Source organism: Mycobacterium sherrisii, from assembly GCF_002102355.1.
Classification (GTDB): Bacteria; Actinomycetota; Actinomycetes; order Mycobacteriales; family Mycobacteriaceae; genus Mycobacterium; species Mycobacterium sherrisii.
Genome location: NZ_LQPT01000092.1, coordinates 1 through 56813 on the forward strand (window position 1 = coordinate 1; position 56813 = coordinate 56813).

General features: G+C 67.5%; 53 protein-coding genes and 2 pseudogenes (1 of these 55 running past the window's edge). 23 read left to right on the forward strand and 32 right to left on the reverse strand.

Translation table 11 applies throughout. The annotated features are described in order from the left end of the window. Nucleotides 1-226: 226 nt before the first annotated feature. Nucleotides 227-1145, reverse strand: a pseudogene (locus AWC25_RS18385) (dienelactone hydrolase family protein). Between the two features lie 64 nt (nucleotides 1146-1209). On the opposite strand from AWC25_RS18385, the gene AWC25_RS18390 reads away from it, so the two are divergent. Beyond that, nucleotides 1210-1677, forward strand: coding sequence for a nuclear transport factor 2 family protein (locus AWC25_RS18390; protein WP_069402970.1), 468 nt, complete (start codon nucleotides 1210-1212; stop codon nucleotides 1675-1677). 1212 nt (nucleotides 1678-2889) lie between these two features. Then, entirely contained in the window at nucleotides 2890-3063 is a 174-nt protein-coding gene (locus AWC25_RS18395) for a 5'-phosphate oxidase (protein WP_069402971.1), read from the forward strand. Nucleotides 3064-3073: 10 nt separating this feature from the next. Here the strand turns inward: AWC25_RS18395 and AWC25_RS26885 are convergent, their stop codons facing one another. The 12 genes and pseudogenes from AWC25_RS26885 to bfr form a co-directional block, all read right to left on the reverse strand. Next, entirely contained in the window at nucleotides 3074-3454 is a 381-nt protein-coding gene (locus AWC25_RS26885; RefSeq protein ID WP_157118389.1) for a hypothetical protein, read from the reverse strand. A 658-nt stretch (nucleotides 3455-4112) separates the two neighbouring features. Further along, entirely contained in the window at nucleotides 4113-6107 is a 1995-nt protein-coding gene (locus AWC25_RS18400; RefSeq protein ID WP_198166721.1) for an adenylate/guanylate cyclase domain-containing protein, read from the reverse strand. Between the two features lie 148 nt (nucleotides 6108-6255). Then, on the reverse strand, nucleotides 6256-6690 hold the full coding sequence (locus tag AWC25_RS18405) for an SRPBCC family protein (RefSeq protein ID WP_085167234.1): 435 nt from the start codon (nucleotides 6688-6690) through the stop codon (nucleotides 6256-6258). After that, complete coding sequence (locus AWC25_RS18410) at nucleotides 6690-7523, reverse strand: lysophospholipid acyltransferase family protein (protein WP_069402373.1); 834 nt, start codon at nucleotides 7521-7523, stop codon at nucleotides 6690-6692. The genes AWC25_RS18405 and AWC25_RS18410 overlap by 1 nt, the downstream gene beginning before the upstream one ends. 89 nt (nucleotides 7524-7612) lie before the next feature. After that, nucleotides 7613-8029, reverse strand: coding sequence for an ArsI/CadI family heavy metal resistance metalloenzyme (locus AWC25_RS18415; RefSeq protein WP_069402374.1), 417 nt, complete (start codon nucleotides 8027-8029; stop codon nucleotides 7613-7615). A gap of 48 nt (nucleotides 8030-8077) precedes the next feature. Continuing rightward, nucleotides 8078-8427 (reverse strand): annotated as a pseudogene (locus tag AWC25_RS18420) (ArsR/SmtB family transcription factor). 43 nt (nucleotides 8428-8470) lie between these two features. Beyond that, nucleotides 8471-9943, reverse strand: coding sequence for a multicopper oxidase family protein (locus AWC25_RS18425; RefSeq protein WP_069402375.1), 1473 nt, complete (start codon nucleotides 9941-9943; stop codon nucleotides 8471-8473). Between the two features lie 25 nt (nucleotides 9944-9968). After that, nucleotides 9969-11081, reverse strand: coding sequence for an amidohydrolase family protein (locus AWC25_RS18430; RefSeq protein ID WP_372513600.1), 1113 nt, complete (start codon nucleotides 11079-11081; stop codon nucleotides 9969-9971). 2 nt (nucleotides 11082-11083) lie between these two features. Beyond that, nucleotides 11084-12436: a type I glutamate--ammonia ligase gene (locus tag AWC25_RS18435; protein WP_069402376.1), complete on the reverse strand. Its 1353-nt coding sequence runs from the start codon at nucleotides 12434-12436 to the stop codon at nucleotides 11084-11086. Between the two features lie 47 nt (nucleotides 12437-12483). Further along, complete coding sequence (locus AWC25_RS18440; RefSeq protein WP_069402377.1) at nucleotides 12484-12978, reverse strand: carboxymuconolactone decarboxylase family protein; 495 nt, start codon at nucleotides 12976-12978, stop codon at nucleotides 12484-12486. A 31-nt stretch (nucleotides 12979-13009) separates the two neighbouring features. Then, nucleotides 13010-15097: an MDR family MFS transporter gene (locus AWC25_RS18445; RefSeq protein ID WP_085167235.1), complete on the reverse strand. Its 2088-nt coding sequence runs from the start codon at nucleotides 15095-15097 to the stop codon at nucleotides 13010-13012. Nucleotides 15098-15189: 92 nt separating this feature from the next. Further along, nucleotides 15190-15678, reverse strand: coding sequence for a bacterioferritin (gene bfr / locus AWC25_RS18450; RefSeq protein WP_069402408.1), 489 nt, complete (start codon nucleotides 15676-15678; stop codon nucleotides 15190-15192). Between the two features lie 228 nt (nucleotides 15679-15906). Between bfr and AWC25_RS18455 the strand changes: the two genes are divergently transcribed. After that, nucleotides 15907-16104, forward strand: coding sequence for a (2Fe-2S)-binding protein (locus AWC25_RS18455; RefSeq protein ID WP_085167236.1), 198 nt, complete (start codon nucleotides 15907-15909; stop codon nucleotides 16102-16104). Nucleotides 16105-16111: 7 nt separating this feature from the next. Here the strand turns inward: AWC25_RS18455 and AWC25_RS18460 are convergent, their stop codons facing one another. The 4 genes from AWC25_RS18460 to AWC25_RS18475 are packed head-to-tail and all read right to left on the reverse strand — an operon-like array spanning nucleotide 16112 to nucleotide 19024. After that, a complete protein-coding gene (locus tag AWC25_RS18460) occupies nucleotides 16112-16867 on the reverse strand; it encodes an enoyl-CoA hydratase/isomerase family protein (protein ID WP_069402409.1) in 756 nt (251 codons plus the stop codon). Nucleotides 16868-16911: 44 nt separating this feature from the next. Continuing rightward, nucleotides 16912-17352, reverse strand: a complete 441-nt coding sequence (locus tag AWC25_RS18465; RefSeq protein WP_069402380.1) for a TIGR03618 family F420-dependent PPOX class oxidoreductase — start codon at nucleotides 17350-17352, stop codon at nucleotides 16912-16914. Nucleotides 17353-17359: 7 nt separating this feature from the next. Beyond that, nucleotides 17360-18061: an EthD domain-containing protein gene (locus AWC25_RS18470; RefSeq protein WP_069402381.1), complete on the reverse strand. Its 702-nt coding sequence runs from the start codon at nucleotides 18059-18061 to the stop codon at nucleotides 17360-17362. Between the two features lie 27 nt (nucleotides 18062-18088). Next, nucleotides 18089-19024 carry a hydrogen peroxide-inducible genes activator gene (locus tag AWC25_RS18475; RefSeq protein ID WP_069402382.1) on the reverse strand — a complete coding sequence of 312 codons (936 nt, stop codon included), beginning with the start codon at nucleotides 19022-19024 and terminating at the stop codon, nucleotides 18089-18091. A 103-nt stretch (nucleotides 19025-19127) separates the two neighbouring features. On the opposite strand from AWC25_RS18475, the gene AWC25_RS18480 reads away from it, so the two are divergent. The 3 genes from AWC25_RS18480 to AWC25_RS18490 are packed head-to-tail and all read left to right on the forward strand — an operon-like array spanning nucleotide 19128 to nucleotide 21603. After that, the gene (locus AWC25_RS18480; protein WP_061555686.1) at nucleotides 19128-19715 is read left to right on the forward strand and encodes a peroxiredoxin; all 588 of its coding nucleotides are present in this window, start codon (nucleotides 19128-19130) and stop codon (nucleotides 19713-19715) included. A gap of 15 nt (nucleotides 19716-19730) precedes the next feature. Further along, nucleotides 19731-20267, forward strand: a complete 537-nt coding sequence (locus tag AWC25_RS18485) for an alkyl hydroperoxide reductase (protein ID WP_069402383.1) — start codon at nucleotides 19731-19733, stop codon at nucleotides 20265-20267. A gap of 22 nt (nucleotides 20268-20289) precedes the next feature. After that, entirely contained in the window at nucleotides 20290-21603 is a 1314-nt protein-coding gene (locus AWC25_RS18490; protein ID WP_085167237.1) for an alpha-amylase family glycosyl hydrolase, read from the forward strand. Here the strand turns inward: AWC25_RS18490 and AWC25_RS18495 are convergent. Continuing rightward, nucleotides 21600-22034: a DUF1810 domain-containing protein gene (locus AWC25_RS18495; protein ID WP_085167238.1), complete on the reverse strand. Its 435-nt coding sequence runs from the start codon at nucleotides 22032-22034 to the stop codon at nucleotides 21600-21602. The genes AWC25_RS18490 and AWC25_RS18495 overlap by 4 nt on opposite strands. An 18-nt stretch (nucleotides 22035-22052) precedes the next feature. Between AWC25_RS18495 and AWC25_RS18500 the strand changes: the two genes are divergently transcribed. The 8 genes from AWC25_RS18500 (at nucleotide 22053) to AWC25_RS18535 (ending at nucleotide 30154) form a co-directional block, all read left to right on the forward strand. Next, a complete protein-coding gene (locus AWC25_RS18500) occupies nucleotides 22053-23288 on the forward strand; it encodes an alpha-hydroxy acid oxidase (protein ID WP_069402386.1) in 1236 nt (411 codons plus the stop codon). 50 nt (nucleotides 23289-23338) lie between these two features. Beyond that, nucleotides 23339-23887 carry a CGNR zinc finger domain-containing protein gene (locus AWC25_RS18505; protein ID WP_069402387.1) on the forward strand — a complete coding sequence of 183 codons (549 nt, stop codon included), beginning with the start codon at nucleotides 23339-23341 and terminating at the stop codon, nucleotides 23885-23887. 91 nt (nucleotides 23888-23978) lie between these two features. Beyond that, complete coding sequence (lon, locus tag AWC25_RS18510; RefSeq protein WP_085167239.1) at nucleotides 23979-26303, forward strand: endopeptidase La; 2325 nt, start codon at nucleotides 23979-23981, stop codon at nucleotides 26301-26303. Nucleotides 26304-26514: 211 nt separating this feature from the next. Next, the gene (locus AWC25_RS18515; RefSeq protein ID WP_169717145.1) at nucleotides 26515-26862 is read left to right on the forward strand and encodes a hypothetical protein; all 348 of its coding nucleotides are present in this window, start codon (nucleotides 26515-26517) and stop codon (nucleotides 26860-26862) included. Between the two features lie 106 nt (nucleotides 26863-26968). Then, nucleotides 26969-27358, forward strand: coding sequence for a nitroreductase family deazaflavin-dependent oxidoreductase (locus AWC25_RS18520; protein ID WP_069402410.1), 390 nt, complete (start codon nucleotides 26969-26971; stop codon nucleotides 27356-27358). Nucleotides 27359-27490: 132 nt separating this feature from the next. Further along, a complete protein-coding gene (locus AWC25_RS18525) occupies nucleotides 27491-28135 on the forward strand; it encodes an endonuclease (RefSeq protein WP_085167240.1) in 645 nt (214 codons plus the stop codon). Beyond that, nucleotides 28132-28866 carry a DUF72 domain-containing protein gene (locus AWC25_RS18530; RefSeq protein ID WP_069402391.1) on the forward strand — a complete coding sequence of 245 codons (735 nt, stop codon included), beginning with the start codon at nucleotides 28132-28134 and terminating at the stop codon, nucleotides 28864-28866. The genes AWC25_RS18525 and AWC25_RS18530 overlap by 4 nt, the downstream gene beginning before the upstream one ends. A 46-nt stretch (nucleotides 28867-28912) precedes the next feature. Continuing rightward, nucleotides 28913-30154 (forward strand): NAD(P)/FAD-dependent oxidoreductase, encoded by a 1242-nt coding sequence (locus AWC25_RS18535; protein ID WP_085167241.1) that lies wholly within the window; start codon nucleotides 28913-28915, stop codon nucleotides 30152-30154. Here AWC25_RS18535 and AWC25_RS18540 read toward each other — a convergent pair. The 4 genes from AWC25_RS18540 to AWC25_RS27475 all read right to left on the reverse strand — a co-directional run bounded on the left by AWC25_RS18540 (nucleotide 30128) and on the right by AWC25_RS27475 (nucleotide 36635). Further along, complete coding sequence (locus AWC25_RS18540) at nucleotides 30128-32245, reverse strand: NAD-dependent epimerase/dehydratase family protein (RefSeq protein WP_069402393.1); 2118 nt, start codon at nucleotides 32243-32245, stop codon at nucleotides 30128-30130. The two genes, AWC25_RS18535 and AWC25_RS18540, sit on opposite strands and share 27 nt — an antisense overlap. A 104-nt stretch (nucleotides 32246-32349) precedes the next feature. Continuing rightward, nucleotides 32350-33834, reverse strand: a complete 1485-nt coding sequence (locus AWC25_RS18545; RefSeq protein WP_085167242.1) for an acetyl-CoA acetyltransferase — start codon at nucleotides 33832-33834, stop codon at nucleotides 32350-32352. A gap of 20 nt (nucleotides 33835-33854) precedes the next feature. Further along, on the reverse strand, nucleotides 33855-36251 hold the full coding sequence (locus AWC25_RS18550) for a CaiB/BaiF CoA transferase family protein (RefSeq protein ID WP_085167243.1): 2397 nt from the start codon (nucleotides 36249-36251) through the stop codon (nucleotides 33855-33857). Between the two features lie 60 nt (nucleotides 36252-36311). Continuing rightward, nucleotides 36312-36635, reverse strand: coding sequence for a GNAT family N-acetyltransferase (locus AWC25_RS27475; protein ID WP_244899547.1), 324 nt, complete (start codon nucleotides 36633-36635; stop codon nucleotides 36312-36314). Between the two features lie 267 nt (nucleotides 36636-36902). Here AWC25_RS27475 and AWC25_RS18560 point away from each other — a divergent pair, with 267 nt between their 5' ends. The 3 genes from AWC25_RS18560 to AWC25_RS18570 are packed head-to-tail and all read left to right on the forward strand — an operon-like array spanning nucleotide 36903 to nucleotide 40987. Further along, entirely contained in the window at nucleotides 36903-37751 is an 849-nt protein-coding gene (locus tag AWC25_RS18560) for an SDR family oxidoreductase (RefSeq protein WP_085167244.1), read from the forward strand. Nucleotides 37752-37797: 46 nt separating this feature from the next. After that, nucleotides 37798-40179 carry a phosphoketolase family protein gene (locus AWC25_RS18565; protein WP_069402398.1) on the forward strand — a complete coding sequence of 794 codons (2382 nt, stop codon included), beginning with the start codon at nucleotides 37798-37800 and terminating at the stop codon, nucleotides 40177-40179. 22 nt (nucleotides 40180-40201) lie between these two features. Further along, complete coding sequence (locus AWC25_RS18570) at nucleotides 40202-40987, forward strand: CPBP family intramembrane glutamic endopeptidase (protein WP_085167245.1); 786 nt, start codon at nucleotides 40202-40204, stop codon at nucleotides 40985-40987. Nucleotides 40988-40990: 3 nt separating this feature from the next. On the opposite strand, the gene AWC25_RS18575 is transcribed toward AWC25_RS18570, so the two are convergent. The 6 genes from AWC25_RS18575 to modA all read right to left on the reverse strand — a co-directional run bounded on the left by AWC25_RS18575 (nucleotide 40991) and on the right by modA (nucleotide 46386). Then, nucleotides 40991-42040, reverse strand: coding sequence for a zinc-binding alcohol dehydrogenase family protein (locus AWC25_RS18575; RefSeq protein ID WP_085167246.1), 1050 nt, complete (start codon nucleotides 42038-42040; stop codon nucleotides 40991-40993). A gap of 56 nt (nucleotides 42041-42096) precedes the next feature. After that, complete coding sequence (locus tag AWC25_RS18580; RefSeq protein WP_069402400.1) at nucleotides 42097-42375, reverse strand: GlsB/YeaQ/YmgE family stress response membrane protein; 279 nt, start codon at nucleotides 42373-42375, stop codon at nucleotides 42097-42099. A gap of 125 nt (nucleotides 42376-42500) precedes the next feature. Further along, the gene (locus tag AWC25_RS18585) at nucleotides 42501-43517 is read right to left on the reverse strand and encodes an alanine and proline-rich secreted protein Apa (protein WP_085167247.1); all 1017 of its coding nucleotides are present in this window, start codon (nucleotides 43515-43517) and stop codon (nucleotides 42501-42503) included. 107 nt (nucleotides 43518-43624) lie between these two features. Then, entirely contained in the window at nucleotides 43625-44758 is a 1134-nt protein-coding gene (locus tag AWC25_RS18590; RefSeq protein WP_085167248.1) for a sulfate/molybdate ABC transporter ATP-binding protein, read from the reverse strand. Beyond that, nucleotides 44755-45555 carry an ABC transporter permease gene (locus AWC25_RS18595; RefSeq protein ID WP_069402403.1) on the reverse strand — a complete coding sequence of 267 codons (801 nt, stop codon included), beginning with the start codon at nucleotides 45553-45555 and terminating at the stop codon, nucleotides 44755-44757. Before AWC25_RS18595 ends, AWC25_RS18590 begins: the two co-directional genes overlap by 4 nt. A gap of 9 nt (nucleotides 45556-45564) precedes the next feature. Next, nucleotides 45565-46386, reverse strand: coding sequence for a molybdate ABC transporter substrate-binding protein (gene modA, locus AWC25_RS18600; RefSeq protein WP_069402404.1), 822 nt, complete (start codon nucleotides 46384-46386; stop codon nucleotides 45565-45567). A 213-nt stretch (nucleotides 46387-46599) separates the two neighbouring features. On the opposite strand from modA, the gene AWC25_RS18605 reads away from it, so the two are divergent. Together AWC25_RS18605 and AWC25_RS18610 are read left to right on the forward strand one after the other, a co-directional pair. After that, nucleotides 46600-47277, forward strand: coding sequence for an SDR family oxidoreductase (locus AWC25_RS18605; protein ID WP_069402405.1), 678 nt, complete (start codon nucleotides 46600-46602; stop codon nucleotides 47275-47277). Nucleotides 47278-47562: 285 nt separating this feature from the next. Continuing rightward, nucleotides 47563-48951, forward strand: coding sequence for an NAD(P)/FAD-dependent oxidoreductase (locus AWC25_RS18610; RefSeq protein ID WP_069402406.1), 1389 nt, complete (start codon nucleotides 47563-47565; stop codon nucleotides 48949-48951). Here AWC25_RS18610 and AWC25_RS18615 read toward each other — a convergent pair. Together AWC25_RS18615 and ureG are read right to left on the reverse strand one after the other, a co-directional pair. Next, complete coding sequence (locus AWC25_RS18615; protein ID WP_069401814.1) at nucleotides 48948-49589, reverse strand: urease accessory protein UreD; 642 nt, start codon at nucleotides 49587-49589, stop codon at nucleotides 48948-48950. The two genes, AWC25_RS18610 and AWC25_RS18615, sit on opposite strands and share 4 nt — an antisense overlap. Then, nucleotides 49589-50254: an urease accessory protein UreG gene (gene ureG, locus AWC25_RS18620; RefSeq protein ID WP_085167249.1), complete on the reverse strand. Its 666-nt coding sequence runs from the start codon at nucleotides 50252-50254 to the stop codon at nucleotides 49589-49591. The genes AWC25_RS18615 and ureG overlap by 1 nt, the downstream gene beginning before the upstream one ends. Before the next feature lie 407 nt (nucleotides 50255-50661). On the opposite strand from ureG, the gene AWC25_RS18630 reads away from it, so the two are divergent. The 4 genes from AWC25_RS18630 to AWC25_RS18645 all read left to right on the forward strand — a co-directional run bounded on the left by AWC25_RS18630 (nucleotide 50662) and on the right by AWC25_RS18645 (nucleotide 55147). Beyond that, complete coding sequence (locus tag AWC25_RS18630) at nucleotides 50662-51399, forward strand: hypothetical protein (RefSeq protein WP_142278931.1); 738 nt, start codon at nucleotides 50662-50664, stop codon at nucleotides 51397-51399. 4 nt (nucleotides 51400-51403) lie between these two features. Further along, nucleotides 51404-52423: an isopenicillin N synthase family dioxygenase gene (locus AWC25_RS18635; RefSeq protein ID WP_085167252.1), complete on the forward strand. Its 1020-nt coding sequence runs from the start codon at nucleotides 51404-51406 to the stop codon at nucleotides 52421-52423. Between the two features lie 25 nt (nucleotides 52424-52448). After that, complete coding sequence (locus AWC25_RS18640) at nucleotides 52449-54005, forward strand: amino acid permease (RefSeq protein ID WP_244899548.1); 1557 nt, start codon at nucleotides 52449-52451, stop codon at nucleotides 54003-54005. A gap of 167 nt (nucleotides 54006-54172) precedes the next feature. Continuing rightward, nucleotides 54173-55147, forward strand: a complete 975-nt coding sequence (locus AWC25_RS18645) for a LacI family DNA-binding transcriptional regulator (protein WP_158089763.1) — start codon at nucleotides 54173-54175, stop codon at nucleotides 55145-55147. On the opposite strand, the gene AWC25_RS18650 is transcribed toward AWC25_RS18645, so the two are convergent. Together AWC25_RS18650 and AWC25_RS18655 are read right to left on the reverse strand one after the other, a co-directional pair. Continuing rightward, entirely contained in the window at nucleotides 55144-55956 is an 813-nt protein-coding gene (locus AWC25_RS18650) for a carbon-nitrogen hydrolase family protein (RefSeq protein ID WP_084229473.1), read from the reverse strand. The genes AWC25_RS18645 and AWC25_RS18650 overlap by 4 nt on opposite strands. Further along, nucleotides 55953-56813, reverse strand: partial view of a M24 family metallopeptidase gene (locus AWC25_RS18655; protein ID WP_085167254.1) — the 3' portion only. It continues 306 nt past the right edge of the window; 861 of the gene's 1167 nt are visible here — the last part of the coding sequence; the start codon falls outside the window, past its right edge; the stop codon is at nucleotides 55953-55955. The genes AWC25_RS18650 and AWC25_RS18655 overlap by 4 nt, the downstream gene beginning before the upstream one ends.

Here is a 56813-nt window from a genome sequence, read left to right on the forward strand (position 1 = left end):
GCCACGTGAGCGATCGGACGATCAGCGCAACGGGCCACGAGTCGACGACGGCCTTCAACGGACAACGGGGCATTACCGTGGGTCACGGACGGGTTCCTTCGGTAGTCAGGACGAGGGGTTTGGCGATTTCTCATCCTGCCGCCGAAGAACCCGTCCCCCGAACACCTCAACCCGTGTCGGCGTCTACAACCTCATGACCCGCAACAGCTAGCAAGTCGCGGGCTCATCAGTGCGGGGCGAGGTATCGGCCGAGCCAGTCCAACACCCGCTGCCAGGCGTCGGCCGCGGCGGCGGCGTTGTAACGGGGACCAGTGTCGTTGAAGAAGGCGTGGTCGGCATGCGGCTCCACCACCAGCTCGTTGACCAGGCCGGCCCGGTCCAACGCGGCCTTGGCGGCGGACTGCGACCCGGTCACTCGGGCGTCGAGAGCGCCATAGATGCCCAGCACCGCGGCTTTGGACCCGGCGAAGTTGGGGCTGGGCGGCAACGGCCCGTAGAACGGAACCGCGGCCGACACCCCGGGCGCACCGGCGGCCAGCAGTTGCCACACCAGTCCCCCGCCGAAGCAGAAGCCCACCACGGCGACCTCCTGCCCCGGGGCACGCCGGCGCAGTTCGGCGACGCCGGAATTCATATCGCGGGTGAACTGCTCGGGGGCGATGGCGCCGAGCGCCGCGGTGGCCTCCGCGGGATCCGCGAATGTCGCCGTGCCGCCTTTTTCCGACAACAGGTCGATGGCCAGCGCCGCGTATCCGGCCCCCGGCCAGACGTGCCGCAACCGAGCGCACCCAGTCGTTCAGCCCCCGGTTCTCGTGGATGACCAATACGGCCCCCTTCGGACTCGGTGCCTGCGCCCAGGCGCCCTGCAGCTGAGCTCCCGGGCCGGTCCACGAAATCGGCGCGGTGGGTAAGGCGTTGGCCATTCCCGGCGGTTGCGCTGGGCCCGTTGATGTTTCGGGACGTGACGGGGGCTTGGTGGCCGGCGACTGTTGCCGGGACTTGGCGCAGGCGGCGAGAAGCGTGACTGCCGACGTGCTGCCCAGACCGAGCAGCGACAGTCGCCGAATGGCTTCGCGTCTGGTCATCAGGCCGTCGACGTGGTCGGTGGCGATCTCTTGGGCGAGGTAGCGCTGAAGCGGGTTCACCCTGTGAGTATCGGTGCGCGAGCCGTGGTTGACACTCGCGCGGTGAGCGAGTTTATTTGCCGCTATGACAGACGTTTCTATGATTGGCGTCGACGGCGTTCACGGCGTTGTTCTCGGTATGTGGCAGGCGCTTTCGCGGCGCGACTGGGATGCGGTCAAGACCTTTTTGGCCGACGACTGCCTCTACGTCGACATGCCTGTCCCGGCGGTCTCGGCGCGCGGCCCCGAGAACATCGTCACCCGACTCAAGCTCGGGCTCGAGCCATTGGCCGGCTACCAGAACCACGACGGCGTGCTGCTGTCCAACGGCACCGACGTGATGTACGAGCATTCCGAAACGTGGACGTTCGCCTCGGGTGAGCAGGGCGTGCTGCGATTCGTCACGGTACATAAGGTCGTCGACGGCAAAATCGCGGTCTGGAAAGACTATTGGGACATGAACAGCCTGGTGAGCTTCGCCCCGCCCGATCACTTCGAAAACCTGGCGGCCGCCGACACCTCCTGGGTTTTCGATGCTTCAGGTCTGATCTGAGGCGTCTTTTAATTTCCTGTGTACGCGCTCTGCCGTCAGTAATTACCCGTGGGTATCATCTGGCGCACTCTAGCGCACGTCGGTTATGATCTGCACCGGCCAATCGGGTCTGAATGCGGTGGTGGGCGCCTTCATGCCAGCTATGTGTTGTTCGGAGTCGGGAGCGGCCATTCTTCCTCCCTGACGCCGCACCCGGCCTGGCTTGAGTCGGGTGATACCGCGACGAACGGAGTGCCTATGTCACGTGTAACGAGCAAAATCTCTTTCGCCATGATCCTCGGTTTCACCGCCATCACGGCATCGGGTTGCACCCCGGTATTTTCGCTCTTGTCTTTTTAGGACTCCAGAGGGTGTGAAGCCTTCGACGGTTTGGGAATGAACTGGAAACGTCGATCCTTCGCCTCCTCGGATATCCGAAATTGTGCGCATGCTTAATTCGGCGTCGGCGGCTATGGCCGGTATTCGCGGACGTCGTAATGGGGATGCGTGGTACTGGGACGGCGATCTAGCAAAACAGTTGTAATCGGTCGACCCGGTGGGTTCGATACCCGATATGGTCCGGGTGACGGCGATCTCGTGCTGCCGTAGTGCATCAATTCGCTTGTATACAGCTGAATTTCAGCAGGATGCGAGATGTAGCCGGGCGAGACGGTCTCGGAGGAGCGGCGCTTCCGCGCGCCCACACGCCAACATAGCAAATCAAATACATAGAAAATATCGGTGCGTACACGTGGTATATACGGGAGATTTCGAGTTAATATCTGCACCGGCCGACCGGGTCTGAATGCGGTGGTGGGCGCCTTCAGCCAACTATTTGTTTGTTCGGGGTCAGGAACGGCCATTTCCGTGCCTCCTGACGCCATGGACCCGGCTCCACATCGAGCCGGGCGCAATCGAGACGAAATGGAGTGCAACATGTCGGGAATCACCAGCAAAATCACCGTCGCCGTAATTCTCGGTTTCACGGCGGTGGCGGCGACGGGGTGTTCACCCGTCCTTTCGCTCATCACCGTCACGATGTAGGAGCCCGCCGCCGCGCGTACTACTGATGTGTGACGCGCGCCCCGGGCGAACAGCGTCAGCCGCCCGGGGCGCCCGTTCGCCGTTTTGTCGACGCAACGTTGCGGACGGACCGAACGCCGCGCAGCGGCGCCGCCGGTTGCTGAGCCATCCCGATCGCTATGATCGCAGCGCGACGGGAGGTGCGATCGCATGCCGCGGTTCCAAACCGAAATGGCAGCATGTCCGCATTGCCGGCGGACCGCCGAGGCGACGGTCGAATACGTGCGTGATGACGCCGGCAAGGTGCTGCGCAGGATCGTCCGGGACGTTCATTGCCGCCACGCGGACTGCCCGGGCAGCGAAGTCCCGCCGCACTGGGCGTAGCCGCCGGTCTTCACCAGCGACGATCGACTACCATCAGCCGCCGCATCTCGGTATGCGCCAGCTGATCTCCTGGAAAACGGTATTGAGATAAGTTGATTATCAACAACATTCGTTTGCTGCATACTGCTAACTTGTCTGACGCCTCAGAAACCGTACCGGCCGAATGAATTCGGCAAAATATCTTGCGGGGATTTTTGCCAAAATGCTCGTGATCTTGTTGTTTCGCATCGTATTGTACGTGTGTCTCGGGCAACACGATCGGCTCTCTGGTAACAGAAAAGCCTTGGACGAATGGGGGCAACACCGTGGCACGTCTCAGCAGTAAAATTGTGGTCGCCGTTATGCTGGGCTTTACCGCCCTTTCCGCATCGGGCTGCACATTTCCGGTCACGATCGACGGCGGTCCGTTTACCCTCGTACCGTAGGTAAGCCACGGAGTCGTCGATAGCCCGGTCCGCGATAATCCCTGGGCGAGCAGGGATTATCGCGGACCGGCTCTTCTAGCCGCGTATCGGCATGCGAGGGTATGCCGGCGTCCGCTAGCCGTGTGGTTGAGCCGCTCAGCGGCGTAATGTGCGGTCGCGTAGCGCCGTTCGTGCGGTTCGTACCGTGCCGTTTGTACCGTGGCGTTCGTACCGTGCCGTTCGTACCGTGCCGTTCGTACGTAGTGCCGCTTTGGGTGCTACGGAACGCAGGTCAGCGGGCTGCAGTCGATGGTGACCGGAAAAGTGCACCCCGACGCCGTGCTTGCGGTAAACGCAAGGATCAAAGCGACGACGAATTTACTCGTGTGGCGTGACATGACATTTCCCCCGTTCGGCTCAGCTTTGGGCTGGTGCCGGATATGGACTTGTATTGTCGAATTGCCCGAGACGACCAGTCTATGTCGTCAAACCTTCCTAGCCAACGGTTTTCGTTGCGTGGACGAACGGTGCGCACCGCACTTTACCGCCGGAAATCGCTTGATGTCCAGCGCGCCAATACGTTCGGCGGTCCACATCGAGATGTCCATTTGACGAAGCGGACGGTGCCGACCAAAAAGTCGTTTGCTAGGACGCCAACTCGTGCAGCACGCATAGCCGGACCGGGTCGCGCTTTCCTTTGACCCGCACGGAGCCGTGCCTGCTCACCCGGGCGCCCGTTCCCAGTGCCGCGCAGGTGGCGGGGCCCACGACCACCTGACCGGGCTCGGCCAGATTCTCCAGGCGAGCCGCCAGGTTGATGGTGTCCCCGATCGCGGTGAAGCTGCGCATCTCTGCTGCTCCGATATTTCCGACCAGCGCCGGCCCGCTGTTGATGCCGACGCGGAACCGCGGCCAGTCGGCGTGCCCGCGTGCCGCCTTCTCGACGACATCGTGGAGGGCCAGTCCGGTCCGCGCGGCCCGTATCGCGTGGTCGGACTGTCGTGCCGGGGCACCCCAAATCGCCGTCACGGCGTCACCGACGAACTGCAGAACGGTGCCGCCCGATTCCAGAATGAGCGGGACGACAGCTCCGTAGTAGGTGTTGAGCATGGTGACCACCTGGTCGGGAGGGGTCGCCTCCGTGAACGGCGTGAAGCCGTGTAGGTCTGCCATCAGCACGGTCACCTCAGTGACAGCACCGCCGAGCCCGGCCTGATCGGGGTCGGCGAGCAGCGCGGTCGCGACCGCCGGCGACATGTAGCTGCGAAACAGGCCATCGAGGTGGTGGTATAGGCGGGCGTTCTCCAATGCGATCGAGGATTGGGTGGCGAAGGAGCGCAACAGCGCGACGTCGGCGTCGGCGAAGGCGCCGTCGGCGCGATGGGCCTCGATCACCCCGGCGAGTTGCCCCTTGACCATCAGGGGCAGTTCCAGCGGATCGTCGGCAACCGCCGCCCCCGCGAAGTCGAGCGCGCCGCCGCGCACGATGCCCAACCGAAAGTGGTCACCGGGGAAGGCTTCGGCCAGGGCCGCCATCACTCGATCCAGCAGCGCGTCCTCGTCCTGGATGACGCTGGACTCGCGCCCGACGGCCACCAGACTGCGCAGCTTGCGCACGCGCTCGCGCTCCGCGCCCAGCGCTTCGGCCCCGCGCTTGAGCACCGCGACCTGCTGTTCGGACAGCTCGAATCGGTCGGCGAGCCGCGCCGCGACCGCGCCGGGGGCGACGTGTTCACCTCGCTCGCGGCGCTGCAGCACGTCGACCATCTCTTCGAGCGCGGCGGCATAGTCGCGGCGGAGATCGGCAATGGTCTGCTGGGTCGCCAGCGCATCGAACAGGCCCCGCACTGAACCTTCTCGGCGGAACTGAACCCGCGCGCTGTAGGCGATGAAGCAGAACGCCACCGTCATCAGCAGATGCCATAGCCACCAGGAAGCGTGCCAGCTCATCCCGAGCGCCAAGGCCACCGACGCCTCGGTCAACAGGACAAACGCGGTGAGCACCGACATGACGACGACGGCGGGGCGGCGGCGGTAGATCGGGAAGTAGACCAGTGCCGCCGCGGCGAACAGCGCACCACCGGCCAACGCCCCCAGTTGCTCGATGTTCTCGAGCTGATCCTGGTTTTGCAGCCGGTCGAGCACACCGCACAGGATCACCGCCGCGGTGGCCGCCATCAGGAACCACACCAGCGCCGACAACCGCCAGCGCAGTGACCAGAGGCGCGCGTTTCGCGCCGGGGTGAATGTCGCCGACGAGGCCAGCGCGATTGCGCCCGCCAACACCAGCCCCATGCGGGTCGGCAACATGAACTCCGCGTCGGAGGTATTGATCAGCACCCCCGGGGTGAAGACGGCGTGCACACCGAAAAAGCCCGCCGTCGTGATGAACACCTGCGAGACCAACCAGAGTCGGGCGTCGTCGCGGGCGCGAGCCTCCCTCCCGATCAAGAAGCCCAGCACCACACTCACCACGGACGCGGACAACACCAGTACGAAATGCGCGACGCGGTTGTCCCACTCCAGGTCGACCTTGGGCTTGTTGAGCAACAGCCACAGCGCCACCATCGGGAGGGCCATGTGCATGAACCAATTTGCCGTGCGCACCCGCGATCCCGGGCGTGCGGTGGCGCTACTCAACAACGACCCCCTTGCCATCGGCCATCGCGAACTCACCTTCGGCTCGTTGTATTCCAGCAAACCGACGGTCGCGATAGGAAATTTCCCGTCGACAACACGGGCATGGACAATTCGGGTTGTCGTTGATGGTGGCGCTACGCACAAGACGTCAGGACTCGGCCAGTTCGCCGAGACGCCGCAGGGTTCCCGACAGCGTCCGCCCCACCTGCCGCACGGCGACCCGATCGGCGAGATAACCCAGCAGCCCGCCCGGCGCCTGATAAGACAGCCGGAAGGTTACTTTCGTCCTGCCCTCGCCGCCGTCGCGCAGCCGGATCCGGCCGCGCAAGGTGATACCGGTCAAACCGACCCAAGCCACGTCACGGAGGTCGTCGAATTCGACGACCTCGATCAGGCCGCCCACCGGGACCGAACCGATTTTCCAGTGCACGATGTAGCGTGCGCCGACACCGGCGGGCAGATCGTTGGCTGCTTCCCAGCGCTCCAGGTTGGTCATGAACTTCGGGTAGCAGTCCGGACCGCTGACGATCCTCCAGATGGTCTCCCGGTCGGCCTTGACGACGCAGCGGCGTTCGACGCGCATCAGCCGATCACCGGGAAGCGACGCTGGGCGGCAAGGCGGTCGACGCCCTCTTGCAGGCTGGCCATCACCTTGTCGTGCACCGTCTGATCGTCGCCGTCGACCTCGATGGGCTCCTGGACCTCGATCACGATCTTGGTGGGCAGCGGGATGTGCCCGGCCAGGTCACTGATGTTCAGTCCCCAGGGCAGGGCCAGTGAGATCGGAATGCTCTTGAGACGCAGCAACTTATCCGCCATCAACAGTTTGGCCAGCCACTGTCCGCGGTTGATGAACAGCGCGCTCTCCTGTCCCCCGACGCTGGCCACCGGGACGATCGGTACCCCGGTTTCACGCGCCAGTCGCACATACCCCATCCGCCCGCCGAAGTCGACCTTGTGGCGTTCCCACGAGGGCCGGAAGACCTCGTAGTCGCCGCCGGGGTAGACGAGTAGGGCCGCGCCGGATTCCAAAGCGAGTCGGGCATTTTCAGGGTTGGCGGCGACGGTGCCGAACTTGCGCAGCCAGCCCAGCGGCGGTGCCGAAACCACCAGATTGTGGGCCAACTGGTAGAACGGTCGTTCGACGCCGAAGTAGGAGCAGAAAGCGAGGGTGAAAACGAAGGTGTCGGGAGGGACATTGCCGCCGCTGTGGTTGCCGACCAGCAGTACCGGGCCGGTGCTGGGGATCCGATCCAGTCCCCGCACGTCCGCCCTGAAGTACAGCGATGCGAGTAGCCAGGTGCCGGGCAGCTGGTCACGGATATAGTCCGGATCGCGCTGGTCGAGGTCGGCCTTGGGCACCCGGGACACCACCTGGTTGCGGGTCCACTCCATCGCCTCTCCGACGAGTCCCATATGCCGTTTCCTGTCGTTAGCGCCGATCTGAAACGCCGACTACCCGGAATGCCTCGTTTTCACACCGATGTTTTTCGCCCGGCTATCTCCTATGTGGCGCAGCAGGTTTGGCCGGGTTGCTCGCTGGGCGGCCCGAACGTAGCGGAGTCGGCGAGCACGGTGTAGATCTCCCATCGCTCGCCACCGGGGCCGGTGACCCAAACCTTGTCCTGCGTGGCGAAGCAACAGGTGGTGCCGATCTCCTCCTCGGTGAACAGCCCCTCGCCGGCGAGCCGACCGATCTCCCGATGCACTTCGCCGCTGGATTCGACCTCCACCCCAAGGTGGTTAAGGGTGCCGCCCTGGCCGGAATTTTGCAGCAGCACGAGTTTGAGCGGCGGCTCGGTGATCGCGAAGTTGGCGTAGCCCGGCTTGACTTTGGCCGGTGGGGTGCCAAAGAGCCTGGCGTAGAACGCGATCGCCGTGTCGAGGTCCTCGACGTTGAGGGCGAGTTGTACACGGGACATGGTTGGTTCCTTTCCGGTTGTCTCGGATTGTCTCCGGTTGTCTCGGCGCTACCCGGTGGCGGCCGCGACGGACAGATCGACCCGCAGGATCGACGAAAGTTGTTGTAGTGCAGGGGAATCACCCAGTAATAGACCCAGGTGCCGCGGCGCTCGCTGGCCAGTAGCCCGGCCGAACGCAACAGCTTGAGGTGATGGGAGATCGTCGGCTGGGACACGTCGAAGGCCGCCGAAATCTCGCAGACACAGGCCTGGCCATCGGGGTGGCTTGCGATCAAACTGAGCAGCCGCAACCGGACCGGGTCGCCGAGGGCCTTGAACATCGCGGCCAGCTCGGCAGCCTGCTGCGCCCCCAGCGCGGCCGTCCCGAGCCCCGGGCAGCACCCCAGTTGATTCGACATTTATCTATATAAGCATTCTTCGAATCAAGGAGCAAGGCCCGGCTCAGACGGTGTCGAGCAACAGCATCAGCCCATAATCCATGTGGATCTGCTGGTGGCAGTGCAGCAGCGACCGTCCGGGCTGATCGGCGACGAAATCGACGTCCATGATCTGGTAGCCGCCGAGCATCGCAACGTCCTTGCGCACGCCGGCGGTCGTCGTGCCGGCGAACTGGGTGAGTTCGAAGGTGTTCCGGTGCAGATGCATGGGGTGCAGGTCGTCGGTGGCGTTTTGGAAGCGCAGGCGGTAACGCTTGCCGCGTTCCAAGGTGAGCACGGGCGTGTTGCTGTCCATCGAAAACGCAGTGCCGTTGATCGTCCAGATATTGAACCCGTCGTCGGCGGCGTTGCGTTTCTCGATCAGCATCTCGATGACCTGATCGGGCGGCCGCAAAGCGGCCGGCGTCGGGGCGGCGAACAGGCGGTAATCCCAGCTAAATGGCGGGGGCGCGGCCCATTGCGGGTCGCCGCGGTGCCCGGCGTATTCGACGACAATGCCCATGCCGTTGCCGCGGTCGTCGTCGGACAGATCCCCCAGCACCCAGGAGCCGGGGTTGGTCATCTCGACAACTGCCGAAATCCGCTCCGCCGCACCGAGCCAGAGCACGGGTACCGTCGCCGGGGTCGGCACCGGATTGCCGTCCAGCGCAACAACGGTGAACCGGTGGCCGGGCAGCGCCAGACTGCGCGACTCGGTGGCGCTGCCGTTGAGCACGTGCAGCATGATCCGTTGACCGGCTCGGACCCGCAGCGGGTCACCCTGGCCAAGTTTGCGGCCGTTGACGGTGAACGCGGCGTAGCCGACCTCGTACCCATGCGGTGCGCCGCGGCTCAACGAGGCTCGCATCGCCGATTCGCCCTTCTCCTTGAGGCCCGGGTCTTCGGTGCCGGCGAGAAAGTCGCTGGCCATGTCGCCGCCCCTACTGAAGGTCGGCTCAAACTCCTTGAGGGTCAAATAGATCTCTTGGTCATACGCGCCGGGATGCTGTTTGGGTTCGATGTAGACGGGACCCACGAGTCCGGTGTACAGGCCCCGAGACAAATCGGCGCGCGGGACGACGTGGGTGTGGTAGAAGCGGAACCCCGCCGGTCCGGGCACGAAGGAGATCCGCCGCATGCCGTGTGGTGCGATGTAGGGCGTGCCCTCCTCGGCGGCGCCGTCGACGTCGACATCGAGATGTTGACCGTGCCAATGCAATTGCTCCGGAGTGTCGGTGTCGTTGTAGACGTCCACCCAGGTTTGCTGCCCTTCCTTCAGTCGCAGCAGCGGACCCGGGAACTCACCGTTGTACAGAGTCGTCGAGACGACGTGGTCCGGCGCCAACTCGACGGTGCCGGTACCGATCCGCAGCGTGTGATCGGGTTTGCCGTTGCGCGGCGCAGGGGGTACCGGGTGCGAGCAGCCGGCGGCTGCAGCCGCGGCGACGGTGCCTAATCCCAAGCTCCATTTGAAAAACTCGCGACGATCCAGCGCCATTGTTTCCGTTTCGGTTCCAGTGGTCTCAACCGCTGATGCGGTAGAGGCGGGCGGCGTTCTCGCGCGCGATGAGATCGACCACCCGGATGGCGTCGGCCTCGCTCCAGTCGTCGTTGTCGACGAAGCCGCGCAAAACCCGGTGCATCCCGCTGCGCCACAAGGCCGCGCCCAGGTAGTGCAGCTCGACGGGCCCGAAGCCATCGGACGAATACAGGATCTTGGACAACGGTGCCATCTCCAACAGTCGGCCGATGAACGCCGGCGCACGGGCGCCAAGGTAATTGATGCTCAGCCCGCCGTCGACATAGACGTTGTCGTAGGCCTGCGCCAGATACCCCGCTTCGCGCTCATAGGGATAGCAGTGCAGCAACACGATCGGGGTAGTGCCGCAGCGCAGCAGGAAATCGCGCAGATACAGCGGATTGGCGGTGCGCAGGTCACAGTCGCGGTCGCCGAAGCCGACATGGAATTGCAGCGGCTTGCCCAACCGCAGGGCCTGGTGCAGTCCGAAGCGGAGCAGCACCCGGTCCTGCAGCCGGGTTCCACCTCGGTCCCGCCAGCGGGCCGCGGCCTCGGCGACCTCGTTGGGGTGCGGCTCGCCGAGGTCGCCCTGGAAGCCGCCGCGATAGGCGAGGATGGACTTGGTGCCGACGGCGCCGGCCGCGCGGTCGTGCAGGATGGCGGTGAACGCCGACGCGTAATCGCCCGATGCCTGCGCGGCCTGCTCCGCGACCTGCTCGAGGCGAATCACCTCGTGAATCCGGTTGCCAGACAGCGCCCCCAGCTCGCCCACGTCGGCGGTGCCGGCGTCGATGCCGGTGTCGACCAACCAGTCACTCACCCCGGCGGCCGGCAGGAACAAACGCGCCAGCTCGCGCTCGGTGAGTTCGCTGCGACGGCTCCAATACTGTTGCGGTTGGGCATGTTTGGGCAACCCCAGCACGGGGCCGCAGTGGGCGCGGATTGCGAGCCCTAGCTGTGAATCGAACCCCGAGGCCGCGAGCGGTTCGGTGTTGGCCTCGTTGAGCGCGTTTTCGAATCGGCGCCGATCCCCCGACTCGAGCCAGCAACCGTGGACATGCTGATCGATGAGGAGCACCTCGCCGATGTGTTGCGCCAGCGCCGACGGCACTGTCACGCTCAGACGCTCCACGCCATCCGGAACTTGTCCGCCAGTTGTCCGGGATCGAGATCGGCGTAGCGCTGCTGCTCCAGGCTGCGGACGGCGACCACCATCTCGACCGCGGCGTCGCCCAGGATTTTCCGGAGCAGCGCCGAACGGCCAAGCGCGGCAAGGATATCGGGCTGAGAGCGGGCCAGGCTCACGATCCCGGCGTGCGCGCGGTCGGCCGGCGAGACGGTGGCCGGATCCACCGTCGTCGCAGCGGCTAATGGGGCGTGGCGCCGGATGCCGTCGAGCGCCAGCCCCAGGATGGCGGCCGACGCGAAATACGGGTTGGCCGAGGGATCGACGATCTTGACTTCAACATTGCCCCCGTGCGGGCTGCCCGGCCCACCCCTGATGAATCGCACTGCGGCTTCCCGGTTTTCGATGCCCCAACAGGCGTAGCATCCCGCCCAGTTGCCGGGCTGCATGCGCAGACCCGACACGATCGATCCGCACAGGACGCCCTGGGCCTGCGGCAGTCCCTGCAGCACACCGGCCACCGCGCTCTCCCCCGCCGGCGTCATGCCGCCGGGCCCCGGCCCGCCGGAAAACAGCGGACCATCCGCGGTCGTCAGCGAGAAATGTTGGTGCGCACCCGATCCGACGCCATCGGCGAACGGAACTGGCGACAGACTGATCCGCAACCCGTGACGGCGCGCCACACGGCCGATGATGATGCGTGCCAGCACCACCTGATCGGCGGCGGCTACCGGCGGCAACGGCGACAACGAGATTTCGAACTGGTTGGCTCCGTACTCGGGATGAAACTGCTCGATTCCCACCCCGCAGCGGGTGGCCGCCGTGGTGACATCGCGGACGAAGTCCTCGTGCTCCAGCACACCGGCCAGGCCGTACTGTGCCCACAGTGTCGCGGGCAGTTGGCCGCCGTCGGGGCCGACCACGACGAACTCGACCTCGTGACCAACCGCGGCGGTCAGGCCGGCCGCGGCCAGCTCCGCCTCGACCCGGCCGAGCGTTCCTCGGCTGCACACCGATGCCGGCGTGCCGTCCTGTCCGAAGAATCCTGCTGGCGCCCAGGCCAACCCGTCGCCGAGCACGCGCACCGCGGCCAGGTCGATACGCAATCGCTGATCGCCGACCACGCCGACCTCGTCGGTGAAGGCGATGCCGGTCCGGTCGATGGCGAAGGCGTGCCAGGAGGGGCTGGCGCCCAGGCCCGGGTCGGCGAAGATGCTGGTGCGCCGGATGGGCACGGTCTTGGCATGGACGAGACCGGCCGGATTCACCACGGTGCCGAGCACGGTGTCGACTCCCTCGGTCTCCAGCTGGGCGACCGCCGCGGCGGCAAGCGGCATGGCCGTCATGGCAGCAGCCCTATCGGTGGATACCGTCGAACGGCTCGCCCGCCCCGCTAGGCCCGGCTCGGCAGGGTCAGCTTGCAGGTCTGACCGATATCGAGGGTCCGCAGCATCCGCCCCATGCCGACCCACAATGCGCACGACAGGGCCAGGTCGGCCAGCAACTCCTCGGAGAAGTGCTCGTTGGCGCGGCGCCAAAAGTCTTCGTCGTCACGCAACTTGGTGTGTTCGGTGCCGAACCGGTGAGCGAACTCGGCGGCCAGCCGCTCCTGCTCGCTGAAACCCTCCCAGGTGCGCCACTGCAGCGCGTGCTCGTAGAGCGCTTCGTCCACGCCCTCGGCCGGGCCGTCGGCGTCGCGGGTGTTCAGGCACACGGTGCATTCGTTGTCGTGGGCGATCACGGTCCGCGCGATCTCGCGGGTGCGCATCGGCAGCCGGTTCTTGGTGTAGACGGCCTGGCTGAAATTGGCGATCGCGCCGCCGAGGTCCGGAGACTTCGTGGCCCAGCCGTAGATGTCGTCGTCAGCGAAGGTTCCGATTCGGCTCATGGCGTGATGGTACGCCCGCGCCGCGCGATCACTAACGCGTATCGCCGACACCGGCCGGCAGCGCCGCGGTGGCCGGTGTGTCGTCGTGCCAATCGCGTTGGGCCAGAACACGGTGTGCAATATGCTGCAATGCGGTTTCGACCTGGCGGCGGTCCGGTCGACCCTCGAAGTTCGGTGATCGCGACAGCTTGTCAACGATCCAGCCCAGCAGCAACGAGTAGACGTAGTCGACCTGCTGGGCGCCCGCGGGTGTCAACCACATCTGGTTGCCGTCCCGCTCCACGTAACCGCCGGCGACCAGCCGGGCGAAGGTGGGTTCGAGCACCTCGAACGGGAGTCGCAGCGAATCGCCGATATCGCTGAGCCGCGCCGTCCCGTACATCTGCGCAAAGCGGTAGATCCGCATCACGCCCCACAGGCCGGCGACGTCCAGCCGGCAATCGGGCCGCAGCGCGATGCTACGCAACCGCACACCGGGATCACCGCGCAACATGCGCGCAATCGCGTTCTCCAACAGCCGTTCCGGCGTGTCCGTGCTCGGCATGCCGAAGCCGTCACCGAGATCGACTGCGCTGTTGTGGATGTCGCGCAGCGGGATCTCGCGCAGGCACAACGCGAGGACGAAGCCGACCACCGCGACCGGCGCCGCCCAGAGGAAGACCTCGCTGAGCGACTCCGAATACGCCTGCACGATCGGCGCGGCCACGTTGGCCGGCTGATGATGCAGGGCACCCGGCGAGCTGACCGCGTCGGGTGCAGCGCCGCTGGCGGCCAACGCCGGACCCATGCGGCCCTTGAGGAAGTTGGCGAACAGCGACCCGAATATCGCCGCGCCGAACGAACTTCCGATGGTCCGGAAAAACGTCACACCCGAGGTGGCCACCCCGAGGTCCTCGAAGTTCGAGGTGTTCTGCACGATGAGCACCAACACCTGCATGGACAGACCGATGCCGGCGCTCAGAATGACCAGATAGGCAGACTGCACCAACGCCGAGGTGGACGGGGTCATCCGCGACATGAGCAGAAACGCCAGCGCCATCAGGGCGGTGCCGACCACCGGAAACACCTTGTACCGACCGGTCCGGCCGACCAGGGTGCCGCTGCCGGTCGAGGTGATCAGCATGCCGACCACCATCGGCAACGTGCGCAGTCCCGACGTCGTGGCCGAGACGCCGTTGACGTACTGCATGTAGGTGGGCAGAAACGTCATCGCGCCCAACATCGCGAACCCGACCACAAATGACAGCACGCAACAGACGGTGAACACCGGGCTGGCGAACAACCGGGTCGGCAGGATGGGTTGGGGGACGCGGGTTTCGACCCAGACGAACGCGGCCAGCGCCGCCGCGGCGCCGACGAACAGTCCGACGATCGTCGCCGAGCCCCACGGGTATAAGGTGCCGCCCCAGCTGGTCGCCAGCGTCAGGCCGGCGGCGCCCAGGCCGACCAACACAATTCCGGCGTAGTCGATGACCGGCTTGGTGTCCGACGTCAATGCCGGGATGGCCGCCGCCGCCACGAAGATCACCACGACCGAGATCGGCACGTTCACCCAGAAGGCCCAGCGCCAGGTCAGGTAGTCGGTGAAGTAACCGCCCAGCAACGGGCCGACGACCGTCGTCACGCCGAACACGGCTCCGAGAATGCCCTGGTAGCGGCCGCGTTCGCGGAGCGGCACCACCTCACCGATCAGCGCGCTGGCGGTGACGGTGATTCCGCCGCCGCCGATGCCCTGCAGGGCGCGGGCCGCGACCAGCATGCTCATCGACTGGGCCAGGCCGCACACCACCGACCCGACCACGAAAAAGACAATGGCCGCCTGGAAGACACGTTTCCGGCCGAACAGGTCGCCCAGCTTGCCGACCAGCGCCGTGACGATCGTCGACGCCAGCAGGTAGCTGGTCACCACCCAGGATTGATGGCCGGCGTCGCCGAGGTCGGCGACGATCGTGGGCAGTGCGGTCGCGACGATCGTCTGGTCCAGCGCCGCCAGCAGCATCCCGAGCACGATCGCAACGAAGATGAGGTTTCGTCGTTGCGGCGTGACCAACGGGCCGCCGGAACCGGTGGACGCCGCCGGGTGGGCCTGCGTCGGTGCGGTGGACGATGCGCTGGTCATGCCTGCCTTTCCCGTCGGCGTCTGATGCTAACGGGTGCCCACCGTTGACCCGCGGCAATCGCGCTGCGGGTCAACCGAGCGTGCGGCAGGACCTAGGCGATCGAACCCGGCGGCCGCGACACGCACTGCGCCAGGTAAAGCTGCTCGCCCAGCTTGTCCATCAGCTGCAGCTGGGTCTCCAGGTAGTCGACGTGGTTTTCCTCGTCGGCGATGATCTTTTCCAGCAGGAAGGCGCTGGTGCTGTCCTCTTTCTCGCGGCACATGATGACGCCCGGTTTGAGTCGGTTGAGCACCTCGTATTCGATCGCCAGGTCAGCCTCGAACTGTTCGCGCAGCGTCTGTCCGATGCGCAACGAGAAGAGTCGCTGGTAGTTCGGCAGACCGTCCAGCAGCAGGATGCGGTCGGTAATCGCCTCCGCGTGCCGCATCTCATCGAAGGACTCCGCGCGGGTGTGCTCGGCTATCTCGGTGAAGCCCCAGTTCTCCTGCATCTTCGAATGCAGGAAGTACTGGTTGATTGCGGTCAGCTCGCTGGTCAGTTGCTCGTTGAGCAGACGCAGCACATCTGGATCCCCTTGCATGATCACTCCTCCGGTGTCAAAAGCTGTCAAGACTGCGGCGCAGGGCTGGGCTGAGCGCCGTGCCGCCGTAGCAGCACTTTGCCACCTAAATTTCGAATCTTCCAGCAAGGTATGGCTGCGCTCACTAGGGGAAATAAGCCCCAAGTTAGGGTCGTCTAACCTACTTAGGCTAGACTCCCTTAACATGACGCATTCTCGGGCGACCGCCGGCGCATGTGAGGCACGCTGATGTACGTATGCCTGTGCGTCGGGGTCACCAACCACACCGTGGCGGAGTGCGTCGCCCGGGGTGCTTCCACCTCCAAGGCGGTGGCCGAGGCGTGCGGCGCCGGTGGTGACTGTGGGCGGTGCCGGCGCACCCTGCGCGCGATCATCGCCGCGTCGAAGAACAGCGAACCCGAATTCGAGACCGCAGCGTCGCTCTGACGCGAAATCAGTTCTGTTTTCGGTCCGCAAAAGAGGCCAGGGCCGCGGCGTTGTCGTGGGTGCCCATCAACGTGGCGAAGTGAGCGTTTTCCCGCGCCGTCGCGGCCGCGATCTCCGGCCGAACCGGTTCGGCCATCGTGTGCTTGACGGCCATCAAACTTGAAATAGGCCGGGCCGCAAGGACTTCGGCGTGCCGCCGGGTCTCGGGCAGCAGCTCCTCCGGTTCGCAGACGCGCCACACCAGGCCCATCCGCAAAGCCTCCTGAGCGTCGACCCATTCCGAGGACATCAACAGCCAGGCGGCGTTCTGCCGCCCGATCAGCTGCGGCAACAGGTAGGACGACGCGGCCTCGGGCGCCACACCCAGGCTGGTGAACGGGCATTTCAGCCGTGCCGTCACGGACATGAACGCCAGGTCGGCGTAGCCGAGGATGGTGGCGCCGATCCCGACCCCGACACCGTTGACCGCGCAGATGAGCGGTTTGGGGAACGCGCTGAGCGCCTCGATCAGGCCGGGGAAACCGTGTTTGCCCGGGGTGAAGCCGGGGTCGGTGATGCGCGCTTGCATCTCGGCGAGATCGGTGCCGGCGGAAAAGCCGCGCCCGGCGCCGGTCAGCACGACGACCGCGACCTGTGGGTCCTCGGCCGCGGCCAGCAGCGCCTCGGCGGTCGCGTCATAGAGTGCTTCGTTGAACGCGTTGAGCGCCTCGGGCCGATTCAGCGTCAGGGTGCGTACTCGATTGGTGTCCTCGATCAGCAGCAGGGTCACCGGTGCAGCCTAACGTCGCGCGTTTGCCCGGCCCGCGCTCACCCGTTGCTGTAGACGCGCGTCGGGGCGATCAGCACCACCGCCCGTCGTTCCAGATTCATCACCCGGTCGTACTCGTCCCAATCGTCGTGCGTGCCGCCGGCGGCGGTGAAAACCTCACGGAGCAGCAGCCGCAACTGGTCGGGCTGCAGCCACGGCCGCGGGTCGTCGGGGCCGACCAGTTCGGCGGTGCCCTCCACTGTCGCCCACTGCCAGCCGTTGCGGAAGGTGACCGCCAGTTGCGGACGGGACCGCAGGTTGGCGAGCTTGACCTTGCCGTAGGTGGTGAAGGCGAGAACCGGCTCACCGGTCTGCGGATGTGGGAGGCGGCCCACGTTCACCAGCGACGCCTGCACGGTGCCGTCGGCACGAACGGTCGAGATCACCGCCAGTCCGCTTTCTGCGGCCGATAGGGCCACGGCGTCTTCGAGTGTGGTCATGTGTTCCTCATGTCGGGTAGGCGGGCTTGAACACGTAGCGGCTGGTCGGCACCGTATCGATGTTCTCGTTGGCGCCGAACGCGGTGGTGCTGGCGACCATCCGGCCCAGCCGGTACTGCAGGTCGTCGTCGTCGGCGGCCCCGAAAAACGCCTTCAGGTCGCTGATTGCCTCCGCCGGGAACAACTCCTCGACGATTCCCGCGATTCCCGGTGCGTTGCTGGTCAGCGCTCGCACCACCCAGTTCTGGGTGTAGCCGAACGTCGCTTGGGTCTCGATGGCCACCGGCGTGTGGTCACGTTGCCACCGGTAAAGCCAGGTCGCCTGGTCCAGCTCCGGCGGACGGCGCAGCAGCGCGATGTTTGCCAAACCCGTTGTGCGAGCGCCCGATTCGGTGACGGGCGCGGGCAGTGGAACGGATTCGGTCACCAGATAGGCGGCGAGTTCGTCGCATTCGGCTTCGAGCATCGCCAGCGCGGCCGTCATCTGTTCGCCGTAGCACTGGTGTGTCCACATGCTCACGACCGCGACGGCCGGTGGATCCAACGTCGTCAACGTCATCAGCGAATGCCGCACCGCGCCGTCTTTCACATTGACCGCCAGCCCGGGCAGGCCCAAGTCCAGCAGCGCGTCCGCGACCGGGCCCACTTGCCGGGCACACCATTCGTCGTCCGAGTCGGCGCGCCGGAGCACCGCGATCACCTTTTCCATGGAGCGAACCTACCGCCGGCCGGGGCGCTATTTGACCAGGCGCACCTGCTGTTCGCTGCCGATCGCCGCACCGATGATGCCGGCCAGTCGCCGGTAGGACTCGTCACGGCCGCTCGAGGAGCGGAACACCAGGCCGATCCGCCGCCCGGGTCGCGGCGGCGCGAACTGCGCGAGACCCAGTTGGCTCCGGGCGGTCTCGACGGGCGCGGCGCTCTGCGGGATCAAGGTGACGCCCAGCCCGCCGGTCACGCATTGCACCGCCGTCGCCAGCGAGGCGGCCCGGGTGTCGGCGAGCTCGGCTCGCACTCCCGCCTTCTGGCAGACGTCGAGGGCCTGATCGCGCAGACAGTGGCCCTCGTCGAGCAGCAGCAGCGGCAGGTCGGCCAACGCCGAGGTCGGCACGCGGCGTTTGCCCGACATCGGATGGCCGGGCGGCACCGCAAGCAGGAAGTCCTCGTCGTAGATGGGCACCTCGGTGATGCCGCCGACGGCGGCGGGCACGGCGATCAGGGCGGCGTCCAAGGCTCCGCCGCGCAGCGCCGCCAGCAGACGTTCGGTCTGGTCCTCGATCACGCGCAGGGTGAGGGTGGGTAACCGCTCGGAGAGTCCGGCCAGCACCGTGGGCAGCACATAGGGCGCGACGGTGGGGATGATGCCCAGCCGCAGGGTGCCGTGCAGCGGGTCCGAGGTGCCCCCGGCGGCGGCGGTGAAGGCCTCGGCCGCCTCGACGACCGTCTGGGCCAGCGGCAAGAGTTGCGCGCCCTCCGGCGTCAAGCGGACACGCCGGGTGGACCGCTCGACGAGATGGGTGCCCAGGCCCGTCTCCAGTGCCGCCAGAGCCTGCGAGAGCGTCGACTGGCTGACGCCCAAAGCCGTTGCGGCGCTGCCGAAATGACGCTTCTCGGCGACCGCCGCGAACGCGCGCAGCCCGGCCAGGGTGGGTTGAAAACTCTTATCGGTCATACCTATAAGTCTAGTGCTATATATCACCTTTACTTCAAGCCTCGGGCGGGGCAACATGGTCGGTGAACACTTATTCTTGACTAAATCCAGATAAGGAGCGGATATGTCATTGCTCACGATCGGCGACCAGTTCCCCGCCTACGAGCTCACGGGCCTGATCGGCGGCGACCTGTCGAAGGTCGACGCGCAGCAGCCGGAGGACTACTTCAAGACCTTCTCCAGCGACGACTACGAGGGCAAGTGGCGGATCGTGTTCTTCTGGCCGAAGGACTTCACCTTCGTCTGCCCGACCGAGATCGCCGCGTTCGGCAAGCTGAACGACGAGTTCGAGGATCGCGACGCGAAGGTGCTCGGCGTCTCGGTCGACAGCGAATTCGTGCACTTCCAGTGGCGTGCGCAGCACGAGGATCTGAAGAAGCTGCCGTTCCCGATGCTGTCGGACATCAAGCGCGAACTCGCCTTGGCGACCGGAGTGCTCAACGACAGCGGCGTCGCGGACCGGGTGACCTTCATCGTCGACCCCAACAACGAGATCCAATTCGTCTCGGCGACCGCGGGATCGGTGGGGCGTAACGTCGACGAGGTGCTGCGCGTGCTGGATGCCCTGCAGTCCGACGAGCTGTGCGCTTGCAACTGGCGCAAGGGCGACCCGACCCTGAACGCCGGCGAACTGCTCAAGGCGTCTGCGTAACTCAGGAGAGGCGACATGACCATCGAAAACCTCAGGGACGCGCTGCCCGAGTACGCCAAGGACCTCAAGCTGAACCTCGGCTCGATCACGCGGACCACGGTGCTCGACAACGAACAGTTGTGGGGCACGCTGTTGGCCAGCGCCGCGGCGACGCGAAACAACCAGGTGCTCACCGAGATTGGCTCCGAGGCCGCCGACAACCTGTCCGCCGAGGCATACCAGGCGGCGCTGGGTGCGGCGTCCATCATGGGCATGAACAACGTGTTCTACCGAGGCCGCGGTTTCTTGGATGGCAAGTACGACGACCTGCGCGCCGGGTTGCGGATGAACATCATCGGCAATCCGGGCGTGGACAAGGCGAATTTCGAGCTGTGGTCGTTCGCGGTCTCGTCGATCAACGGCTGCTCGCACTGCGTCCTCGCGCACGAGCAGACGCTGCGTGAGGCGGGCGTGGAACGCGAAGTCATTCTCGAAGCGCTCAAAGTCGCGGCGATCGTCGCCGGTGTGGCCCAGGCGATCACGGCCGCCGAGACGCTGGCCGGCGTCGGCTGACCGCAGGGTTGACGCCTCGCTCATGACCCCGTCCTGGGTTCAGCACGCGATCTGGTGGCAGGTCTATCCCTTGGGCTTCGTGGGAGCGTTTCCCACCCCCGAGGGATCGGCCCCGCCGGACGCGGGCGAACATCGGCTCCGGCGGATCGCCGCGTGGCTGGACCACGCCGTCGAGCTGGGGGCCTCCGGGATCGCGCTGGGCCCGATCTTCGCCTCGCGCACACACGGTTACGACACCACCGACCATTACCGCATCGACCCGCGACTCGGTGACGACGCCGACTTCGACCACCTCATCGAGGAAGCGCACCGGCGCGGCTTGCGGGTGCTGCTGGACGGCGTGTTCAACCACGTCGGGGTGGACTTTGCGCGCTACCGGGATGCGTCCGACGACGACGCCGCGGCACGCTGGTTTCGCGGGCGTCCGGGCGCATTCCACACCTTCGAGGGGCACGCCCACCTCATCACCCTCAATCACGCCAACCCCGAGGTCGTCGACTACGTCGTCGACGTGCTGGCGCATTGGCTGCAACGCGGCGCCGACGGTTGGCGGTTGGACGCGGCTTACGCCGTGCCGCAAGACTTCTGGGCGACAGTCCTGCCCCGGGTGCGGCAACGTCACCCGGATGCCTGGTTCGTCGGCGAACTCATCCACGGTGACTACGCGGCGATCGTCGAGGCGGCCACGTTCGACTCGGCGACCCAGTACGAGCTGTGGAAGGCGATCTGGAGCAGTCTCAACGACAGCAACTTCTTCGAATTGGACTGGGCGTTACAGCGGCACAACGAATTCCTGGCCGGCTTCGCTCCGCTCACATTCGTCGGCAACCACGACGTCACGCGCATCGCCAGCCGGCTGGAAAACCCCGGCCACCTGGCGCACGCCCTGGTATTGCTGTTGACGATCGGCGGCGTGCCCAGCGTGTACGCCGGCGACGAGTTCGGCTGCACCGGCATCAAAGAGGAACGGTACGGCGGCGACGACGCGGTGCGCCCCGAGTTCGGCTCTCCCCCGCTGCCATTGGACGCCGCCGGTGCCGAGACCTGGCGCCTGCACCAGTTCCTGGTCGGCTTGCGCCGCCGCCACCCGTGGCTGCACTCGGCCACAACCACCGCGTTGCGGCTGACCAACGAGCACTACCTCTACCAGACCCGTTCCGGTGACCAGACCGTACTGGTTGCGCTCAACATCGGCGACGAGCCGCTGCGGCTGGTGCTGTCGGAGCTGGGTGCGCCGCGGGCCGAGGTCATCGGCGGGTCCGGCGCGCCGCCCCGTGACATCGTCGACGAGCTGACCGTCGAGGCGCACGGCTGGCGCATCGTGCGGCCCGCCTAACCCTTCAGCCGCGCCAGCGTCAACGGGTCCCGCTCGCCCCGGTAATGCGTGTCGAGCACCGAGGTGAAGTCCTGATGATCGTTGCTGGCGAGCGCGAACAACGTCATCGACGAGCGCAGCTTGAGGTCATCCGGAGACCCGAAGATCTCCGCGACCGAGCGACCCCGCACCTGGCTGACCAGCCGGGCGCATTCGTGCAGCCGCGGGCCCAGCAACTCATGTGCCAAGTAGGCGCGCGCCTCGGACAGGGAGGTGATGCCGTACTCGAGTGCCGTCGGGCTGCTGCCCAGGCCGCGCAGCTGCGGGAAGACGAACCACATCCAGTGGCCGCGTTTGCGTCCGGCGTGCAGCTGCTCGACGACACTGCGATACACCGGAGCCTGGGCGACAACGAACCGTGTCAAACGGAACGGGTCGGTTGACGATTCCATCTGACTACGGTGGCATACATGGTCGTGAAAAGACGCGTCCCCCGACTACGTGAGCTGACGCCGCTGATGCAATTCAAGCGGCCGCAATGGGATGCAACCCAGCGCCGGGTGGATGCCGCCTTCACGATCGAGGATCTGCGACGCATCGCCAAACGCCGCACCCCTAAGGCGGCCTTCGACTACACCGACGGCGGCGCCGAGGACGAGCTGTCGATGGTTCGCGCCCGGCAGGCGTTCCGCGACGTCGAGTTCCACCCCACGATCCTGCGCGACGTCAGCAATGTGAACGCCGGCTGGGAGGTGCTGGGCGCGCCGGTGGCGTTGCCGTTCGGCATCGCGCCGACCGGCTTCACCCGGTTGATGCAGACCGAAGGCGAAATCGCGGGCGCGTCGGCGGCCGCCAAGGCCGGCATTCCGTTCTCGCTCTCGACGCTGGGCACCTGCGCGATCGAAGACCTGGTCGCGGCGGTACCCCAGGGCCGCAAGTGGTTTCAGCTGTACATGTGGAAAGACCGGGAGCGGTCCATGGCGCTGGTCAAGCGCGCCGCCGCGGCAGGCTTCGACACCCTGCTGGTCACCGTCGACGTCCCGGTCGCCGGTGCGCGATTCCGCGACAACCGTAACGGGATGACCATCCCGCCGTCGTTGACGCTGCGCACCGTGCTCGATGCCGTGCCCCACCCGAAATGGTGGTTCGACCTGTTGACCACCGAGCCGCTGGCATTCGCGTCGCTGGACCGCTGGCCCGGAACCGTCGCCGAATACCTGAGCACGATGTTCGACCCCAGCCTTACCTTCGAAGACCTGGTCTGGATCAAGGAGCAGTGGCCCGGCAAGCTCGTGGTCAAGGGGATCCAGACGCTCGAGGACGCGCGCGCCGTGGTCGATCGCGGTGTCGACGGCCTGGTGCTGTCCAATCACGGTGGCCGGCAGCTGGACCGCGCGCCGGTGCCGTTCCATCTGTTGCCGGTGGTGTCGCGCGAGCTCGGCAAGGACACCGAAATTCTGGTGGACACCGGCATTATGTCGGGCGCCGACATCGCGGCGGCGATCGCGCTCGGGGCGCGGTTCACGCTGGTCGGTCGCGCCTACCTGTACGGTTTGATGGCCGGCGGCGAGGCGGGTGTCAACCGCGCGATCCAAATCCTGGAGACCGGTGTGCGGCGCACCATGCAGCTGTTGGGTGTGACCAGCCTCGAGGAGCTGTCCCCGACGCACGTGACGCAGCTGCGGCGGATGGCGCCGATCGAGTAGGTCAGACCGGCCCTGTTGCGGCCGTAGTCGAAACCTGCCAGGGTGGTTACGTGAAATTCGGATTCGTGTCCGGCCGCCCCTGCCTGGACTTTGCGGGCACGTTGAAGCACCGCAACAGCACCTGTGCGGAGCGACTGACCGAGCCCGCCGTGTTGTCGGAATGGGCCGTGCAGGCCGGGCTGGTCGACGTCGGCATCGAGGTCACCGCCGCCGACCTCGCCGCGGCGATTGAAGTGCGCGAAGGCATCTACCGGACCGCCATCGCCCGGCTGGACGGTGCCCGGCCGCGACCCGCCGACGTCGATCTGCTCAACGAGCGGGCAGCGCGACCCCGGCTGACGCCGCGGCTGCTGATGACCGGTGCCATCTCGCGCGAGGGCACCGCGGCACAGCTGATCGCCACGCTGGCCGCCGACCTGCTCGACCTGCTCGCCGGGCCGGACATCGCCAACGTCAAGCGCTGCGCGCACCCCGACTGCACGCTGCTCTACGTCGATTTCTCGCGGGCCAAGAACCGCCAGTGGTGCGGCATGGCCACCTGCGGCAACAAGGTCAAAGTTCAGGCCTTCCGGGCTCGCCAGCGGGCCTCGGCACACTGATCGACCAGCTCACGGGCGCACAGGCAGCCGTCCGGGAACAAAAGCAACCGTCCGAAGGTTGAGCGCAGCAGACTAAACCTTTGGAGGATTGATGCCTGATCCTAAATCAGTGCCGGTGCTGTTCGTCACGGACACGATCGTGTTGCCGGGGATGGTGGTGCCGATCGAGCTCGACGACGCCGCGCGCGCGGCGATCGACGCGGCCCGGGCCAGCGAGTCGGGTGAATTGCTGATCGCCCCCCGGCTGGAGGATCGCTACCCGTCGCACGGCGTGATCGCGAAGATTCTCCAGGTCGGACGGATCGCCGGCAGCGGCGGCGCGGCCGCCGTCGTCCGGGGTGAACGGCGCGCGCAAATCGGCGCCGGGACCAGCGGACCCGGGCCGGCCCTGTGGGTCGAGGTCAGCGAGGTTGGCGATGTCGAGGCCACCGACGAGATCAAGGCGCTCGCGGCCGAGTACAAAAAGCTGCTGCTGGCCATGCTGCAGCGCCGCGAAGCCTGGCAGATCATCGATTACGTCAATAGCCTGACCGATCCGTCGGCCCTGGCCGACACCTCGGGCTACGCGTCGTATCTGACCGGCGTGCAAAAGCGCCAGCTGTTGGAGACCGTCGACGTTGCCGAGCGGCTGCGAGTGCTGATCGAGTGGACCGGTGACCACCTGGCCGAGGTCGAGGTCAACGACAAGATCGCCGAGGACGTGCGCGAGGGCATGGAGAAGACGCAAAAGGAGTTCCTGCTGCGCCAACAGCTCGCCGCCATCCGCAAGGAACTCGGCGAAGGAGAGCCCGACGGTTCGGACGACTACCGCGCCCGGATCGAGGCGGCAGACCTGCCCGACAAGGTGCGCGAGGCCGCGCTGCGCGAGGTCGGCAAGCTGGAACGGGCCAGCGACCAGAGCCCCGAAAGCGGGTGGATCCGCACGTGGCTGGACACGGTGCTCGAGCTGCCCTGGAACGTGCGGACCGAGGACTCGACGGACCTCGAGGCGGCCCGGGAAATCTTGGACGCCGACCATCACGGTCTGGACGACGTCAAGGACCGCATCATCGAATATCTGGCGGTCCGTACCCGCCGCGCCCAACGTGGGCTGCAGATCGTCGGCGGCCGCGGCTCCGGGGCCGTGATGGTGCTGGCCGGGCCGCCCGGTGTCGGTAAGACGTCGCTGGGTGAGAGCGTGGCCCGCGCGCTGGGGCGCAAGTTCGTGCGCGTCGCGCTGGGCGGCGTGCGCGACGAGGCCGAGATCCGCGGGCACCGGCGCACCTACGTCGGCGCCCTGCCGGGCCGTATCGTGCGCGCGATCGGCGAGGCGGGATCGATGAATCCCGTTGTGCTGCTTGACGAAATCGACAAGGTCGGTTCCGACTATCGCGGCGACCCGAGCGCGGCGCTGCTGGAGGTGCTCGACCCGGCGCAGAACCACACGTTCCGCGACCACTACCTGGATCTGGACCTGGACCTGTCCGACGTGGTGTTCCTGGCCACCGCCAACGTGATCGAAAACATCCCGTCGGCGTTGCTGGACCGCATGGAGTTGGTCCAGATCGACGGCTACACCGAGGACGACAAGGTCGCGATCGCCCGCGATTACCTGCTGCCCCGGCAGCGGGAGCGGGCCGCGCTGACCGCCGACGAGGTCACCGTCACCGATGAGGCGCTGCGCAAGATCGCCGCGGACTACACCCGCGAGCCGGGGGTGCGGCAGTTCGAGCGGCTGCTGGCCAAGGCGCTGCGGAAGGTGACCACCAAACTGGCGCAGGATGCCACGCCGCTGACCATCGACGAGCCGGATCTCGTTGGCTACCTTGGCCGTCCACGCTTCATGCCGGAGTCGGCCGAACGCACGGCGGTGCCGGGTGTCGCGACCGGGCTGGCCGTCACCGGCCTGGGCGGCGATGTGCTTTACATCGAGGCCGGGGCCACCGACGGTGAAGCGGGGCTGCAGCTGACCGGTCAGCTCGGTGACGTGATGAAGGAGTCCGCGCAGATCGCGCTGTCCTACGTGCGCAGCCACGCCGAGCAGTTGGGCGTCGACCCCAAGGCGCTGGACCGGCGCATCCACGTGCACGTGCCCGCGGGCGCGGTGCCCAAGGATGGCCCGTCGGCCGGCGTCACGATGGTGACCGCGCTGGTGTCGATGGCCACCGGGCGTCAGGTGCGTTCCGATGTCGGCATGACCGGCGAGGTCACCCTCAACGGCCGAGTGCTGCCGATCGGCGGTGTCAAGCAGAAGCTGCTCGCGGCGCAACGTGCCGGATTGTCAACGGTTTTCATCCCCGCGCGCAACGAACCGGACCTGGATGACGTGCCCGCCGAGGTGCTCGCGACGCTGACCGTCAAGCCGATGACCGACGTCGCGGAGATCGTCGCGCAGGCCCTGGAACCGGTGGCCGATGGCGCCGCGGCGGCGGCCTGAGCGCCGACGGATTCGGTGCGGCACCGCCCCGGCCGGAATGCCCGGAAACGTTTTAGCCTCCCCCGCGGCTGGGTACGCGTGGTGGCGGAGGCAAACCGGCCGGGGGGTGTGACCTCTACTCGGCGGCTGACGAAAGTCGCTGGGGACGAACAACAAATCGCCGTCGCACGGCTGCCGCATGGCAGTCCAGCGGCAGGATAAGGAGTTCATCATGAGGTTGAACAAGATCGCTGCCAGCACCGTGATCGCCGGTGCGCTGACGTCCGGTGGCCTCGGAATCGGCGCCGGTTTGGCGCAGGCCCATCCGAACGATCCGCCGTGGATACCGGGTTGTAACGGGCCGGGCGTCAACTGCAACGGGCCCGGCAACCCCCTGCCACCAGGACAGCGCGGCGCGCCGCCGCCGGGGCACTGGAACGATCCGGTGGGGTATGGGCTTCCGGCGACGTGGAGTCCGCCGAATGCGCCGGGGAACTACCCGGTGGTGTGGAATCCCAACGCGTCGTCGTGGGGTGTCTATCTGACACCGAACGGCGTGTTCATCCCTTACCAGGGATAGCAGGCCCTGCGGCAGTCGCCTCCCACCCGGGGCGGCTGCCGCAGTCCCGCATTCTGGGCCCCGCCCGGCGATCCGCGTCGTTGTCATGCGCAGCAGAATGGGTGACATGACCAACCTTGGCGCTCTCAAACGGCAGGTAGTGCACCGCGTTCAGCGGCTGGTTATCAATCCGGTGGGGCGGCAGTTGCCCGTCACCATGATCGAAACGACCGGCCGTAAAAGCGGCCTGCCGCGGCGCACCGCGGTCGGCGGGCGGGTGGTGGACGGCCAGTTCTGGATGGTCGCCGAGCACGGCGACCATTCCGACTATGTGCGCAACATCAAGGCCAACCCGAACGTGAGAGTGCGCACCGGGGGGCGGTGGCGCAACGGAACGGCCCACCTGCTGCCCGAGGATGACGCGGTGGCACGCCTGGGCAGCCTCCCCAAGCTCAACAGCGCGGTGGTCCGCATGATGGGTACCGACTTGTTGACCATCCGGGTGGACCTGGACTGATCGGCTCGCGTCGACTGCGAGCAGCCGCGGCGGCCGCACGTGCGTCCGATGGCGATAGTTGGCCGCTGGGTTGCGTGGCCGCCGAATAGACGAAGTCGTTTGCCGCGGCGCGGCGCGGGTACGCGCCGTGTCATGGGCAACTCGGACGAGGCCAAGACGCGGGTGCGGCGCGTGCTCCAGGTCGGTGGTACCACCTACGCCGACGAGGCGGGTATTCGGCTCGGCAAAAAGCCGATGCCGTTGTTTCAGCTGCTCGTGTTGTGCATGCTGGCCAGCAAACCCATCGATGCTGCCATCGCCGTGCAGGCGGCTCGGGAGCTGTTCAACGCGGGCCTGCGCACGCCGAAGGCCGTGTTGGCGGCCGATCGACAGACGATGATCAGCGCCTTCGGCCGGGCCCACTATGTGCGCTACGACGAAAGCTCGGCGACCCGCCTCACCGACCTGGCGCAGCGAGTTCGCGACGAGTACGGCGGCGATCTGCGCGCACTGGCCGAACGCAGCCACCACGATCCCGCCCAGGCCAAACGAATGCTGAAGGGATTCAAGGGAATCGGTGATACGGGAGCCGACATCTATCTGCGCGAAGTCCAAGACGTCTGGACGTGGGTGCGCCCCTATTTCGACGACCGTGCCACCGGCACCGCCCGACAACTCGGTTTGCCCACCGCGCCGGACAAGCTGAAAGCCCTTGCACCGCGGGATAATTCGAGGCTGGCCGCCGCACTCGTCAGGGCGTCACTGGATGAGGATCTGCGCCGGCGGATGACGGGTTGACGATTCGCATCGGTACCTCGGGGTGGTCCTACGACCACTGGGTCGACGTGCTGTACCCGCCGCGAACGCCGTCGGCCCGCCGGCTGGACCGCTACACCGAAGTGTTCGACACCGTCGAGCTCAATGCCAGTTTCTATCGCTGGCCCAAGGATTCGACGTTCACCGGATGGCGCGACCGGCTGCCGCCCGGGTTCACCATGTCGGTCAAGGCTCACCGCGGGCTGACCCACTATCGCCGACTGTCTTCCCCCGAGCCGTGGATCGAGCGATTTGAGCGATGCTGGCAGCTGCTGGGTGAGCGTCGCGGCGTGCTGCTGGTGCAGCTGCATCCGGAACTACGGCGCGACGAGGCGACGCTGGCCCGCCTCGACGCGTTCCTCGGCCAACTGCCGCAACACATCCGGGTCGCCCTTGAGTTGCGGCATCCGTCTTGGGACGAACCGGCCGTCTACCGGACGCTGGAAAGCCACCGCGCCGCATACGTGGTGATGAGCGGCGCCGGGCTGGCGTGCATACCCCGGGCTACCGCCGACTTCGTCTACGTCCGGATGCACGGGCCCGACTCCGACACGATCTACGCGGGCTCCTATTCGGCCGACCAATTGCGGCTGTGGGCCGACCGGGTCGGCGAATGGGACCGCGACGGCAGGGACGTGTGGATGTACTTCAACAACGACCTCGGCGGCCACGCGGTGCGCAACGCCCTGGTGTTGCGGGACCTGGTGGGTTAACCCGCCGCGAGTAGGGTGGGACTGCGATACGAACGGAGCAGCGATCATGGCCAGTTCGACCACTTTCGTCATCGTCGGCGGCGGCCTTGCCGGAGCCAAGGCAGTAGAAGCGTTGCGAGACAACGGCTTCGACGGTCAGATTATTTTGTTCGCCGAGGAGTCGCGGCTGCCCTATGAGCGGCCGCCGCTGTCCAAGGAGTACCTGGCCGGCAAGAAGACGCTGGCCGACTTCACGGTGCACAACTCCGACTGGTACGTGGACCACCGCATCGACCTGCGACTCGGGTCGCCGGTAGTCCGCGTGGATCCCGACGCGCACACCGTGGCCCTCGGTGACGGCACCACCGTGCATTACGACAAGCTGTTGCTGGCGACCGGGTCGGCGCCGCGGCGCCCCCCGATCCCGGGGGTTACCGTCGACGGCGTCTATTACCTGCGCAGCTACCAGGACGCCGAACTGTTGGATTCCGTTCTCACCGAGGGATCTTCGCTGGCCGTGCTCGGCGCCGGTTGGATCGGGCTCGAGGTCGCCGCGGCCGCCCGGCAGCGCGGTGTCGCCGTGACCGTCGTCGAAGCGGCCAGGCAACCCCTGGTGGCCGCGCTCGGCGAGACCGTGGGCGAGCTGTTCGCCGCCCTGCATCGCGAGCACGGGGTGGATTTGCGATTGAACACCCAGGTCGAGGAGATCGCCACGACCGGCGACGCGGCCACCGGGCTGCGGCTGCGGGACGGGTCGACGGTCGCCGCCGATGCCGTGTTGGTGGCGGTCGGCGCGAAACCCAACGTCGAGCTGGCCGAGCAGGCCGGGCTGTCCCTCGGGTCCGGCCCGCAGGGTGGTGTGCTGGTCGATGCCTCGCTACGCACCAGCGACCCCGACATCTACGCCGTCGGCGACATCGCCGCCGCCGAACACCCGTTGTACGGCGCACGCATCCGCACCGAACATTGGGCCAACGCGCTCAAGCAACCGGCCGCCGCCGCCGCCGGGATGCTCGGCACCCCAACCGACTACCGCGAACTGCCGTATTTCTTCACCGATCAGTACGACCTCGGCATGGAGTACGTCGGGCACGCACCCGACTTCGACAGGGTGGTGTTCCGCGGCAACGTCCCCGGGCGGGAGTTCGTCGCATTCTGGCTCGACGGCGACAACCGGGTGCTCGCCGGGATGAACGTCAACATCTGGGACGTGCTCGACGACGTCAAAGCCCTGATCCGGTCTGGAGCTCCCGTCGACCCCGACAGGCTGGCTGACCCGCAGTCACCCCTGGGCGATCTCGGGGGGTGACGCCGGGTCGATAGGCGCCCAGGCGTGATCGATGACGTCGGGCAACCGCAGTGCCTGCAGGCGCTCCCGTTCGGTGCGGCGCCGTTTGATCCGCAGCCGGGCGTCGGTCGGCATGGTGACCAGCTCGTCGCAGGTCAGGAAGTACACGTCGTCCACCACGTCAATCGCGTCCGTGCTCACTCGGCGTGAGCCCAACTCGCGCAACGCGATTCGTAGTTCATGGGTGTACCGCAGCGTGGTGTCGTGGGCGAGTTCGCGCGACGCGCGGGCGTTGGTCGCGATGCGCTGGGCCAGCGACGACGAGGTGTCGGGCTGGTCGGGTTCGGCGGCGGCCTCGGCGGCCGCCGTCAGCAGCATCGCCGGGTCATCGCTGTAGACGCGGCTGGCCAGCTCGGCTTCCCCGGGCCCCCGGTGCCCGACCCGAGTGATGGCGGCGTCCAGCAGGGCCGCGGCGGGCGGGGAGAAGGCACGGATGCTGGCCAGGTTGCCGTCCTGGGCCATCGCCCGCAGCGGCGGATCGGCGCGTAAGGCCGCCGTCAGCTCGGTGATCTCGGCCGCGACGCGGCCGCTTTCCAGGATCGCCCCCAACCCGGGCACCCGCGCGCCCTTGTTCTCCAGCGCCGCGGCGGTGACGCCGGTATCGATCAACCACAGCGCGGTGAGGATCCATCCCTGGTGAATGCGGTCCCGTAGCAAGCGAACTCGGACACCGAGGCCGGCCTCGGACAACAAACTCAGCTGCCCGGGATCCCACCGCTCGGCGTCGGCGGCCGCGGCGTAGTCACGGGTATCGGCCTTGAGGTGGCGCAGCAGCGCCAGCGATCGGGTGGTGGCCACCGCCTTGGCGAGCGACCCCAGCGTGCCGCCGGCCAGCCGGGGCTGACCGAACGGCAGCACGTCTCCCACTTGCGGCTGGTCCACCAGCGTCCGCCGCACGAGCGCGGTGTCGTCCCAGCCGGGCAGCTGATGGGCCGCGACGACGTTGGCCGACACCCCGACGTAGGGCCGGTGGCCGAACACCGCGATCGCCCGGCTCCCCCACTCGTCGTCGACCACACCGCCGAGCGCCAGCGCCTGACCCAGCACCCTTCCGGCGGTGCGCAGCCCGCTGAGCTGAACGTCCAGGGTGATCGGGGTCAACGGGCCGGGCAGCGCCTCGGCGAGGCCGTCGGCGGCGAAGACCGGGAAGCGCGGATCGATGCGATCGTCGAACTCGCCCTCCAAGCCCTCGGGCGCCGCGCTGTGCAGCTCGTCGGGTCCCGCGGGCGGCACCACCACCTCCACGGGAAGCGCCATCTGCGGTCCGTGCGGGGTCGCGCCCGCCGCGCCGATCCGGCGCCCGACCAGTCCGCGTCCGGTGTCGGTGACCGCGTCGAATGCCGGCCATCCGAACTCGAATCCCCAATCCTCTTGTGCGGCAACAAAATCCATCAGCGGAATCAGCGCAGACCAGCCGGGAATCCCGCGAATGTGCGACCGTGGGTCGACGGCGCGCAGCAGCCGCCACGCGGTCACCACGTTGGTGGTGTCCGGTGTCGCGAGATCGACCACGCCGGTGCGCTCGGTCTCCAGCGCCACCACCAAAAAACGCACCAGGTCGTCAAGGTGTAAGACGCGCATGGGCTGCGCGGAGACCTTTGCCCGCAGCAGTGTGGCGACGGTGCGGCACACCATCCAATCGAGCTGACGGCCCACCGGTGGGGCGATTCGCACGATCAGGCTGGGGCCCAGGCTCGTCGACACCAGGTCCTCGGCCGGCTCGTAGACTTCCGGCTGCCCGGCGGCCTGGGACACATACAACAGCCGGGCGCCGGCGCGGGCCGCGGCATCGGTGACGTAGGCCACCCCGTTGAGTCCGGCGCTGCCCGGCACGTCGGGTTCGACCGGGGCCAGGTGGATGACCGCGTCGGCGTCATCGGCCAGTATCTGCAGCACCGGGTCGCTCAACGGGGAGCAGACGTACTCGACCGCGGGATCCAGGCGCACGTCGGGCTGATCGGAGATGCCGGTGACCGTGTGCCCGGCAGCGATGAGCTGCCGGGCGACCAGCCTGCCGACCGTGCCGGTGGCGTCGGTAACCAGGATCTGCACCTGGGCTCACCTCCCCCAACGTCCCCTCGACAATATGCGGGCCACCATCGCTTGCGCGAGCGTTACTCGTGAATTGCGCTGGCCTGGCGCTTTATTCCGAGCGCCTACGGCAGCGTGGCGCTGCCATCGCTGGCGACGGCGATTTTGGCGCCACCAATATCTTCGACCACGGTGGCCCGCGCCGCATCGGAATCGGTGATTACCGCCAGCGCCCGCGAACCGTCGGGTGTGCGCACCGCGACGAACGCCTTTTCCGGTTGCCCGTCCCGGTCGAACGGCGTGGTCCACGCCTCCACGGTGCCGACGCCTTCCCACTCGATCAGGGCCTCCCGCGTCGGTTCCCGCTGGACCGCCGGTTGTGCGTTCTCCCAACGGAATTCGGAGGGCGGTTCGGTGCCGTAAATCCCGAAACTGTGTTTGGTCAGATAGCCGCCGTTGGCGGTGATCAGGGCGCGTCGCCCCGGATTGGCCACCAGCACCTCGGCGACGGTGGCGATCGAGTGCATCACGTAGTTGCTCCACGGGCCGCCAGCAAACGTCAGGCCGCCGGTGACGGTCAGTGGGCGGGCCGGGTCGTCGACGCTCAACCCCAACTCGGCGGCGGCCACCTGCACCGCCGACGGGAAGCACGAATACAGGTCGACGTACTCGACGTCGTCGATGCCCAGCCCCGCCAGCTCCAGCGCGCGTGCCCCGGCGATGCGAATGGCCGTCGAGCGGTGCAGCTCGTCGCGCTCGGCGATCGAGGGCGTGTCGTAGGCGTCGGTGCCGGCATGCGGGAAAACCCACTGCTCGGCGGGAATCTGCAGGCGAGTGGCCCACCCGACCGACGTGAGCACCAGCGCGGCGCCCTGATCGACCATGTTGTTCGAGTTCATCAGCTTGGTGTACGGCCAGCTGATCATCCGGTTCCGCGGGCCGGGGGTAGCAATCTCCGCCGCGCTGGCCGGTGTGCGGATCCAGGCGTGCGGATTGTCGACCGCGACCGCGTTGAACCTCGCCCACAGTGCGCCGATCCGAGTCAGGTGATCCTGGACCGATTCGCCGTTCGCCAAGCGCAGCGCCTGCTCGAACAACGGATAGACGTAGGCGGGGCGATCCAGCCGGATCCGGATTTCGGCCTCCCCGGCCATCGGCACGTCCTCGCCGCTGACCGGCGCCATCGGCACGGACTGGTCCTGGGCGGTCCATTCCAGCCGCGCGCCCTTGGCGCGGAGCCCGCGCCGGGTGCGCCAGGTTTCGGCGCCGGTGATCAGCACGACGCCGGCGCGGCGCTGCTGGATGTCCAGGCAGGCCTGGTTGAGCAGCGTCTGCGGGACGTTGCCGCCGACCGGGCTGTACAGCGTGGTGAAGCTTTGCGCGCCGATCCGCTCGCCCACCAGCAGCCCCGCGTCGCGGTAGGTCGCCGACAGCACGTTGACCACCCGGACGGAGTCCACGGCTTCGAGCACCCGGGCCGCGGCGGCCTCGCGGGCAGCGGCGACCATCAGGTCGACGGGCTCGACCGAACGCCGATCCGGGTCGATCTCGTCTCGGTGGTTGACCTGGCCGTAGCCGATCAGCACCGGGGTGGTGGGGTCGACGGGCATAGGACGAACCTATCCCGGCGTCACTGCGGCGCTGTCTCGGCCTCGAACAGCACCCGGTCGGTGATCAGCCGGTCGATGTCCTCGTCGCTGATGGCCAGCAATTTCTGGCAGACCTCGCGGGTGTCCTGGCCGGGTAGCGGCGCCGGCCGGGTGGGTGCCGGCGGGATGTGCCGGAACGGCGCCGGGCCGGTCTCGGCCGGCATCGGCAGCTTGACCAGCGGATGCCTCATCTCGCTGAACAGGCCGCGCGCGACGAGCTGCGCGTCGTCGAGGACGTCGGGTGGGCGATTCATCGGACCGGCCGCCACACCGGCCGCCTGCAGCGCCTCGGCGGCCTGCACCGGCGTGCGGGTGCGGGTCCAGCCGGAGACCAGCTCGATCAGCTCCCGGCGGTGGGCCAGGCGCGCATCTTCGGTACCGAACCGAGGGTCCTCGGCCCACTGAGGATGGCCGAATACCGATGTGGCGCAACGCCATTCGTTGTCAGATTGAATCGAGATGACGCACCACTGGTCATCGCCGGCGCACGGGTACACCGCGTGCACGCTGATGTCGTCGCAGACTGCGGCGGCGCCGGTGCGCGCCGCGGCCTGGGTGACGTACAGGGTGTCCAGCTGATTGACGACGACTTCGGCCTGCGAGATGTGGACGTGGGCCGGATCGCCGGTGCGGTCGCGCCGGATCAGCGCCGCCAGCGCCGCGATCGCGGTGACGCGACCCACCACGTGGTCGGGGAAGATCGTCGTCGCGTCGTAAAACGGGTGTCGCGAACTGTCGGCCTGTGCCTGCGGCGACGTCCACAGCCGGGTGACACCGGTGGTCGCGCGCACCAGCGGGCCGTAGCCCATCCGCCGGCTCCACGGGCCGCGGTTGCCGAACGCGCTGCTGCCCGCCAGCACGATCCGGGGATTGAGTTCGCGCAAGGCGTCGAACGAAAAGCCAAGCGCCGTCAGGGTTCCGGGCTTGAAGTTGGCAAACACCGCGTCGGCCTGGCCGACCAGCCGCCGGAAGATGTCCTTGCCCTTTTCGCTACGCAGATCCAGGCCCACGCCGCGATGATTGCGGTGCGTCCAGGCGAACGATTCGCTGATCACGTCGCCGAACCGGGACTGCCGCAATCCGTCGGGATAGTCGGCGCTTTCCACCTTGAGCACGTCGGCGCCCAAATCCCCGAACAGCCGACTGAGCTCTCCCCCGGCGACGATGACACCCAGATCGAGGATGGTCAGATCGCGGAAGGGGCGCTCACCGACCGCGCCGGCCGGCGCAGGCGCGACCACCGGGTCGGACTGCCAGCTCGGTGCGTCGGCGCCGGGCGCCGGTGCCGGGGTCCGGAAACCGCAGCGCTCGTCGTCGACGACGAAGTAGCCGGTGGGCAGGTCGGTGTGCACACCGGGGACCAGCTCGGCGTGGGTGATCGCCCCGACGGCCCGGAAGTGCTCGGAGTCCAAAATCCGCGACGGCGTCAGCACCGCGGCGATCGGCACCCCGTGTGCTTGGCCCTCGGCGACCAGTTCCTTCATCGTCTTGTCGGCGAACAACGCATCGACCAGGGCGGCGATCTGTGGCCATGCGGCGAATCGGGCGGCCAGCGTGTCGTAGTCGGGGCCCTGGAATTCCGCCGGCTCGCCGAGCCAACGGCGCAGCCCGTGCCACTGTCGCGGGGCCATCACGCAGAGCCGGACGTAACCGTCCCGGCACGCGCAGATCGGGTACGGGTCCTGATTCTTCGGACGGCCGCGCCACGCGCTGCTGCGCTGCCCGGCGGATGCCTGCCCGTGCGCGCCGAAGGCCGGATCGAGCGCCATGACAACCGCGTCGAATCGCGAAAAATCGATGTAATCGCCTGTGCCACAACGCAATCTGTTGTAATAAGCGACGAGCGTGGCCCAGGTCGCCTGCACGGCGGCGGTGGCCGAGGCGATGCCGTCGGGCGGCAGTACCGGGGTTCCGGTCGTCGGCCCGGAACGCGACAACGAGCCCGACATCGCGAACAGCACCGGGTCGGTCGCCCGCCACGACGCCCGCGGACCCGCGCCGCCGAAGTCGGTGATCGACACGACGACCAGATGCGGGTGCCGGTCGGCCAGTTCGGCGCCGGAGCTGCCGAACGCGGCGGCCTGGCCCGGGGCGCCGGCGTCGACCACGATGTCGGCGCCCGCGACGAGGTCGAGGAAGCGGTGGCGATCAGCGGCGTCACGGCCGTCCAGCACCACGCTGCGCTTGTTGGCGTTGTGCACGGCGAACGGAATGCTGGTCCCGGCCAGCGTCGGCCGGGCACGGCGGGCCGGACTGCCACCCGGCGGTTCCACCTTGACGACGTCGGCCCCCAAATCGGCGAGCAGGCGGGTCACCGCGTCCGCGACCCCGCCGGACAAGTCGAGCACGCGTACCCCGGCGAGTAACCGTTCGGCCATGCGCCTACGGTACCGGGCCGGCGTCGCGGGCCGTCCTTTGGTGGCCAAACCCCTAGCCGCTCAAGCGGGTTCGATGTCCGGCCGCAATCGGAGGCGATAGCGCACCTGGTCTACCGCGACGCCGCCGTACGTCGAGGTACGCCGCGCCCCGTCGCAGCCCCAGCCGTCGCGTTGGTAGAACCGTCGCGCCGCGACGTTCCCGTCCAGCACCCACAGCGCGGCCCATCCGAAACCCACCCGGCGCAGCCGATTGCGAGCGGCGTGCATCAGCGACCGGCCCACGCCGCGGCGCACATACGCGGGATCGACGTAGATCGCCATCACCTCACCGAAGTTCGACAGATCGGGGTCGCGGCACAAGCCGGTGGTGACCAGACCACACACCGTCGCACCGTCGACGGCGACCTGAGTGGCCGGCAGCGCAAACCCATGCGGCCGAAGGAGTATCTGGCCGCCCAGGCTTGTGGGTCGAGGCCGTCGAGGTAATCCTGGGCAAGCAACCCCCGGTACGCCCACTGCCACGAGCGGACCTGGACCGCCGCGACGTCGGGCTCGTCGGCCGGAACGGCGCGGCGCACACGGATCACCGTTGCAGTATCTGTGATCCGGGCGTCGTTGCGTGGCCCGGAGCCGAGTGCTGTGCTTGAGGACATGGCAGACACGGCATCGATCGGGCTGAAAGTTCGGGGCAAGATCATCGTGATCACCGGCGGCGCCCGCGGAATCGGCCTGGCCACCGCGACGGCGCTGCACAATCTGGGCGCCAAGGTCGCGATCGGGGACGTCGACGAGGTCCGGGTCAAGGAGTCCGGTGCCGCACTCGGCCTGGACGTCTACGGCAAACTCGACGTCACCGATCCGCAATCGTTTGCGGAGTTCCTCGACCAGGTCGAGCGGCAACTCGGCCCGATCGACGTGCTGGTCAACAACGCCGGCATCATGCCCGTCGGCCGCATCATCGACGAGCCCGACGCGGTGACCCGGCGCATTCTGGACATCAACGTCTACGGCGTGATCCTGGGCAGCAAGCTGGCCGCGCAGCGGATGGTTCCGCGCGGTCAGGGCCACGTCATCAACGTCGCCTCGTTGGCCGGTGAGCTGCACATCGTCGGGTTGGCGACCTACTGCGCCAGCAAGCACGCGGTGCTCGCGTTCACCGACTGCGCCCGGCTGGAGTACCGCTCGGCGGGGGTGCAGTTCTCCGCGGTGCTGCCGACGTTCGTCAACACCGAACTGGTGGCCGGCACGCCGGGGATGAAGGGATTCCGCAACGCCGAGCCCAACGAGATCGCCAACGCGATCGTGGCGCTGGTGGCGCGACCCAAGCCGCGGGTGCGGATCACCAAAGCGGCTGGCGCAATGGTGGTTTCGCAGAAGTTCTGGCCGCGGCGGCTGGCCGAGGGGCTGAACCGGCTTCTCGGCGGCGACCACGTGTTCACCGACGACGTCGACGTCGAGCAACGCCGCGCGTACGAGGCCCGCGCCCGCGGCGAAGAGTGACTTTCGCTCCTAGCGAGGTGCCGCGACGGCGCGGACAATCAAGCGAGTGAGCCTGCAAACCTCGACCTCAGCGCCCGAAGCACTCTCCGACGACGAACTGACCCTGATCGACAAGTACTGGCGCGCCGCCAACTATCTCTCGGTCGGCCAGATCTACCTGCTGGACAACCCGCTGCTGAGCGAACCGCTGGCGGCCGAGCACGTCAAACCCCGGCTGTTGGGGCACTGGGGCACCACGCCCGGACTCAACCTCATCTACGCGCACCTGAACCGCATCATCCGCAACCGTGACGCCAGCGTCATCTACGTCACCGGTCCCGGGCACGGCGGCCCCGGCCTGGTCGCCAACGCCTACCTCGAGGGCACCTACACCGAGGTGTACAGCGCGATCGGCGAGGACGTCGACGGGCTGCGCAAGCTGTTTCGCCAGTTCTCCTTCCCCGGCGGCATCCCCAGCCATGTCGCGGCCCAGACACCGGGCTCCATCCACGAGGGCGGCGAACTCGGCTACGCGCTGGTGCACGCGTTCGGCGCGGCGTTCGATAACCCGGATCTGGTGGTCGCCTGCGTGATCGGCGACGGGGAAGCCGAAACCGGTCCGCTGGCCGCCGGGTGGCATTCGAACAAGTTCCTCAACCCGGCCGTCGACGGCGCGGTGCTGCCGATTCTGCACCTCAACGGATACAAGATCGCCAACCCGACCGTGCTGGCCCGCATCCCGCACCCGGAACTCGAATCGCTGCTTCGCGGCTACGGTTACCGACCGATCACCGTCGCCGGAGACGACCCGGCCACCGTGCACCGGGAGCTGGCCGCCGCGTTGGACGACGCGTTCGACGACATCGCCGACATCCATCGGGCGGCACGCGCCGGCACCCGGACCGATCGCCCGGTGTGGCCGATGATCGTGCTGCGCACCCCCAAGGGCTGGACCGGGCCCAAGGAGGTGGACGGCAAGCACGTCGAGGGCACCTGGCGCGCGCACCAGGTGCCGCTGTCCGAGACGCACGACAACCCGGCCCACCGCGCGCAACTGGAAGAGTGGCTGCGCAGTTACCGCCCCGAGGAGCTGTTCGACCGCGACGGCGCGCTGCGCCCCGAGCTGCGCGCGCTGGCGCCCACCGGGCAGCGGCGGATGAGCGCCAACCCGCACACCAATGGGGGCCTGCTGCTGCGGGAACTGGACCTGCCGGACTTTCGCGACTACGCGGTGCCGGTCGAGGCGCCCGGCGCGTCGATGCACGAGGCCACCCGGGTGCTGGGCACCTTCCTGCGTGACGTCATCGCCCGCAACCCCGACCGTTTCCGGTTGATGGGACCCGATGAAACCGCGTCCAACCGGCTGTCCGCGGTGTTCGAATCGACCGGCAAGGTGTGGCTGTCGCGGACCGAGCCCGACGACGAGGGCCTCGCCCCGGACGGCCGCGTGATGGAGGTGCTCTCCGAGCACCTGTGCCAGGGCTGGCTCGAGGGCTACCTGTTGACCGGGCGGCACGGGCTGTTCAACTGCTACGAGGCGTTCGTGCACATCGTCGACTCGATGCTCAACCAGCACGCGAAGTGGCTGGCCACCAGCCGCGAGCTGCCGTGGCGCCAACCGATCGCGTCGCTGAACTATCTGTTGAGCTCACACGTGTGGCGTCAGGACCACAACGGCGCGTCGCATCAGGACCCCGGCTTCATCGACCTGGTCGCCAACAAGCGCCCGGAGATCTCGCGGGTGTACCTGCCGCCGGACGGCAACACGTTGCTCTCGGTGGCCGATCACTGCCTGCGCAGCCGCGACTACATCAACGTCATCGTCGCCGGAAAGCAGCCCGAGCTCGCCTACCTGGACATGGACTCCGCGATCGCGCACTGCACCCGCGGCCTGGGGATCTGGGAGTGGGCCAGCACCGCGACCGGCGAGCCCGACGTGGTGCTGGCCTGCGCCGGGGACATCCCGACGCAGGAGACGCTGGCCGCCGCCGACATTCTGCGGCGCGAGCTGCCCGACCTGGCGGTCCGACTGGTCAACGTCGTCGACCTGATGCGGCTGATGCCGGATACCGAACACCCACACGGCTTGCCGGACAAGGAATTTGACGCCCTCTTCACCCGCGACAAGCCGGTCGTCTTCGCCTATCACGGCTATCCCTGGCTGATTCACCGGCTCAGTTACCGCCGCGCCAACCACGCGAACCTGCACGTGCGCGGGTTCAAGGAGCGGGGCACCACGACGACGCCGTTCGACATGGTGATGCTCAACGACCTGGACCGCTTCCACCTGGTGATGGACGTCATCGATCGGGTGGATGGGTTGGCCGGGCCGGCCGCGCTGCTGCGCCAGCACATGGTCGACGCGCGGCTGAATGCCCGCCGCTACACCCGCGAACACGGCGAAGACGACCCCCGCATCGCGAACTGGCGATGGCAGTCGAACCGGTGACGCGCCGGTAAACTCGGCAAGGATGTCCGAGCACACCGCCACCGCCCTCGACCTGACACGGGCCGGCGTCGACCTGCACCCGGTGGTGTCGCAGCTTTCGGCGTTGCATCGCCTGCGGCTGCACCTCGACATCGCCGTGGTCGTCGCCGTGCTGGTGCTGACGAACCTGATCGCACACTTCACCACGCCGTGGGCAAGCGTCGCCGCCGTTCCGGCCGCCGCGGCCGGGCTGGTGCTGCTGATGCGCTCCAACGGCCTGGACTGGGTCGACCTGGGACTCGATCGCCAGCACTGGCGATCCGGGATGGGCTACGCGCTGGCCGCCGTGGCGGTGGTGGCCTCGGTGATCACGGTCGGTGTGCTGCTGCCGATGACCCGGCCGATGTTCTTGAACAATCACTACGCCACGGTCTCCGGTGCGCTGATCGCGTCGATGGTCATCATCCCGCTGCAGACCGTGATCCCCGAGGAGCTGGCCTTCCGCGGTGTGCTGCACGGCGCCCTGCACCGGGCGTGGGGATTCCGTGGGGTCGCGGTGGCCGGATCGCTGCTGTTCGGGTTGTGGCATGTCGCCACCTCGCTCGGGCTGACCAGCAACAACGTCGGCTTCACCCGGCTGTTCGGCGGCGGCTTCGTCGGTATGGCGGCCGGGGTGACGCTCGCGGTGCTGGCGACGGGAACGGCGGGGTTGGTCTTCAGCTGGTTGCGCAGGCGCAGCGGCAGCCTGATCGCGCCGATCGCGCTGCACTGGTCATTGAACGGCCTGGGCGCGTTGGCCGCCGCCCTGGTCTGGCACCTGTCGACCTGAGCCCTACACCAGCAGCACCGCGGCCCCGGCGATGCGGCCGTTGGCCAGATCGCGCAGTGCCTGATCGGCGTGCTCCAGCGGATATTCCGGGGTTGTCACCTCGATGTGATGCCGGGCGGCGAAGTCGAGAAACTCCCGTGCGTCGGCCCGGGTGTTCGACGTCACCGAGCGAATTTGGCGTTCCTGGAACAGGTGACGCTGATAGTTGAGGACCGGGATGTCCGACAGATGGATACCGGCGATGGCCAGGGTGCCGCCGCGGTCCAGCGCCTCGCATGCCGGCAACACCAGATCGCCGACCGGGGCGAACAGGATCGCCGCGTCCAGCGGCACCGGCGGCGGGTCCGCGGCGCCCTGCGCCGAGGCGGCGCCCAGCTCCATCGCCAGCTTGCGGGCCTGCTCGCCACGGGTCATCACGTGCACCTCGGCGCCCTGGGCCAGGGCGACCTGCGCGGTGATGTGCGCACTGCCACCGAAGCCGTAGATGCCCAACCGTCCGCCGGGCGGCAGCTCGGCGCGCAGTAGCGACCGATACCCGATGATGCCGGCGCACAGCAGCGGCGCGAGTTCGCTGTCGCTGTAGCCGCTCGGCAGGTGATGGGCGAAAGCCGCCGGGACCGTGGCGAATTCGGCGTATCCGCCGTCGGCGTCCCAGCCGGTGTAGCGCGATTCGGGGCATAAATTCTCGTCGCCGCGGCGGCAGTACTTGCACACGCCGCAGGTGTGGCGCAGCCAGGCGATACCGACCCGATCGCCCACCTGGAATCCCTCGGCGTCGGTGCCCGCCGCGGCGCCGATCTCGGAGCCGATTTGCATGACCTCCCCCACCACCTCGTGGCCCGGGGTGACGTGGTCGCGGTGCACCGGGAGATCGCCCTCGGTGACGTGCAGGTCGGTGCGGCACACCCCGCAGGCGCGAACCGCGACCAGCAAGTCGGCTGGCCCGGGCCGGGGGACGTCGGCGGTGACGCGTTCCAGCGGATCGGTGTCCATCGGGCCGGGCTGTCGTACCCGCCACGCGGTCATCGTGGTCGGTATTGACTCGGAAGCCATCACCCCATGATGCCGCCAAGGGCCACCGATCCGCTGGAGTCGCGAGTCGATTGCCGCTACAGCGTTTTAGTACGCGAGGTAGCGAACTTGTAGATCAGCAACAGGATCACCGCGCCCACCAACGCACCGAGGAACGAATGCTGGATGGGTGGGTGGATGTCGAACTTGTGTGGCGGGAAGACGATGCTGCCCAGGGTGCCGCCGACATAGGAGCCGACGATGCCCAGTACGGCCGTCGCGACCCACCCCATGGGCTGCTTGCCGGGGACCAGAAGGCGCGCAACCAGACCGACGATGAGACCCAAAATGATTAGCCAGATGATGTGCAGAACCACGACCGGCTCCTTCGAGTGTTAGCTACAGACGGGACGAACGGGGTATACCCGCTCGCGATGCAGCCAATCCCCCCGGCGATTGCCGGTGCGACGAACGGGCGTAACGCCCTTCGCGGCTCGAGCACTCAGGCGGTGTATGTCCGTTGCGGCGCCGGAGCCACTTCACTGGCCGGGGCCTGCCCCGGCGCTGGAGCGGGCGCTGCAGGGGCGGGTGCCGCGCCGGGCGCGGGCGGTGGTGCGGCGGGCGCGGTGAACGGCTGGATCGACTCGGCCAGCGCCTTGGCGCCGGCCTTGTCCACCGGATTGTTGCTGGTTCCCAGCCACACCACGAACCAGCGCTGCGGCGGACCGGCGGTGGACGCACCCGGGGCGCTGACGACACCGGTCCAGATCTGTCCGTTCGGCTTGCTCGGGTCGCTGAACTTCACCTCGTAGAACGATGCGCTTCCGGTGATGCCGTTGGCGCCGGCCAGCGGGGTGGATTCCTGGTTGATTCGCGTGCCCGGGTACGGCATGAAGAACTCGCCCATGTCCGAGCCGAGCCGGACGGCCGCCTTGCTGTCATTGGCTTCCGCACTGGCGTACAGCTTTTGGTCCAACCGTCCCATCACGATGCGGGTGTCGTTGGCGACCGGCGCGGGCTGGCCGGGCGCCGGCGGCGGACCGGTCATCTTGCTGAGCAGGGCCGAGCCGTAGTCCAGGTGCGACGCGTCCGACTCCGCCCAGCCGCCGGGCAGCAGGTAGCTGAACCCGCCGACGGGATTGGTGATGCGTGCGGCGTTGGGGTCGACGGGTGGCGGCGCATTCGGGTCAGCAGGCGGTGGCGGTGGCGCCGGCGCGTTCGGGTCGACGGGCGCGGGCGGTGGAACCGGTCCCGCGTTCGGATCCGCCGGCGCCGGAGCCGCCGGCGCGGGCTGTCCCGCGGGCTCGGGGGCGGCCGGGGCGGGCTGTCCCGCCGGAGCCGGCGCGGCCGCCGGTGGCGGTGCGGTCGTCGTTGCCGGGACCGGAGTGGGGACCTCGGGGTCGGCATAGGCGACGGCCGGCAACGCGATGGTGACGGCCCCCGCAGTGGTCACCGTGGCAACCGCCAGCGTCGACCACATTCCTTTGCGACGTGTCGAGTGTGAGTCCACCTGATCCATGGCGACGAACCTACCGTGTTACCGCTGTGAAGCAAGGGTGCCGTGCGGGCGATGCGAGCCGGTTTTCGCGATGTTGCCGGAGCGCAACCTGCGCGAGTCTGCGCAGTTCATCGCCGGCGATGCGGCCCCGCCGGATACAGCGCCACCGCCCGGGCCTTGACGGTGAACCACACCCGCTCCCCGGGGGTCAGCCGTAGCTCGGCGGCCGCGTCCACGGTGATCTCCGCGGCCAGCCCCGGGGCCCCGTCGGCCTGCTCGGCGCCGCGCACCACGACCGCCGCGCCGCGGACGTCCAGCTCCGCCACCGTGACCTCGACACAGTTGCGGGGACTGCCGTGCGGTGGCTCCCGGAACACGGAAACCGCCGTCGGCGGGAACACCGCGACCGCATCCTGCCCGGCGGCCAACTCCGCACCCGCCCGTGGGGCCGGTGACCCGTACCACCGGGTGCCGGCGTGGGTGTCCAGGGCGCCGTCCCGGCCCACGGTTCCGCCGACCACGTTGACACCGGCGATCCGGGCGGCGAACGGGCTGCGCGGCGCGGTCAGCACGTCGGTCACCGGCCCGATCTCGGCGACGTTGCCCGCCTCGAGGACCAGCACGCGGTTGGCGAGGGTGAACACGTCCAGCAGGTCGTGGGTGATCAGGATGACCGCGCAGCCGCTGCGGGCGACCACGCTGCGCAGCACCGCGCGGATGGCGGCGGCGGCGCCGACATCCAGGCCGGTGAGCGGCTCGTCGAGCAGCAGCAGATCGGGTTCGGCGGCCAACGCCCGCGCGATCGCGACCCGCTGGGCCTGACCGCCGGACAACTGCCGCGGTTTGCGGTCGGCGAGCTGTTCGGCATCCACCTCACGCAGCCAGCGCAGCGCCGTCCGGTGATCATTGCGCCGCCGGGCGGGCCGGGCGAAGGGCAGCAGTCCGCGACGCCGGCTGTGCGGTCCGAACGCGACGTTGGCGGCCACGCTCAGGTGCGGGAACAACAGCGGATCCTGCAACAGCAGCCCCACCCGGCGGCGGTGCGTCGGCACGTCGATGCCGGACATGGTGTCGGTCAGCACCCGCTCCCCCAAGCGCACCACCCCCTCGTCGGGGTGCAGCAGTCCGGCAATCACGTGCAGGGCGGTCGACTTGCCCGCCCCGTTGGGGCCGAGCACGGCGAGCACCTCCCCGGCGGCCACCGAGAACTCCACGTCCAGCCGGCGCTCGGACACGACCGCGCGAAGCTGCAGTTCACTCATGGCCGCTGCCGCACGTCCGTCCCGGTCAGGCCGGCACCGAGGCCGAGCACCACCAGCGCGGCCACCGCGACGAGCAGAATTGACAGCGCCACGGCGGCGTTCGCGTCGGTGACACGCTGCAGGTAGATCTCCAGGGGCAGCGTGCGCGTGACGCCCTGTCGGGAACCCGCGAAGGTCAGCGTCGCGCCGAACTCGCCCAGCGACCGGGCGAACGCCAGCACGGCGCCCGAGGTCAGGCCCGGCAGCAGCAGCGGCAGGGTGACCCGCCACCACACCGTGTTGGGCCGCGCCCCCAGCGTGGCCGCGACCACCTCATAGTCGGCGCCGGCGGTACGGGCGGCACCTTCGAGCGAGATCACCAGGAACGGCAACGAGACGAAGGTCTGCGCCAGCACCACCGCGGTCGTGCTGAACGCGATGCTGACACCGGCCGCCTCCAGGTACCGACCGATCAGGCCGATCCGGCCGAACGCGTATAGCAGCGCGATGCCGCCGACCACCGGCGGCAACACCAGCGGCAGCAGGATCAGCGGGCGCAGCAACCGGACCAGACGCGCGGTGCTGCGCGCCAGCACCAGGCCCATCGGAACACCCGCCAACACACACAGCACCGTGCTCGCGGCCGCCGTCTTAAGGCTCAGCCACAGCGCGGCCGTCGACGACGAACTGCTGATCAGCGCCCAGAAGTTGGACCAGTCGACCTTGACCGCGATCGCCAGCAACGGCAGCACCACGAAGGCGGCCCCGAGCGCGGCGGGGACGAACACCCAGCGCGGCAGGTTGGTGGTCCGGCGCACGGCAACGGGTCAGGGCTTTACGAAGCCAAATTGGGCCAGCACCTGCTGGCCGGCTTCGGATGTCACGAGGGCCACGAACTTCTGCGCCAACGCCGGCTGCGGCGCCTTTGTCAGCACCCCGATCGGGTAGACGTTGACCGCGTCGGCCGCCTCCGGAAAGTCGACGGTCGTCACGGACCCCTTGGCGTTCTTCGCGTCGGTGACGTAGACCAGGGCGGCGTCCGCCTGCCCGGCGGTGACCTTGTTGAGCGCATCGGTCACGCTGGGTTCCTCGCTGACCGGGTTGAGACGCACTCCCGTGCGGTCCTCGATGCGTCGGGTGGCGGCGCCGCATGGCACCGGCTGCTGGCAGGTCACCACGGTGAGGCCCGGCTTGGCCAGGTCGGCGAAGGAGGCGATCTTCTTCGGGTTGCCCGGTGCGGTGACGATGACCAGCGTGTTGGCGGCGAAGTTGGTCGGGTTCCCGGCCAGCAGCCCCGCCTTGACCACGTTGTCCATCTGAGCGGTATCGGCCGAGGCGAAAACGTCGGCCGATGCGCCCTGGGTCAATTGCGTCGCCAGTTCGGAGGAGCCGGCGAAGTCGAACTCCACGCCGCTACCGGGATTGTCGGTCTTGAACCGCGCGGCGATCTGGGTGAACGCGGGTTTCAGGGATGCCGCGGCGAACACCACGATGGAGCCGGCGGCTGGGGACGACGGGCCGGGCGACGCGGGTGCGGTGGCCGGCGGCGTCTTGGCACCGCAGCCCACCACGCCCGCAACGAGCACCATCGACAGCACACCAGACACGACACCGGACGTCATACCGGCCAGAATTCCGCTCCGACGCATGGTCAGACCCTAGCCTGGGATGGGTTGACCGCGAGTTGAACGTTGATGGTCAAAACTTTTTGAAATCGTCTGCGCGTCGTGCCCGCGGAGATTTCGCCGTATAGCTACTGTCCAGTAACATTGGTCAGATCGACGCCATAACACGCTGATATCCCAGGCATCGAGCGTCACGGCCGGGATCGGCGTCTTACACGAGGTTTACACGAGGAGGTCATGGCAGTGGAGGTGCTGGTCACCGGTGGCGACACGGATCTGGGACGGACCGTAGCCGAGGCCTTCCGCGATGGCGGTCACAAGGTGACCCTCGTGGGTGCGCGCCGCAGCGATCTCGAGGTCAACGCCAAAGAACTCGACGTCGACGCAATCGTGTGCGACACCACCGACCCGGCCAGCCTGGAGGAAGCGCGTCCGTCGTTCCCGCATCACCTGGACACCATCGTCAACGTGCCGGCCCCGGCCTGGGATGCCGGCGACCCCCGCACGTACTCCATCGCCGACACGGCCCACGCCTGGCGCAACACCCTCGACTCGACGGTGCTGTCCGCCGTGCTGACGCTGCAGGTTGTCGGCGACCACCTGCGCTCCGGCGGTTCGATCATCAGCGTCGTGCCGGAGAACCCGCCGGCGGCCAGTATCGACGCTGCCATCAAGGCGACGCTGTCGAGTTGGGTTGCCGGGCAGGCCGGCATCTTCGGCACTCGCGGCATCACCGTCAACGCGGTGGCCAGCGGACGCAGCGCGCAACCGGGCTACGACGGCCTGTCGCGCACGCCGCCGGCCGCGGCCGACGAAGTCGCCCGACTGGCGTTGTTCCTCACCACCGCGGCGGCCCGCCACATCACCGGGCAAACTCTGCACGTGAGCCACGGCGCGCTCGCGCGTTTCGCTTAATTCCTCGTTCGTCGGGCGGCCAGGCGATCGTTAGCCTCGGGCGGCGTGGGTATACCCCAGAGGTCATCATCGCCGTGTCAGGCGCACCGGGCTGGCTACGCCTCGTGTAACCAAGGTCGCATCCAGCGGCCGGCATGACGCGAATCACGTTGGCGTGACCAGGGTTAATGGCCGATGTGTTTGATTACACAGGCTTACTACCTGGGTTTGGCCGCGGCGGGGTGACTACCGTAATAGCTAACTTTAGCCGCATGACACGAAGCCCCGTCAGGAGCAATTCAAGCAATGAGCCCTCAGCCAGAAGCCACAGTTGAACCCAAGCGACGGCACCGCGTCGTGATCATCGGATCGGGGTTTGGCGGACTCAACGCGGCAAAGAAGCTCAAGCACGCCGACGTCGACATCAAGCTGATCGCCCGCACCACGCATCACTTGTTCCAGCCGTTGCTCTACCAGGTCGCCACCGGGATCATCTCCGAGGGTGAAATCGCCCCGCCGACCCGCGTCGTGCTGCGCAAACAGCGCAACGTCCAGGTGCTGCTCGGCAACGTCACCCACATCGATCTGGCCAATCAGCGGGTGCATTCCGAGTTGCTCGGGCATGGCTACGAAACCGATTACGACAGCCTGATCGTCGCCGCCGGCGCCGGCCAGTCCTACTTCGGGAACGATCACTTCGCCGAGTTCGCGCCCGGCATGAAGTCCATCGACGACGCGCTCGAATTGCGCGGCCGCATCCTGAGCGCCTTCGAGCAAGCCGAGCGGTCCAGCGATCCCGAGCGCCGCAAGAAGCTGCTGACCTTCACCGTCGTCGGCGCCGGCCCCACCGGCGTCGAAATGGCCGGGCAGATAGCCGAATTGGCCGAGTACACGCTGAAAGGTGCGTTCCGGCATATCGATTCGACCAAGGCGCGGGTGATCCTGCTGGACGCGGCCCCGGCGGTGCTGCCGCCGATGGGAGAAAAGCTCGGTGAGCGCGCCCGGGCCCGGCTGGAGAAGATGGGCGTAGAGATCCAGCTGGGCGCCATGGTCACCGACGTCGACCGCAACGGGATCACCGTCAAGGATTCCGACGGCACCACCCGCCGCATCGAGTCGGCCTGCAAGGTGTGGTCCGCGGGCGTACAAGCCAGCCGGCTGGGGCGCGACATCGCCGAGCAGTCGCCGGCCGAGCTGGACCGCGCCGGCCGGGTCAAGGTGCTGCCCGACCTGTCGGTCCCCGGCTACCCGAACGTCTTCGTCGTCGGTGACATGGCCGCCGTCGAGGGCGTGCCCGGGGTCGCGCAGGGTGCCATCCAGGGGGCGAAGTACGTCGCGAGGACGATCAAGGCCGAGCTTGCCGGGGCGGACCCGACCCAGCGTGAGCCGTTCCAATACTTCGACAAGGGCTCCATGGCCACCGTGTCTCGGTTCTCTGCGGTCGCCAAGATCGGTCCGCTGGAGTTCAGTGGCTTCATCGCCTGGCTGATGTGGCTGGTGCTGCACCTGGTCTATCTGATCGGGTTCAAGACCAAGATCACCACGCTGTTGTCCTGGACGGTGACATTCTTGAGCACGCGGCGTGGCCAGCTCACCATCACCGACCAGCAAGCATTCGCCCGAACCCGGCTCGAACAGCTGGCCGAACTGGCCGCCGAGGCCCGCGAGTCCTCGCCGACTCGCGCGGCCAGCTAACCGTTCAGGCGGTCGGCCTGCCAGGTGCTCAACGTTCCGCCCCCCGCCAATGTCAGCACGGTCGAATCGGCCGGCATGTCCGTGAAAAGCGCTGCAGGGTAGCAGAATTCGCTGATGGTTGCGCGTGGCGCCCCGATGCTGTCGTCGGCCAGCGAGCCCGCGCCCAACTCCATGCGGTGCCGCAGCAACGGCCGATCGTTGCGGTCTGCCCACAGCGACCCGGACCAAAAGCCGTCGCGCTCGTTGCTTCTGCCGACCTGAACGCGCTCGCGGAAGCGAAGCCGACCACCGTCACGCAGGACCACGCCGACCGCGGACAGATGGCGCGCGTCGGCCGCCACGACCGTCGGCTCGAGGTCGACGTCGAGTGTCCCGCTCACCTCGATGTCCCAGTGCCCGTGCGACGTGGGCGTGTTGGGCCCGGGCAGGGCCAGCGCGCCGGCGGCGCTGCGCAGCTTGAGCACCGCGCCCGCTTCGACGACGACCGTGATGTTGATGGTGTCACCGCCCAACGGGGTGGCCGCCGCCGACACCAAGTGCACCGTGTCTTCAGCGGTGCATCGTGCCTGAATACCTCCGCTGCACTCGATGCGCGGCCAGCGCTGCCGCGACGCGACGACGCGCACCTCGGAGTGCATCAGTTCGCCAGTTGGGCGCGAACCCAGGCCACCACCTCGGACGCGGCCGGATCTTTCGTCAATGACTGCAACACCGTCGGCCGCCCAGCGCGCACGGAGTCGGCGTCACGGGCCATCACGTCCAGATCCGCCCCGACCAGCGGGGCCAAGTCGGTTTTGTTGACCACCAACAGATCTGAGTAAGTCACCCCCGGGCCGCCCTTGCGTGGCACCTTGTCGCCCCCGGCCACGTCGATGACGAAAATCTGCACGTCCACCAGGCCCGAGGAAAAGGTCGCCGTCAGGTTGTCCCCGCCGGACTCGACGAGGATGAGGTCCAGCGGGTCGTGGGCTGCGATCAGATCGTCGATCGCGTCCAGGTTGGCGGTGATGTCGTCGCGGATCGCGGTATGCGGGCAGCCACCGGTCTGCACGGCCGCGATCCGATCCAGCGGCAGCACGGCGTGTTTGCGCAGGAAGTCGGCGTCCTCGGTGGTGTAGATGTCGTTGGTGAGCACCGCCAGCGACAGTTCGTCGCGCAGCTGCCGGCACAGCGCGGCCACCAACGCGGTCTTGCCCGAGCCGACCGGGCCGCCGACGCCGATGCGCAGCGCCTCCCCCGGGCGCCGCTGTCGCTTCGGGCGCTCGATGCTGGGATGGGGGTGGCTGTGTGAATGTGCTGGCATCTCGTCTTTCCTGCTCGGCGGGTCTGAAGGCAGCGTATCGGAGCGCGTCAGCAAACCATCGTCGATGCCGCGACGGCCGCGGCCCGCTCGTCGCGCCGGTGCGTGTCGGCAACCTCCGCGATGGCAAGGATGCGTCCCGGCCCGATGGCGGCCGCGAGGCGAACCGCGTTGTCCCGCCAACACGGGCACCGTCCAGCAAACGGCTCGACGGCACCGGTCCGCCGCACGGGAAGCCAGACCGGCAACCCGCCCAGGCAACTACATCCTGGCTCGAAGATGCTGTGCCCCAGCGTGTTTGACGCTAAAGGAGTGCGCGACCCGAAACAGGCTTGAAACATGGAGCTCATCAGCATGATTCAAATCACCCCTAATTTTCTATCAGTCGATAGAAAATTAGGGGTGAATGGATGTCTGCATCGGCTCCGACGGTCGAAGATCTGTGTGGGGTCTGGTCGCGCCGCTCGATCCGGTGGCCTAATGGGCGGTCGGACACCACCACGCGGGTGACCTGGATACAGGGTCGGCAATGGTTCGTCGACCTGCGCCGGCCCGCCGTGGATCCGGCGGTAAGCCCATCCCCCGGTGGCGAATGCGCGCCGCGGATGGACGCCTTTGCCGGCCGCCTTAGCCAAAATGACTCGGACAGAGCGCAATTCATGTGGGACCACACCATCGACTGGTCGCCGGACCCACGCCCCGATGTTGGGCGACTGAGGTGGGAAGGCGACGCTCTGGTCGAGGAGGGCGTTCTCGAGCCATACCGCGAGGTGTGGATTCGGACCGAACGCCACGAGCCGGAAGACTCGGCGACCGCATTGCTCCACGACGACACCGGACGGGTTGCCCTGCTGCTGCGGTCGGCCGGCGTCTTCGGATACGCGGTGAGTCGCGGTCCTGACGGGCAAGCCGGCCGAGGTCCCACGGACTGTGAGGTTGCGATCGGGACGATCGATGACAAGGGCTGGTGGGTAAGCAGTTCCACCAGAAGCGATGCGGCTGAGTTCCCGATCGTGGTCAACGTGGGCACATCGCAGGCGCAGATGAGCGCGGACACTCCCATGGTCCCCCCCTGCCTTCTGACCGGGCGTTGGCAGATCGGCCAGCTGACCGGCGACCCGGCCCTGCTTCAGACGAGTGAGGTGTAACCCGATGTCAGCTCCAACGTCGTTCGATGCGGTGCCCGAGATCGACATCTCCGGGTTGGCATCCGCGGATCCGTCGGTGAAAGCCGCAGTCGCGCAACAACTCGGCGAGGCCGCCCACCGGGTGGGATTCATGTACGTCAGCGGCAGCGGCGTACCGGATGAGGTCTTTGACCGCATGCACGGCGCGTCGCAACGTTTCTTCGACCACTCCATGGACGCGAAAATGTCGGTCTACATCGGCAACTCGACCAACCACCGCGGCTACGTGCCGCAGGGCGGCGAGGTGTTCGCCGGCGGAACCGCCGACAAGAAGGAAGCCTACGATTGCGCGCGTCACCGCCCCGACCGCGCCGGCAGCACCGCCCTGAGCGGCCCCAATCAGTGGCCCGCTCTTCCGGGTTTTGCCGAGGCCGTCACCGAATACTACGAGGCGGTGTTCGGGGCGGGCCGCGCGATCATGCGCGGGTTTGCGCTGTATTTGTCGGAACCCGAGGACTATTTCGATCGGTATTTGACCGATCCACCGAGCCAGCTGCGGTTGATCCATTATCCGGTCGACGAGACGGCCACCGACAGCCCGGGTATCGGCGCCCACACCGACTACGAGTGCATCACCCTGTTGAAGGCGACCCAGCCGGGACTCGAGGTGCTCAACGGCGCCGGGCAGTGGATCGACGTGCCCCCCCGGCCGGGATGTTTCGTGGTCAACATCGGCGACATGCTAGAACTCTGGACTAACGGCCTGTTCGTCGCCACCACGCACCGGGTGCGCAAGGTGGTCAGCGAAAGATACTCCTACCCACTGTTTTTCAACGTCGACTACGACACGCTCGTCGAGCCGATGCCCAAACTCTGCGCCCCCGGCCAGCCGACCCGCGGCCGGCTCAAAGCCGGCGACCACCTGTTCGCGCAGACCGCGCAGAGTTTCGTCTACCTACGAGACCGCATCGAAGCGGGCGAGCTTGCCCTGCCGGCCGGCTCGCTGGCCTTGTCGTCATTCGGCCATCCCACTCCACAATCTTGACGGCCAGTCGTGAAGGGAAAAGATGATGGAACACAACGTCATTGAACAAGAACAAGAGGACGTCAGCGAGAGTCGCGCGCTGGCCTCCTTCGGCTACCAACAGCAGCTCCACCGGAAGATGGGAAGATTCGCGTCCTTTGCGGCGGGCTTCTCTTTCATCTCTGTGCTGACCGCCGTGTTCCAGCTGGCCGGGCTGGGCTTCAGTTTCGGCGGGCCCGCCTACGTGTGGACATGGCCGGTGGTGCTCGGCGGACAGCTGCTGGTCGCGCTGTGCTTCGCCGAACTCGCGGCCCGATACCCGCTTTCGGGCGCGATCTATCAGTGGGCTAGCCGGCTGGCCAACCCCGTCTTCGGCTGGTTTGCCGGGTGGATCATGATCATCGGCCAAATCGTCGTCATGACCAGCGCCGCCGTCGCTCTGCAAGTGGTGTTGCCCGAGATCTGGTCCGGCTTCCAGCTGGTGGGCGGCGACCCGTCACCCACATCCAGCTCCGGTGCCCATAACGCAATCCTGTTGGCGGGCATATTGATGACGCTGACCACCATCGTCAACGTCATCGGCATCAAGCTGATGTACATCATCAACAACTGCGGCGTCGTATCGGAGATAACCGGTGCCGTTGCCATCATCATCCTGCTGCTCGTGCACAGCCGCCGCTCGGGCGAGGTGTTGGCGAGCACCGGCACCATCGGCCATGCCGGATACTTCGGCGCCTTGCTGTGCGCCTCGTTCACCGCGGCGTACGTGCTGGTGGGCTTCGACAGCGCGAGCGAGATGTCCGAAGAGACCCATAACGCGCGAAGAATTGCGCCGCGCACCACATTACGCGCGTTGTCGGCGGCCGGCGCCCTGGGCTTCGGAATCATCGTCGTGACCGTGCTGGCCGCGCCCAGTCTCAGCGACGGTCGGCTCGCCGACGAAGGACCCGCATACGTGGTGGCGACCGTATTGTCCGGAGCGACCGGCAAGATCCTGCTGATCATGGTGGCGATTGCGATTTGTGTTGCGACATTGGCGATTCAGACGGCCGGCTCCCGCATGCTGTTCTCGATGGCCCGCGACCGCCGCACCCTGTTTCACGCCGCGCTGTCCCGCGTACCCCGTCGGACCGGGACCCCCGCGGCCGCGGCCATCGCGATCGGGCTCGGCGCCATCGCGGTGCTGCTGCTCAACCTCGGGCCGCAAGCGGCCTTCGTGGCAATGGAATCCACGTGCATCATCATCATTTACCTGGCCTACCTCATGGTCACCGGCGCGATGCTGGTCAACCGGCTGCGTGGCGAGGCCGTGTTCGGTGCCGGCGCCGTCGATGATCACGGGCAACGTGCCTTCAGCATGGGGCGTGCCGGGTTGTGGGTCAACGTCTTGGCGGTGGGATACGGGGCGGCGATGTTCATCAACCTGATCTGGCCGCGCCAAGCCATCTATGACCCCCAGGGCGGTCACTGGTACCTGCAATATTTCCCGTTGGTGTTCACCGCCGGCACCCTCGTCGTCGGAGCTGTGCTTTACAGCGCGGTCCACCGCGGGCCGCAGCAGGTGCATGGCACGCAGTGGGCGATGGTCCCCGCCGCCGAGTGACCCCGGGCCGCCCTGACGGCTCGGGCGGCCCGGGTCGGCGCGGCCCCGACACCCGAAGCCTGGTGTAACCTCACGGCTGAATCGTTTCGGCAGTCCCTCCTGAGGCGGGGTGTGGTGGGTCTTCTCATCGCGGGCAGTGCATGGCCCGGATAGCCGATCGCAGCAGGGTGACCATCAAGGACGTGGCGCGGGCCGCCAACGTCTCGGTCACAACGGTTTCCGATGCGCTCTCCGGAAATGGCCGGTTGACGGCCAAGACCCGCAGCCGGGTGCGCGCAGTGGCCGACAAGCTGGGTTACCGGCCCAGTGCCGCCGCGCGCAGCCTGGTCGGTGCACGCACCGGGCTGCTGGTCTTGTCGGTCGGCGCACCGGCAGCCGAGGCCGCCTCGTTGTGGAGTATCGACTTCTTCGTCAACCTGATGACCGCCGCGGCCATTCGGTCGTCGACGCACGGGTTTGCGCTGGCGCTGTCACCAGAATCGTTGTCGCCCAACCTTTCTTACGATGGCGCGATCATCGTCGATCCCACCGCCGACGACGAGAGTCTGCTGGTGCGGGCGACCCGCGCCGGCGTCCCGGTGGTCACCGTGGGCCGGACGATGGCAGACCATCCCTGGGTCGACAACGACTACCCCACCGTCATCCCCGCGGTCCTGGACCACCTTCGCTCGTCCGGAGCGCGCAGACCCGCACTGCTGGCCGGCGATCCGACAGCATCCTACGTACGTGACGCCGTTGAGCACTACACCCGGTGGTGCCGGGTGCATCGCTGTGCCAGCCGGATCTCCTACGTCGACGGCGGCAGCACCGAGGAGTCCGGACGTGCTGCGGCGAAGCGGCTGCTGTCGGGTCGCGGCCGATCCGACGCCGTGCTGGCCACGCTGGATCGGCTCGCGCTGGGCGTCACCGCGGCGGCCGGCGAACTCGGCTTGTCGATACCTGACGACGTTCTGGTGGCCGCGCTGGGCGACAGCACCATGATCCAGCACTTGCCGGTGCCGATCACCGCTGTTGACCTGATGCCCGCCGAAATGGGTGCGGTGGCAATAGATTCGCTGGTGGCACGGATCAACGGCGGCGACGTGGCACTGCAAACCATTGTGCCGGGGCGTGTGCTGCCGCGGGCAAGCTCGCAGCGCTAGGACGGTCGGTTATGGGACCGGTACAGCGCCGGTCGGAGCTGGCGCAGGTAGTCGACCTCGGCGGGCGGGTCGCGGCGCAGGGTCACGTCGACGACGCGAACCCGCCGCCCACAGCCCAGATCGGCCACGACACGACCGTTCGGGTCGACGACTCGTGACCCACCGGCGAAGTCGAAACCCGACTCGCTGCCAATGCGGTTCACATAGACCAGCGGAGTGCGATTGTCGAGGGCACGTGCGCGCGACGCCACCAAATGATCCTCGTGGAACGCCGCCATGTTCGCCGCAATCACGATGAACACGTCGGGGCGTTGAAAGGCAAGGGTACGAGCCACTTCGGCGAACTCCATGTCGAAGCAGATCATCGGGGCCAGCCGTGCCGACGCCACGTCTACGCACGCCAGCTCCGCACCCGCATCGAAGGCGCCCGACTCGACACCGAAAAGGTGGGTCTTTCGATAGTTTCCCGCGATCTCTCCCCCGGCGCCGACGACCAACATCGAGTTGTAGACCCGTCCGCCGGCGTCCCGCTCGAGATAACCTCCGACGAACACGGTTTCGGATTCCGCGCATGCTTGGCGGATTGCCGATACCGACGTCGAGTCGGTGCCCAGCGCCAACTCCGCGAGACGATCGGTTTGATACCCCGTGACGAACAATTCGGGGAATACGGCAATGTCGCTGTCCGGATTCTTGCTGAGCAGGGCCCGAATCCGCCGAACATTTGCGTCGATGTCACGCGCGGCCGGGCTTTCCTGTACCAGCAGGAAGCGCAGCCGGCCTGAGCCGTCGCGGCCGGTCCGCGTCACAGGCCGTCAAGACCGTAGCCTGCCGGCGAAAGCCTGCGCAGGCCGTCGCGCTCGACGACGTAGTTATCTTCGAGCTTGAGCAGGATGTAGCGTCCGTCGACTTCCAGGCCCGTCTCCGGCTCCAGGGCGATAACGCTGTTCTCGACCAGCACTTGATCGCGATCGGTCAGCGATCCGCGGTACACCGTAGGCAATTCACAGGCGCGCAGCCCCACCCCGTGCCCGATCGCATACGGAGTGGTGGGCAAGCCCTCGGAGCGCAGGTACTTGTTCACCGCCTCGTCGATTTGCGACACGCGCACACCGGGTTTGGCGGACTCGGCGACGACTTCGTGCGCCTTGAGTAGCTTGGCGTAAGCCGTTTTGATCTCGGCGCGCGTGTCGCCGCCCACGAAGCCGGTCCGCGCGATGTCCGAGGCGTAGCCGCACCGGCCGTACAGGCCGATGTCGAAGAAGTACGGATCGCCTTCGGCGAGCACGGTGCCCTCGGCGAACCACCCGCCGTCGCCACGGCCATGGTTACACAACGAATGACTCAAAAACTCCGGCCCGCTGGCTTGCAGGGTCGCCATGATCGCCGCCAGCACGTCGTGGTCGGTCATCCCGGCCTCGGCAGCCTTGAATCCGGCTTCTGCGCCCAGCGAATTGACGATGCTGGCATCCTCGAGCAGCCGGATCTCCTCCGGGGTTTTGCGGATGCGGATGTCGTAGAGCTCGCGACCGATCGGGACGAAGTCCGCCGCGGGAAGAGCGCCTTTGAGGCGCTGCAGCACGGCCGGATCGATCAATTCGATCCCCACCTTTGTGGCTCCCGTCAACGCGCCGGTCAAACCCGCAGTCCACGTCTCGGGATGCCC

Bases quoted from the DNA above. Each gene is read 5' to 3' on its own strand.
- AWC25_RS18445 (WP_085167235.1), bottom strand. From the start codon at position 15,097: ATGACCAGCGCATCGTCCACCGCACCGACGCAGGCCCACCCGGCGGCG.
- AWC25_RS18535 (WP_085167241.1), top strand. From the start codon at position 28,913: ATGGCCAGTTCGACCACTTTCGTCATCGTCGGCGGCGGCCTTGCCGGA.
- lon (WP_085167239.1), top strand. From the start codon at position 23,979: ATGCCTGATCCTAAATCAGTGCCGGTGCTGTTCGTCACGGACACGATC.
- AWC25_RS18640 (WP_244899548.1), top strand. From the start codon at position 52,449: ATGGAACACAACGTCATTGAACAAGAACAAGAGGACGTCAGCGAGAGT.
- AWC25_RS18570 (WP_085167245.1), top strand. From the start codon at position 40,202: ATGTCCGAGCACACCGCCACCGCCCTCGACCTGACACGGGCCGGCGTC.
- AWC25_RS18550 (WP_085167243.1), bottom strand. From the start codon at position 36,251: ATGGCCGAACGGTTACTCGCCGGGGTACGCGTGCTCGACTTGTCCGGC.
- AWC25_RS18585 (WP_085167247.1), bottom strand. From the start codon at position 43,517: ATGGATCAGGTGGACTCACACTCGACACGTCGCAAAGGAATGTGGTCG.
- AWC25_RS18480 (WP_061555686.1), top strand. From the start codon at position 19,128: ATGTCATTGCTCACGATCGGCGACCAGTTCCCCGCCTACGAGCTCACG.
- AWC25_RS18605 (WP_069402405.1), top strand. From the start codon at position 46,600: ATGGCAGTGGAGGTGCTGGTCACCGGTGGCGACACGGATCTGGGACGG.
- AWC25_RS18470 (WP_069402381.1), bottom strand. From the start codon at position 18,061: ATGGAAAAGGTGATCGCGGTGCTCCGGCGCGCCGACTCGGACGACGAA.
- ureG (WP_085167249.1), bottom strand. From the start codon at position 50,254: ATGCCAGCACATTCACACAGCCACCCCCATCCCAGCATCGAGCGCCCG.
- AWC25_RS18545 (WP_085167242.1), bottom strand. From the start codon at position 33,834: ATGCCCGTCGACCCCACCACCCCGGTGCTGATCGGCTACGGCCAGGTC.
- AWC25_RS18500 (WP_069402386.1), top strand. From the start codon at position 22,053: ATGGTCGTGAAAAGACGCGTCCCCCGACTACGTGAGCTGACGCCGCTG.
- AWC25_RS18455 (WP_085167236.1), top strand. From the start codon at position 15,907: ATGTACGTATGCCTGTGCGTCGGGGTCACCAACCACACCGTGGCGGAG.
- AWC25_RS18485 (WP_069402383.1), top strand. From the start codon at position 19,731: ATGACCATCGAAAACCTCAGGGACGCGCTGCCCGAGTACGCCAAGGAC.
- AWC25_RS18475 (WP_069402382.1), bottom strand. From the start codon at position 19,024: ATGACCGATAAGAGTTTTCAACCCACCCTGGCCGGGCTGCGCGCGTTC.
- AWC25_RS18435 (WP_069402376.1), bottom strand. From the start codon at position 12,436: ATGACGGCCATGCCGCTTGCCGCCGCGGCGGTCGCCCAGCTGGAGACC.
- bfr (WP_069402408.1), bottom strand. From the start codon at position 15,678: ATGCAAGGGGATCCAGATGTGCTGCGTCTGCTCAACGAGCAACTGACC.
- AWC25_RS18590 (WP_085167248.1), bottom strand. From the start codon at position 44,758: ATGAGTGAACTGCAGCTTCGCGCGGTCGTGTCCGAGCGCCGGCTGGAC.
- AWC25_RS18425 (WP_069402375.1), bottom strand. From the start codon at position 9,943: ATGGCGCTGGATCGTCGCGAGTTTTTCAAATGGAGCTTGGGATTAGGC.
- AWC25_RS18395 (WP_069402971.1), top strand. From the start codon at position 2,890: ATGCCGCGGTTCCAAACCGAAATGGCAGCATGTCCGCATTGCCGGCGG.
- AWC25_RS18575 (WP_085167246.1), bottom strand. From the start codon at position 42,040: ATGGCTTCCGAGTCAATACCGACCACGATGACCGCGTGGCGGGTACGA.
- AWC25_RS18515 (WP_169717145.1), top strand. From the start codon at position 26,515: ATGAGGTTGAACAAGATCGCTGCCAGCACCGTGATCGCCGGTGCGCTG.
- AWC25_RS18610 (WP_069402406.1), top strand. From the start codon at position 47,563: ATGAGCCCTCAGCCAGAAGCCACAGTTGAACCCAAGCGACGGCACCGC.
- AWC25_RS18560 (WP_085167244.1), top strand. From the start codon at position 36,903: ATGGCAGACACGGCATCGATCGGGCTGAAAGTTCGGGGCAAGATCATC.
- AWC25_RS18635 (WP_085167252.1), top strand. From the start codon at position 51,404: ATGTCAGCTCCAACGTCGTTCGATGCGGTGCCCGAGATCGACATCTCC.
- AWC25_RS18525 (WP_085167240.1), top strand. From the start codon at position 27,491: ATGGGCAACTCGGACGAGGCCAAGACGCGGGTGCGGCGCGTGCTCCAG.
- AWC25_RS18630 (WP_142278931.1), top strand. From the start codon at position 50,662: ATGTCTGCATCGGCTCCGACGGTCGAAGATCTGTGTGGGGTCTGGTCG.
- AWC25_RS18405 (WP_085167234.1), bottom strand. From the start codon at position 6,690: ATGCGCGTCGAACGCCGCTGCGTCGTCAAGGCCGACCGGGAGACCATC.
- AWC25_RS18520 (WP_069402410.1), top strand. From the start codon at position 26,969: ATGACCAACCTTGGCGCTCTCAAACGGCAGGTAGTGCACCGCGTTCAG.
- AWC25_RS18415 (WP_069402374.1), bottom strand. From the start codon at position 8,029: ATGTCCCGTGTACAACTCGCCCTCAACGTCGAGGACCTCGACACGGCG.
- AWC25_RS18495 (WP_085167238.1), bottom strand. From the start codon at position 22,034: ATGGAATCGTCAACCGACCCGTTCCGTTTGACACGGTTCGTTGTCGCC.
- AWC25_RS18465 (WP_069402380.1), bottom strand. From the start codon at position 17,352: ATGACCACACTCGAAGACGCCGTGGCCCTATCGGCCGCAGAAAGCGGA.
- AWC25_RS18440 (WP_069402377.1), bottom strand. From the start codon at position 12,978: ATGAGCCGAATCGGAACCTTCGCTGACGACGACATCTACGGCTGGGCC.
- AWC25_RS18390 (WP_069402970.1), top strand. From the start codon at position 1,210: ATGACAGACGTTTCTATGATTGGCGTCGACGGCGTTCACGGCGTTGTT.
- AWC25_RS18490 (WP_085167237.1), top strand. From the start codon at position 20,290: ATGACCCCGTCCTGGGTTCAGCACGCGATCTGGTGGCAGGTCTATCCC.
- modA (WP_069402404.1), bottom strand. From the start codon at position 46,386: ATGCGTCGGAGCGGAATTCTGGCCGGTATGACGTCCGGTGTCGTGTCT.
- AWC25_RS18615 (WP_069401814.1), bottom strand. From the start codon at position 49,589: ATGCACTCCGAGGTGCGCGTCGTCGCGTCGCGGCAGCGCTGGCCGCGC.
- AWC25_RS18410 (WP_069402373.1), bottom strand. From the start codon at position 7,523: ATGGGACTCGTCGGAGAGGCGATGGAGTGGACCCGCAACCAGGTGGTG.